At 43.5% G+C, this 57671-nt stretch carries 63 protein-coding genes (1 of these 63 running past the window's edge); 53 read left to right on the forward strand and 10 right to left on the reverse strand.

All coding sequences use genetic code 11. From position 1 onward, the window contains the following. From SLU01_RS12560 to SLU01_RS18260, 3 genes are all read left to right on the forward strand, one after another. Positions 1–149, forward strand: a 149-nt coding sequence (locus SLU01_RS12560; RefSeq protein WP_170232704.1) for a sigma factor-like helix-turn-helix DNA-binding protein, incomplete at its 5' end; no start/stop codon positions are given. After that, positions 142–492: a sigma factor regulator N-terminal domain-containing protein gene (locus tag SLU01_RS18255; RefSeq protein WP_246110981.1), complete on the forward strand. Its 351-nt coding sequence runs from the start codon at positions 142–144 to the stop codon at positions 490–492. The genes SLU01_RS12560 and SLU01_RS18255, both read left to right, overlap by 8 nt. A 141-nt stretch (positions 493–633) precedes the next feature. Next, entirely contained in the window at positions 634–1083 is a 450-nt protein-coding gene (locus tag SLU01_RS18260) for an anti sigma factor C-terminal domain-containing protein (RefSeq protein ID WP_246110982.1), read from the forward strand. A gap of 132 nt (positions 1084–1215) precedes the next feature. Here SLU01_RS18260 and SLU01_RS12570 read toward each other — a convergent pair whose 3' ends face one another. Continuing rightward, entirely contained in the window at positions 1216–2199 is a 984-nt protein-coding gene (locus SLU01_RS12570; protein WP_147058852.1) for a DUF1385 domain-containing protein, read from the reverse strand. Positions 2200–2375: 176 nt separating this feature from the next. On the opposite strand from SLU01_RS12570, the gene SLU01_RS12575 reads away from it, so the two are divergent. The 26 genes from SLU01_RS12575 (at position 2376) to SLU01_RS12695 (ending at position 24222) form a co-directional block, all read left to right on the forward strand. Then, complete coding sequence (locus SLU01_RS12575) at positions 2376–2792, forward strand: hypothetical protein (protein WP_147058854.1); 417 nt, start codon at positions 2376–2378, stop codon at positions 2790–2792. 74 nt (positions 2793–2866) lie between these two features. After that, entirely contained in the window at positions 2867–3313 is a 447-nt protein-coding gene (gene aroQ, locus SLU01_RS12580) for a type II 3-dehydroquinate dehydratase (RefSeq protein WP_147058856.1), read from the forward strand. Then, on the forward strand, positions 3310–4368 hold the full coding sequence (locus SLU01_RS12585) for a M24 family metallopeptidase (RefSeq protein ID WP_147058858.1): 1059 nt from the start codon (positions 3310–3312) through the stop codon (positions 4366–4368). Before aroQ ends, SLU01_RS12585 begins: the two co-directional genes overlap by 4 nt. Before the next feature lie 22 nt (positions 4369–4390). Next, positions 4391–4948, forward strand: coding sequence for an elongation factor P (gene efp / locus SLU01_RS12590; protein WP_147058860.1), 558 nt, complete (start codon positions 4391–4393; stop codon positions 4946–4948). A gap of 452 nt (positions 4949–5400) precedes the next feature. Then, a complete protein-coding gene (locus tag SLU01_RS12595) occupies positions 5401–5610 on the forward strand; it encodes a SpoIIIAC/SpoIIIAD family protein (RefSeq protein WP_060209461.1) in 210 nt (69 codons plus the stop codon). Continuing rightward, complete coding sequence (locus tag SLU01_RS12600; RefSeq protein ID WP_147058862.1) at positions 5589–5987, forward strand: SpoIIIAC/SpoIIIAD family protein; 399 nt, start codon at positions 5589–5591, stop codon at positions 5985–5987. The genes SLU01_RS12595 and SLU01_RS12600 overlap by 22 nt, the downstream gene beginning before the upstream one ends. A 15-nt stretch (positions 5988–6002) precedes the next feature. After that, the gene (locus SLU01_RS12605) at positions 6003–6902 is read left to right on the forward strand and encodes a stage III sporulation protein AE (RefSeq protein ID WP_147058864.1); all 900 of its coding nucleotides are present in this window, start codon (positions 6003–6005) and stop codon (positions 6900–6902) included. 8 nt (positions 6903–6910) lie between these two features. Beyond that, the gene (locus tag SLU01_RS18035; protein ID WP_170232705.1) at positions 6911–7078 is read left to right on the forward strand and encodes a hypothetical protein; all 168 of its coding nucleotides are present in this window, start codon (positions 6911–6913) and stop codon (positions 7076–7078) included. A gap of 66 nt (positions 7079–7144) precedes the next feature. Then, entirely contained in the window at positions 7145–7570 is a 426-nt protein-coding gene (locus SLU01_RS12610; protein WP_147058866.1) for a SpoIIIAG-related protein, read from the forward strand. Continuing rightward, positions 7557–8099 (forward strand): SpoIIIAH-like family protein, encoded by a 543-nt coding sequence (locus SLU01_RS12615; protein WP_147058868.1) that lies wholly within the window; start codon positions 7557–7559, stop codon positions 8097–8099. The genes SLU01_RS12610 and SLU01_RS12615 overlap by 14 nt, the downstream gene beginning before the upstream one ends. Before the next feature lie 150 nt (positions 8100–8249). After that, a complete protein-coding gene (accB, locus tag SLU01_RS12620) occupies positions 8250–8768 on the forward strand; it encodes an acetyl-CoA carboxylase biotin carboxyl carrier protein (protein WP_147058870.1) in 519 nt (172 codons plus the stop codon). A gap of 10 nt (positions 8769–8778) precedes the next feature. Further along, complete coding sequence (gene accC / locus SLU01_RS12625; protein WP_147058973.1) at positions 8779–10128, forward strand: acetyl-CoA carboxylase biotin carboxylase subunit; 1350 nt, start codon at positions 8779–8781, stop codon at positions 10126–10128. Positions 10129–10254: 126 nt separating this feature from the next. Next, on the forward strand, positions 10255–10656 hold the full coding sequence (locus SLU01_RS12630) for an Asp23/Gls24 family envelope stress response protein (protein WP_147058872.1): 402 nt from the start codon (positions 10255–10257) through the stop codon (positions 10654–10656). A 111-nt stretch (positions 10657–10767) separates the two neighbouring features. Next, positions 10768–11154 (forward strand): transcription antitermination factor NusB, encoded by a 387-nt coding sequence (nusB, locus tag SLU01_RS12635; protein WP_147058874.1) that lies wholly within the window; start codon positions 10768–10770, stop codon positions 11152–11154. Positions 11155–11176: 22 nt separating this feature from the next. After that, positions 11177–12040 (forward strand): bifunctional methylenetetrahydrofolate dehydrogenase/methenyltetrahydrofolate cyclohydrolase FolD, encoded by an 864-nt coding sequence (folD, locus tag SLU01_RS12640; RefSeq protein ID WP_147058876.1) that lies wholly within the window; start codon positions 11177–11179, stop codon positions 12038–12040. A gap of 76 nt (positions 12041–12116) precedes the next feature. After that, positions 12117–13472, forward strand: a complete 1356-nt coding sequence (xseA, locus tag SLU01_RS12645) for an exodeoxyribonuclease VII large subunit (protein ID WP_147058878.1) — start codon at positions 12117–12119, stop codon at positions 13470–13472. Then, a complete protein-coding gene (xseB, locus tag SLU01_RS12650; protein WP_147058880.1) occupies positions 13473–13715 on the forward strand; it encodes an exodeoxyribonuclease VII small subunit in 243 nt (80 codons plus the stop codon). It abuts the gene before it with no gap. Beyond that, entirely contained in the window at positions 13708–14592 is an 885-nt protein-coding gene (locus SLU01_RS12655; RefSeq protein ID WP_147058882.1) for a polyprenyl synthetase family protein, read from the forward strand. Before xseB ends, SLU01_RS12655 begins: the two co-directional genes overlap by 8 nt. Before the next feature lie 130 nt (positions 14593–14722). After that, on the forward strand, positions 14723–16630 hold the full coding sequence (gene dxs / locus SLU01_RS12660; RefSeq protein WP_147058975.1) for a 1-deoxy-D-xylulose-5-phosphate synthase: 1908 nt from the start codon (positions 14723–14725) through the stop codon (positions 16628–16630). After that, positions 16627–17448: a TlyA family RNA methyltransferase gene (locus SLU01_RS12665; protein ID WP_147058884.1), complete on the forward strand. Its 822-nt coding sequence runs from the start codon at positions 16627–16629 to the stop codon at positions 17446–17448. Before dxs ends, SLU01_RS12665 begins: the two co-directional genes overlap by 4 nt. Positions 17449–17488: 40 nt before the next feature. Then, positions 17489–17938: a transcriptional regulator AhrC/ArgR gene (ahrC, locus tag SLU01_RS12670; protein WP_147058886.1), complete on the forward strand. Its 450-nt coding sequence runs from the start codon at positions 17489–17491 to the stop codon at positions 17936–17938. A 31-nt stretch (positions 17939–17969) separates the two neighbouring features. After that, on the forward strand, positions 17970–19667 hold the full coding sequence (gene recN / locus SLU01_RS12675) for a DNA repair protein RecN (protein WP_147058888.1): 1698 nt from the start codon (positions 17970–17972) through the stop codon (positions 19665–19667). A gap of 147 nt (positions 19668–19814) precedes the next feature. Beyond that, on the forward strand, positions 19815–20783 hold the full coding sequence (locus SLU01_RS12680; protein WP_147058890.1) for a SpoIVB peptidase S55 domain-containing protein: 969 nt from the start codon (positions 19815–19817) through the stop codon (positions 20781–20783). Between the two features lie 212 nt (positions 20784–20995). After that, the gene (spo0A, locus tag SLU01_RS12685) at positions 20996–21787 is read left to right on the forward strand and encodes a sporulation transcription factor Spo0A (protein ID WP_147058892.1); all 792 of its coding nucleotides are present in this window, start codon (positions 20996–20998) and stop codon (positions 21785–21787) included. Between the two features lie 148 nt (positions 21788–21935). Further along, positions 21936–23504, forward strand: coding sequence for a flagellar assembly protein A (locus SLU01_RS12690; protein ID WP_147058894.1), 1569 nt, complete (start codon positions 21936–21938; stop codon positions 23502–23504). Next, positions 23479–24222, forward strand: a complete 744-nt coding sequence (locus SLU01_RS12695) for a glycerophosphodiester phosphodiesterase (protein WP_147058896.1) — start codon at positions 23479–23481, stop codon at positions 24220–24222. The genes SLU01_RS12690 and SLU01_RS12695 overlap by 26 nt, the downstream gene beginning before the upstream one ends. Before the next feature lie 57 nt (positions 24223–24279). On the opposite strand, the gene SLU01_RS12700 is transcribed toward SLU01_RS12695, so the two are convergent. Further along, the gene (locus SLU01_RS12700) at positions 24280–24513 is read right to left on the reverse strand and encodes a DUF2627 domain-containing protein (RefSeq protein ID WP_147058898.1); all 234 of its coding nucleotides are present in this window, start codon (positions 24511–24513) and stop codon (positions 24280–24282) included. A gap of 126 nt (positions 24514–24639) precedes the next feature. On the opposite strand from SLU01_RS12700, the gene SLU01_RS12705 reads away from it, so the two are divergent. The 12 genes from SLU01_RS12705 to SLU01_RS12760 all read left to right on the forward strand — a co-directional run bounded on the left by SLU01_RS12705 (position 24640) and on the right by SLU01_RS12760 (position 40570). Continuing rightward, entirely contained in the window at positions 24640–26664 is a 2025-nt protein-coding gene (locus SLU01_RS12705) for a sigma 54-interacting transcriptional regulator (RefSeq protein ID WP_147058900.1), read from the forward strand. Between the two features lie 16 nt (positions 26665–26680). Next, a complete protein-coding gene (yqiS, locus tag SLU01_RS12710; RefSeq protein WP_147058902.1) occupies positions 26681–27589 on the forward strand; it encodes a phosphate butyryltransferase in 909 nt (302 codons plus the stop codon). Between the two features lie 29 nt (positions 27590–27618). Then, positions 27619–28716, forward strand: coding sequence for a Leu/Phe/Val dehydrogenase (locus tag SLU01_RS12715; protein WP_147058904.1), 1098 nt, complete (start codon positions 27619–27621; stop codon positions 28714–28716). Between the two features lie 35 nt (positions 28717–28751). Next, complete coding sequence (buk, locus tag SLU01_RS12720) at positions 28752–29834, forward strand: butyrate kinase (protein WP_147058906.1); 1083 nt, start codon at positions 28752–28754, stop codon at positions 29832–29834. Positions 29835–29861: 27 nt separating this feature from the next. After that, positions 29862–31289, forward strand: a complete 1428-nt coding sequence (gene lpdA / locus SLU01_RS12725; protein WP_147058909.1) for a dihydrolipoyl dehydrogenase — start codon at positions 29862–29864, stop codon at positions 31287–31289. Positions 31290–31583: 294 nt separating this feature from the next. Next, positions 31584–32591: a thiamine pyrophosphate-dependent dehydrogenase E1 component subunit alpha gene (locus SLU01_RS12730; RefSeq protein WP_147058911.1), complete on the forward strand. Its 1008-nt coding sequence runs from the start codon at positions 31584–31586 to the stop codon at positions 32589–32591. Then, entirely contained in the window at positions 32591–33574 is a 984-nt protein-coding gene (locus SLU01_RS12735; RefSeq protein ID WP_147058913.1) for an alpha-ketoacid dehydrogenase subunit beta, read from the forward strand. The genes SLU01_RS12730 and SLU01_RS12735 overlap by 1 nt, the downstream gene beginning before the upstream one ends. 20 nt (positions 33575–33594) lie before the next feature. Further along, positions 33595–34917 carry a dihydrolipoamide acetyltransferase family protein gene (locus tag SLU01_RS12740; protein WP_147058915.1) on the forward strand — a complete coding sequence of 441 codons (1323 nt, stop codon included), beginning with the start codon at positions 33595–33597 and terminating at the stop codon, positions 34915–34917. A gap of 204 nt (positions 34918–35121) precedes the next feature. Continuing rightward, complete coding sequence (locus tag SLU01_RS12745) at positions 35122–36795, forward strand: methylmalonyl-CoA mutase family protein (protein WP_170232706.1); 1674 nt, start codon at positions 35122–35124, stop codon at positions 36793–36795. Beyond that, positions 36792–38945 carry a methylmalonyl-CoA mutase gene (gene scpA, locus SLU01_RS12750; protein WP_147058919.1) on the forward strand — a complete coding sequence of 718 codons (2154 nt, stop codon included), beginning with the start codon at positions 36792–36794 and terminating at the stop codon, positions 38943–38945. The genes SLU01_RS12745 and scpA overlap by 4 nt, the downstream gene beginning before the upstream one ends. 41 nt (positions 38946–38986) lie before the next feature. After that, the gene (gene meaB / locus SLU01_RS12755) at positions 38987–40027 is read left to right on the forward strand and encodes a methylmalonyl Co-A mutase-associated GTPase MeaB (protein WP_174842653.1); all 1041 of its coding nucleotides are present in this window, start codon (positions 38987–38989) and stop codon (positions 40025–40027) included. A gap of 102 nt (positions 40028–40129) precedes the next feature. Next, positions 40130–40570 (forward strand): BrxA/BrxB family bacilliredoxin, encoded by a 441-nt coding sequence (locus SLU01_RS12760; RefSeq protein WP_147058976.1) that lies wholly within the window; start codon positions 40130–40132, stop codon positions 40568–40570. A 33-nt stretch (positions 40571–40603) separates the two neighbouring features. Here SLU01_RS12760 and prli42 read toward each other — a convergent pair whose 3' ends face one another. Next, positions 40604–40699, reverse strand: a complete 96-nt coding sequence (prli42, locus tag SLU01_RS18040; RefSeq protein WP_170232707.1) for a stressosome-associated protein Prli42 — start codon at positions 40697–40699, stop codon at positions 40604–40606. 116 nt (positions 40700–40815) lie between these two features. Between prli42 and mce the strand changes: the two genes are divergently transcribed. The 6 genes from mce to rnz all read left to right on the forward strand — a co-directional run bounded on the left by mce (position 40816) and on the right by rnz (position 46607). Next, on the forward strand, positions 40816–41235 hold the full coding sequence (mce, locus tag SLU01_RS12765) for a methylmalonyl-CoA epimerase (protein ID WP_147058923.1): 420 nt from the start codon (positions 40816–40818) through the stop codon (positions 41233–41235). Continuing rightward, entirely contained in the window at positions 41222–42769 is a 1548-nt protein-coding gene (locus SLU01_RS12770; RefSeq protein ID WP_147058925.1) for an acyl-CoA carboxylase subunit beta, read from the forward strand. Before mce ends, SLU01_RS12770 begins: the two co-directional genes overlap by 14 nt. A gap of 27 nt (positions 42770–42796) precedes the next feature. Beyond that, positions 42797–43933: a M20/M25/M40 family metallo-hydrolase gene (locus SLU01_RS12775; RefSeq protein WP_147058927.1), complete on the forward strand. Its 1137-nt coding sequence runs from the start codon at positions 42797–42799 to the stop codon at positions 43931–43933. Further along, positions 43930–44406: a chemotaxis protein CheW gene (locus SLU01_RS12780; RefSeq protein ID WP_147058929.1), complete on the forward strand. Its 477-nt coding sequence runs from the start codon at positions 43930–43932 to the stop codon at positions 44404–44406. The genes SLU01_RS12775 and SLU01_RS12780 overlap by 4 nt, the downstream gene beginning before the upstream one ends. 63 nt (positions 44407–44469) lie before the next feature. Next, complete coding sequence (locus tag SLU01_RS12785; RefSeq protein ID WP_147058931.1) at positions 44470–45660, forward strand: DNA polymerase IV; 1191 nt, start codon at positions 44470–44472, stop codon at positions 45658–45660. A gap of 8 nt (positions 45661–45668) precedes the next feature. Then, on the forward strand, positions 45669–46607 hold the full coding sequence (gene rnz, locus SLU01_RS12790) for a ribonuclease Z (protein ID WP_147058933.1): 939 nt from the start codon (positions 45669–45671) through the stop codon (positions 46605–46607). A 54-nt stretch (positions 46608–46661) separates the two neighbouring features. Here the strand turns inward: rnz and namA are convergent, their stop codons facing one another. The 4 genes from namA to SLU01_RS12810 form a co-directional block, all read right to left on the reverse strand. Then, positions 46662–47678 carry an NADPH dehydrogenase NamA gene (gene namA, locus SLU01_RS12795; RefSeq protein ID WP_147058935.1) on the reverse strand — a complete coding sequence of 339 codons (1017 nt, stop codon included), beginning with the start codon at positions 47676–47678 and terminating at the stop codon, positions 46662–46664. A gap of 69 nt (positions 47679–47747) precedes the next feature. Then, the gene (gene proC, locus SLU01_RS12800) at positions 47748–48578 is read right to left on the reverse strand and encodes a pyrroline-5-carboxylate reductase (RefSeq protein WP_147058978.1); all 831 of its coding nucleotides are present in this window, start codon (positions 48576–48578) and stop codon (positions 47748–47750) included. A gap of 316 nt (positions 48579–48894) precedes the next feature. Beyond that, a complete protein-coding gene (locus tag SLU01_RS12805) occupies positions 48895–50019 on the reverse strand; it encodes a hypothetical protein (protein ID WP_147058937.1) in 1125 nt (374 codons plus the stop codon). Between the two features lie 12 nt (positions 50020–50031). Further along, the gene (locus tag SLU01_RS12810; protein WP_147058939.1) at positions 50032–51180 is read right to left on the reverse strand and encodes an SPFH domain-containing protein; all 1149 of its coding nucleotides are present in this window, start codon (positions 51178–51180) and stop codon (positions 50032–50034) included. A 164-nt stretch (positions 51181–51344) separates the two neighbouring features. Here SLU01_RS12810 and SLU01_RS12815 point away from each other — a divergent pair, with 164 nt between their 5' ends. Together SLU01_RS12815 and SLU01_RS12820 are read left to right on the forward strand one after the other, a co-directional pair. Next, positions 51345–52289 (forward strand): MBL fold metallo-hydrolase, encoded by a 945-nt coding sequence (locus SLU01_RS12815; RefSeq protein ID WP_147058940.1) that lies wholly within the window; start codon positions 51345–51347, stop codon positions 52287–52289. Continuing rightward, positions 52276–53031 (forward strand): SDR family NAD(P)-dependent oxidoreductase, encoded by a 756-nt coding sequence (locus SLU01_RS12820; protein ID WP_147058942.1) that lies wholly within the window; start codon positions 52276–52278, stop codon positions 53029–53031. The genes SLU01_RS12815 and SLU01_RS12820 overlap by 14 nt, the downstream gene beginning before the upstream one ends. Positions 53032–53090: 59 nt before the next feature. Here the strand turns inward: SLU01_RS12820 and SLU01_RS12825 are convergent, their stop codons facing one another. Then, the gene (locus tag SLU01_RS12825) at positions 53091–53369 is read right to left on the reverse strand and encodes an alpha/beta-type small acid-soluble spore protein (protein WP_147058943.1); all 279 of its coding nucleotides are present in this window, start codon (positions 53367–53369) and stop codon (positions 53091–53093) included. Between the two features lie 130 nt (positions 53370–53499). Between SLU01_RS12825 and hprK the strand changes: the two genes are divergently transcribed. From hprK to SLU01_RS12840, 3 genes are all read left to right on the forward strand, one after another. Continuing rightward, positions 53500–54417 (forward strand): HPr(Ser) kinase/phosphatase, encoded by a 918-nt coding sequence (hprK, locus tag SLU01_RS12830; protein ID WP_147058945.1) that lies wholly within the window; start codon positions 53500–53502, stop codon positions 54415–54417. Positions 54418–54438: 21 nt separating this feature from the next. Next, the gene (locus tag SLU01_RS12835; RefSeq protein WP_147058947.1) at positions 54439–55269 is read left to right on the forward strand and encodes a DUF2785 domain-containing protein; all 831 of its coding nucleotides are present in this window, start codon (positions 54439–54441) and stop codon (positions 55267–55269) included. Between the two features lie 307 nt (positions 55270–55576). Beyond that, entirely contained in the window at positions 55577–55879 is a 303-nt protein-coding gene (locus tag SLU01_RS12840) for a hypothetical protein (RefSeq protein ID WP_147058949.1), read from the forward strand. Here the strand turns inward: SLU01_RS12840 and SLU01_RS12845 are convergent. Further along, positions 55843–56205 (reverse strand): DUF2500 domain-containing protein, encoded by a 363-nt coding sequence (locus SLU01_RS12845; protein WP_147058951.1) that lies wholly within the window; start codon positions 56203–56205, stop codon positions 55843–55845. The two genes, SLU01_RS12840 and SLU01_RS12845, sit on opposite strands and share 37 nt — an antisense overlap. Positions 56206–56264: 59 nt before the next feature. Next, positions 56265–56705: an OsmC family protein gene (locus SLU01_RS12850; protein WP_147058953.1), complete on the reverse strand. Its 441-nt coding sequence runs from the start codon at positions 56703–56705 to the stop codon at positions 56265–56267. 297 nt (positions 56706–57002) lie between these two features. Between SLU01_RS12850 and helD the strand changes: the two genes are divergently transcribed. Further along, positions 57003–57671: the 5' portion of an RNA polymerase recycling motor HelD gene (helD, locus tag SLU01_RS12855; protein WP_147058955.1), read on the forward strand. 1662 nt of this gene lie beyond the right edge of the window; the window shows 669 of its 2331 coding nt (coding positions 1–669); its start codon is at positions 57003–57005; its stop codon lies off the right edge, out of view.

A 57671-nucleotide genomic window follows, 5' to 3' on the forward strand; every position in this document is an offset into this window, starting at 1 on the left:
TCAGACAGTTGCTTTTATTAAAATATGAGCTTGAACTTAGTTATAAAGAAATTGCCTTGCTATTAGGAATGAAAATGGAAACTGTCAGAACTTATTTATTTCGTGCAAGAAAAGAATTTCAAGAAACATGGAGGAGTTTACATGGATGAATTAAAAGATGATCTTTTTGACGAGCATAATATAAAGAAGGCGATAAAAAAGGGAAAGAGAAAAACGATCATAACGGTTGTTTTAGTTTCCGTCATTGTATTTGTCGTTCTCAATGCAGTTAATTTCGCGGCTTATTCCTACTATAGCCAAAAAGCATATAAGCAATGGGATGCTTATGTCCGACTGAGTACTCCGAATGGGTATATTAGCGAAACTGTAGATACAAGAGGAATTTTAGGTGGAGAAACTCAATTTAAGGTCTCGAAAAATATGAAAACCAAATCGCTTGTACTTGAACAGAAACAATACAAGTTTGGTCTGCTTCCGTCACTTTCCTATTAAAGAATCTCTGGCAACAGCATTGGGGTAACCGGAGAAGATTGGCAGGTTACGTATAAAGAGAATGGTTGGAGAGACTTACTGTTTTTCCATCCAACTGTATCGTATAAAAAACACAAACATGACGAAGATCTGATAAACCAGATGCAGGGAGATCAAATTTATGAAGTGGCGCTATCCTTTGATAAACCGTATAAACAGAGTGATTTGCCCTTATACGAACTGCCCGCAATGACTTGGTTTTGGATAAATACCTATAGTTATCGCCAAATGAAAACATTTCAGGAAGAAGCAGAAAAAAACGTTTGGTCATCGACTTTTATAAGGGAGAATGAGGCATTAGGCTTTTCAGTAAATTCCCCAATTTATTCAACAATAAAGTTCGATAGTGAGTACGAAGATTTTCTAAACCTTTTACAATCAAGTTATTATGATGAACATCAAAACGCTTTTGAGATTATGAAAGATATCAAAGCAGACGACGTGGAAATACTAGGAATCGTCGTTTATGGGACAAAAGAAGAGGTGATAGAAATTATCCAAAACCCTATCATTCAGTCAGTCTCATTAGGTGGTGTTATAAATAATTATTAAGTTATTAGTTGGCAAAAGAACATTATCGTGAACAGCAAACCCTATTGGCATTGCAGACTAAGTAATCGGTAGTCACACGCGTAAAAAGACCGCTCATCCATCGTCGGATCAGCGGTCTTCTATTTTTTGAAATTAATTAACAGGTACTGTAGTCTCTTCCATTTTCGAATCTGTCGACTTCAATATCTCAACATTTTCAATACCTTGCTCTTCAATTTCAAGCAATTTATTGAAAGACGCTATCGCCACTTCAACCTGCTTATCCTCAGGTTCTTTCGTCGTCAACAGCTGTAGCCACAGTCCTGGATATCCTAGGTATTTCAAAACAGGAATATTCCGCAAGCTGTTCGTAAACTGCAAGACTTCGAAAGATACGCCAATCACAACAGGGATCAATAAAATCCGGTTGACGATCCTTAGCCAGAAAGGATCTGTCGGAACTAAGAAATAGATGAACATGCCGACAATCACTGTAAATAACAAGAAGCTGCTTCCGCAACGATAATGCAAGCGGGACTGCGCTTGGACATTCTCAACGGTAAGCGGCAGATTATTCTCATACGCATTGATCACCTTATGTTCCGCGCCATGATATTTAAACACCCGTTTTATGAGCGGGGTCATCGATATAAGCGAGATATAAATTAACAGCAACGCCAACTTGAAGAAACTTTCAAGAAGGATTTGAGCCGTTTTACCAGGAGCTATGAAGTCCAGCATTTGTGCTAAAAACACAGGAACCAATGTAAATGCGAACTTACCAAATAAGAATGATAGAACACCGACTGCTGCCACGCCGATCACCATGGCTAGCTTTGAAGTCTCCTCGCCGTTTTCTTCCACCTCTTCACCGGGCATAACATCATATCGTTCATTCGCAAAAGTCAGATGCCTGGATCCAATTCCTGCTGATTCAATCAAAGCTACAATCCCCCGAATAAAAGGGATTTTTTTCAGTTTGGTGGACATTGGTTTATGCTCTTTCGGAACGTAAAAGTAGTCCAGGGAATCATCTTTCCGCCTTATGGCTGTCACCGTATGATCCCTGCTACCGAACATTACACCCTCGATGAGTGCCTGACCACCGTACGCAGGTGGTTGTTGTTTTTTAGACATGGTTTTCCAACACCTTCTTTTTTCGAATGAAAATCATATAGCGAATAATACATCAATAGTTAACAGTATAACAAATATCCTATCTTACTATTGTACAAAAAAAAGATGCTCTTCTCCACCATTAAGGTTTAAAAAAAGGGGCGTTTCCCGACACTTTGAAAGAGGAGGGAAAAAACATGTTCAATAAAACAATGATATGGACGACAATCGTGGCTTCTTTGTTTACATTGGCTTCATTAAAAGTTCTGCATTTTTTCAATTTCATAAAATGGTCCCCAGTTGGATGGGGGAAAAAATGGCTTTTTCTCGGTTCTTCACATGAAGGGTGGAAGTGGATCGTACTGCTGATCGTACTATTGCTTGCATTCGGGATATTTTATGCAGCAGCACGGATGGCTGTTAATGTTCCTCCATCGGTTACAGCCATCTCCATAAGCATCATCGCTACATTGGCCATAGAGTGGACAATTTTATCTCCAGGGACTTTATGGGGCGGGCTTAAATCGATTTCCATACCTTTCTTTTCGACGATTGCCATTGTCAGCAGATTCGTGACCGGAACAGCAGTTTTCATGAAGAAAAATTTCGATTGACTGTATAAATAGGTTGCTACAATGGACCGATATGATAAAATGGGAAAGAAAATGGTGAGGGGAATGGTGTAGCGGTGAAATTGCTAGTTCTGAATGGACCGAATCTGAATAGGCTTGGCAAAAGGGAACCTGAAGTCTATGGTGCGGAGACATTGGCAGATGTAGAAAACCATCTTCAAAAAATTGCCTCCGAGCATCTAGTGGATATTTCTTTTTATCAATCAAATACAGAAGGTGCTTTGATCGATAAAATCCATGAGTGCGAAGACAATGGATTCGATGGCATTATTTTCAACCCTGGAGCTTATACACATACAAGCATTGCAATTCGGGACGCGATTGCTTCGATAAATGTTCCTGTTATCGAAATCCATATTTCGAATGTACATAGCCGGGAACCGTTCAGACATACTTCATTAATTGCTCCAGTGTGCATCGGTCAATTAACCGGATTCGGCACTGGCGGTTATGAACTAGCACTCCAAGCTTTCCTTCTCCGGAGAAAAGGGGTTAGGTTATGAAACTGTCAAAACTACGCGAAGCATTGAAGGAAAGCGGTTTAGATGCACTATTGGTGACAAACCCATATAACAGACGTTATATAACAGGATTCACTGGAAGCGCAGGTGTAGCCGTCATTTCTACAAATGACGCTGTATTCATCACGGATTTCCGATACACGGAGCAAGCTGCGAAACAAGTGCAAGGCTTCCGCATCGTCAAGCATGAAAAGACGATCATTGAAGAGGTTGCTGCACAAGTGCAAGCCATGAACATTCGTCAACTAGGCTTTGAAAAAGACGATGTAACATTTGGAATGTATGAATTGTATAATGAAAAAGTGGATGCGGAGATGAAAGCGGTATCCGGGATCATTGAGAAGCTTCGGATGGTGAAATCAGCTGACGAAATCGAAATCCTTAAGCAAGCTGCAAAAATCGCGGATGATGCTTTTGCCCATATTTGCACGTTCATTAAACCTGGTGTAACAGAGCTTGAAGTTTCAAATGAACTTGAAATGTTCATGCGAAAACAAGGCGCCACTTCTTCATCTTTTGATACAATTGTCGCTTCCGGAGAACGGGGGGCTTTGCCGCATGGAGTTGCAACTGATAAAGTCATCCAATCAGGGGAGCTCGTAACGCTTGACTATGGTGCGCTTTACAACGGATACATTTCTGACATCACTCGGACTGTGGCGGTAGGGGAACCATCCGAAAAGATGAAAGAAATATACGAAGTGACTCGTGTTGCACAACAACTGGCTTTGGAACAGATCAAACCGGGTATGACTGGAATAGAGGCTGATGCAATTGCCCGAGACTACATCAAGTCTAAAGGATACGGTGAAGCTTTCGGACATTCGACGGGACACGGAATCGGACTTGAAGTCCATGAAGCACCGGGATTATCATTCCGATCTGAAACAGTCCTTAGTCCAAATATGGCTGTTACTGTTGAGCCCGGCATTTACTTACCGGGAATCGGTGGCGTCCGCATTGAAGATGACATCATCATAACCGAAGAAGGAAATGTCCGTTTGACACACTCACCTAAAGAATTGATCATCCTATAACGAACATAATGGAGGAAACAGCATGATTTCAGTAAACGAATTTAAAACAGGGCTTACAATCGAAGTGGATGGAGACATTTGGCGTGTCATCGATTTCCAACACGTCAAACCAGGAAAAGGTGCCGCTTTCGTTCGCTCAAAACTTCGTAACTTGCGTTCAGGGAATGTGAATGAAAAAACATTCCGTGCCGGTGAAAAAGTTGAAAAGGCGCAAATCGACAATCGTCGTATGCAATACTTATATGCCAATGGCGATGACCATGTATTCATGGACAATGAATCATATGAGCAAATCGAATTGCCTTCAGCACAAATTGAAGAAGAATTGAACTATTTGAGAGAAAATATGGAAGTGCATATTATCTCATACAAAGATGAAATCCTTGGAGTAGAACTCCCTGCAACTGTGACGTTGGAAGTAACTGCTACAGAACCGGGCATCAAAGGAGATACAGCAAGCGGCGGGTCGAAGCCGGCGACAATGGAAACAGGCCTTGTCGTTCAAGTACCATTCTTCGTTAACATTGGTGATAAATTGATCATCAACACAGAAGAAGGCGAATACGTTTCAAGAGCTTAATAATTTACGACGAACACTTCGTTTCCTTTAAAGGGAACGGAGTGTTTTTTCAATTATGCTTTTGTTGATTGGAGCGGAAACGGGAACCATATACGTCAACTTAAGAGATTCTTTCTATAAACAACAGATGGACCACGTCGATTTCCGCTCCATGCGGACGCTTTCCGGGGGGCGGGCGGAGAGCCAATCGAACATCTTTGCACTTCGCCGCCTTCCGCTACAATCCACTAATTACTCCCTTTAAGCCATGCCCGCGGAAAGCGAGCGCCGGAACGGAAAGCAACACCCTGTTGACAACACTATTTCCATTTGATTATTCAAAGCAGAAAAAAACAGGAAAACACTTGACTACAGGTAAGAAAGCGTCCGCCAGAAGCGGAAATCAATTTCTTGTAGTACATCATATTTCTCAATGCCACTTCATAAGGTGTTACATGAAGGGGGAACCCGAATTGGAATTGAATGATTTACTGCGCATAGCCGGTATTGGGTTGGTCATTGGGTTTCTGCATGTATTCTTCGAGCAGACCGGTAAGAAGGAGTTTTCTTTTTTCTTGTTTTTTGTCGCTTATATTTACATTGCCGCCGAAATGCTCCGCTTCCTTAGGATTTTCTTTTCGGAAATTGCTGAGTTCTTTCAATGGCTCTCTTTGGCATTCTAATGGTCACACTTTTCCAACTGATTGTTATTTATCTCCTTCTGCTCATCGTTTCATTCGTCTCATCAAGTTTAAGACCAATCATTTACGCAGCCATTTTCTTCTTCTTCCTATCGTATGTCGGTATGACGATCATTCTGCCTTTCGGAAAAACCTTCATGCAACTATTTGCTCCATTACCAGATCCTTACGCAAAGTTGTTGATCGGAAGCGTCTTCTTGTTTTATTTTTCCGAAGTGATCGTGAAACATGTTTCTGAAGCAGGATACGAATCGATTGCTACAATTGCCCATTTAGCAGTTAAAATTGCAATCCTGTCATTATGGCTGCCCCAGATATCCGCACTCATCGACACCTTATCTAAATTTATTATTAAATGATCGGATGAAGAATCCATGATACCTATGATTGAATCAATAATCGGAACAGTATTATCCAGTTTTATCGTCGTTATTATTTCTACATTTATGGTATTGGTGCTCGATTTCCTCTTTCCTTCGTATAGCAGATGGACGAGGATGTTCTTGTTTTTCATTGTGCTCACCGTCGTCCTTCTGCCGGCCTTTGAGCATCTGCAAATAATACGGTCCATCACGCAGACAATCGCAACGATGTTCATCTCGATTTATCCATTATTGACCGCGAGCATACTTGCATCCGGGGGCTCTTTCAGCATGTTGAATTTCCAACCGGCAATGCTTTTATTTGCGAACGGTGCTGTTATTTTAGCGGATAAAATCCTAATCCCTTTATTGTCTGCAGCGATGCTGTTTGACATAGTTTCAAGATTTCATCCAGCCGTTCCGTTTACGAAAATGGCGGACTTGCTGCGAACAACTCTACTTGGACTTGTCTCTGCATTAGTCGCTGCCTATTCCATCTTCATTACAGCAGGAGGGACAATTTCATGGGCATTGAACGGTGTGACAAGTGAACCGATTAAGGAATTGATTCGCCAAAACGTGCCGCTTATCGGGTCATTCATGACGGACAGCCTAGGGGCCATCGGACGCTATTCATCAGGGGCAAGTGTGTTTATCGGTGCGTGGCTCATTGTCACAATCTGGTCAGTCGCATTGTTGCCTACAATGAAGACGTTATTGACAGGTTTCCTCTACCGCTGGACAGCGGCGATCATTGAACCGTTTGCGAACGAAGAAATTACCGGCTTGCTGGACGATATTGGTAAGACTTTATTTGTCCTTTGCGCAGTGTCCTTTCTTGTAGCGTTCGCATTCATTTATACGGCCTTATTTACAGTCATCCTTGTCAAATTGATCACGGTTGCGAAATGAGGGGTCGTTTGCTGGAATTTATGACTGGTGTTCTATTCATAACCATCCTATCTTCTGTCTTATCTTTACTACTACCTGAGGATATGGAAATGGAATTCCTGCCTATTATTAAAATTGCAATGGGAATTTGGATCATTCATTCCATCACTGCATTTTTTGGTCATAGCCTCTTCTGAACAAGCATACTATGCAACATGGATGACACGAACCCTATCCGCTCGAAGGGATGAAATGGTGATCATATGCAAAAACAAAAACGAAAAACCCATATGCTATTGATCGGTACGCTATTTGCGATCTTCATCGTTTTCATCAATTCGACTATTGGTTCGATGGGAGGGGAGAAAGAGAAAGGGGAGGAGAGCCGGGAGGTTACTGCACTCGAACAAACATTGATGAAAATAGAAGGAATTGGGGAAGTGTCCATCTACCTCCATTACGATCTAAGGGAGGAGTCAAGCCCATTAGCGGATTATTTTTCGACGTCCGGCTCTAAAAGTGGTAAGGAAAATCCGTTACAAGGAATCTTAGTTGTTGCGGAAGGTGCGGACAATCCTAAAATGAAAAACGAACTGACACGGATCATATCCACAGTTCTCCAATTGCCCGAACACCGTATTGTAGTCGAAGAAATGAACAAAAGGGGGATTCATGTTGAAAGCGAATAAGCGAACAGTCTGGTTTTTAACTCTACTAAGTCTCGTAGCGGTAATCTCAATCTTCTATTTAAAAAGGGAAGCACCAATGATGTCTTTGGATGGAATGGCGATTTTCGGAGACAATGATGCAGTTACAGTTTCGAGTCCGGTAGAAGGCGAAGCGGATACAAAACCAGTATATGCGGACTCCATGCAGCTCGAAGAATTGCGGATGCAAGTTCAAAATGAAAGAAGCGACTTAAAAGAACAATTACGTATAAAATTATCATCTGCAGACATGACGGCGGAGGAAAAGAGCGCTGCGTACGATGAAATGGACGAACTCATTAAACGTGATTCAGCTGAAGCGATGATGGAGATTCAAATAAGAAATCTTGGTTATCCAGACGCATTCGTACGTAAGGACAGCGGCAAGGTGACGGTTACTGTAGTATCTCAAGATGGTGGACATTCAACGAAAATGGCTGCAGAAATTACGCAATATGTCATGACAAGCTGGGAAGATGCACGCACCGTCCAAGTCGACTTTATGGAATAAACTAGCTTTTACAAGGCCCTGAACCGGGTCTTTTTCTTATTGATGTCGCTTTTTCGAAGGTAAATCCACTATATCTATTTCAATATGCAACGAAAACGTCTAAAATAAGGAGTTAGGAACATAAATACTACTGAGTCAGGAGAATTGTAAATGTTGAAAATTCAAGAAATCCGTGAAATCATTAAATTAATCGATCAATCCTCTATTGAAAAATTCACATTCGAGTCAGAAGGCACTAAAATTAAATTAGAAAAAAGAGGCAACGCTTCCTCTGCTCCCGTACTAACTGAACAGGTCCAAATAGTTCCCGTTCAGCAGGCTGCACCCGCAACTCAAGAAGTAAAACAAGAAGAACCTAAACAAGAAATTACAGAACAAGCGAGTGCAAAGGTGGAAGCGGATGCACCGACTGCTTTAGATGATTCTTCATTGCATAAAATTACATCACCGATGGTTGGGACATTTTATCAGTCCTCTTCTCCGGATGCACCGGCTTACGTCAAAAAAGGCGATTCCGTACAACCGGATAAAATCGTTTGCATTGTTGAGGCAATGAAACTATTCAACGAAATCGAAGCGGAAGTTTCAGGAGAAATCGTGGAGATCCTCGTGGAAGATGGTCAATTGGTCGAATATGGACAACCTCTCTTCCTCGTCAAACAGAATTGAGGGGGAACGAATTATGAAAAAAGTATTGATAGCGAACCGCGGAGAAATTGCAGTCAGAATTATACGCGCTTGCAAAGAGATGGATATCAAAACGGTTGCCGTCTTTTCGGAAGCCGATCGCGAAGCGCTTCATGTAGAACTAGCGGACGAGGCATATTGCATCGGACCTAGACTTTCGAAAGACAGCTACTTGAACTTTTCCAATATTATCAGCATTGCCAAGCTAACCGGGTGTGATGGAATTCACCCCGGCTACGGTTTCCTTGCTGAAAACGCTAGTTTTGCTGAACTCTGTGAAGAAGTAAACATAGAATTCATCGGCCCTACAGCTGATGCGATCTCAAGAATGGGAACAAAAGACGTTGCAAGGGAAACGATGAAACAAGCAGGCGTCCCAATTGTCCCTGGATCTGATGGAATCGTAGAAGATGAAGTGGAAGGCTTGAAAGTGGCAAAACAAATCGGTTTTCCGGTCATCATTAAAGCGACTGCGGGTGGAGGTGGAAAAGGCATACGCGTAGCTCGAGATGAAGAGGAGCTTACGAAAGGCATTAAAATCACCCAAAAAGAAGCTGCAGCTGCATTCGGCAATCCTGGTGTCTATCTTGAGAAGTACATTGAAGTGTTCAGACACGTTGAAGTACAAGTATTAGCCGATAAGTTTGGGAATACAATCCATCTGGGTGAGCGTGACTGTTCCATCCAACGAAGGATGCAAAAACTAGTAGAGGAAGCACCATCTCCCGCCCTCACACCTGAAATCCGGAAGCAGATGGGAGATGCCGCTGTCAAAGCTGCACAAGCCGTCGATTATCGTGGAGCGGGAACTGTGGAATTCATCTTCGATCATATTAATCAAAAGTTCTACTTCATGGAAATGAATACACGTATTCAAGTAGAGCACCCCGTCACAGAAATGATTACGGGAATCGATTTAATCAAACAACAATTAAAAGTTGCTGCTGGTGAAGAATTGGCCTATCGCCAAGAAGATATTAAGATTAACGGTTGGGCGATCGAATGCAGGATCAATGCGGAAAACCCATCTAGAAACTTTATGCCTTCACCAGGCGAAGTGACGATGTATATGCCTCCGGGAGGATTTGGAGTAAGGGTCGATTCAGCCGTGTACACAGGCTATACAATACCTCCTTTCTATGATTCCATGGTTGCAAAGCTCATCGTTCATGCGGATACACGAGAAGAAGCAGTCGCGAGAATGAAACGTGCGCTGGACGAATTCATCGTCGAAGGCGTTGACACGACAGTTCCTTTCCATCTGAACTTAATGGATCATGAAGTATTCAAATCCGGCGACTTCGATACGAAATTCCTTGAGAAATATTCAGTGATGGAGTAAGTTAAAACTTATATAGAGTGTAATAACTTTTTGCACATTATTTCAGTTGCTTGTAGCGGAAAGCGTCCGCCTGGAACGGAAAGAAGCTGTTTTTGTTCACTTATATATCAAGGGAGGAGAAGTGGAATGGCGGAAAAGACAAATCCTTCATTTGTTGGAATGAGCTCAAAAGGAGACGCAGTATTAGGGCGCGTCCAATTAGCTCCCGAAGTCCTTGAAGTCATCATCGGCATTGCGACAAACGAAGTAGAAGGCGTCGCAACGACAAAAGGGAACTTTGCAACCGGGGTTGCAGAGAAATTCGGCAAAGTATTTCATGGAAAAGGTGTAAAAACGGACTGGCTTGACGATAAACTCATCATCGACGTCTATTGCGTCGTACAATACGGCTATTCAATACCTGCCGTTGCTACTGATATCCAAAAACAAATCCGTCAAACAGTCTTCAATATGACATCACTAGAAACAAAAGAAGTGAATGTCCATATAACCGGTATCGATTTCGAAACGCCGGCTGAAACAGAATAACCCGAAAAGCATCGTCCACAGGATGGTGCTTTTCAAATTGTTCTGCTATATTTTCATCAACTGAATATGCTATGATATAGCCCGAGAGACAGTAGTGGAGGAGAAAAATGTATGAAGCGAAAAGAAGCTAGAGAAAAAGCGGTCCAAACCCTTTTTCAACTGGATAACACAGAAATGACGATAGAGGATGCGATTCCCTATATTACGGACACGGACAGACCTATCGATCCTTTCTATGAATCCCTTGTCAAAGGAACAACCGAACATCGTGATGAAATAGACGCAACACTCGCAGAGAAACTCGAAAATTGGTCGCTGGACAGGTTGCCGAAAATAGAAAGAACAGTTCTTAGACTCGCAGTTTACGAACTGCTTCATCACGAAGATGTCCCCCATAGAGTCGTGCTGAATGAAGCTATCGAGCTATGCAAGCAATTCGGAGATGAAAAATCCGGCCGTTTTGTAAATGGAGTTCTATCTAAATTCGAGGAAAAATAAAAGGGGTAAGGTGGGAAATGAGATGACTGCTAAATTGATTGACGGTGTTGCGATTGGAAAACAACTCAGAGAGGAAATCAAGCAAGGCGTGAGCAAACTGAATGCTTCAGGGTGTAAACCAGGCCTTGCGGTCATTCTTGTCGGAGAAAATCCAGCATCACAGACGTATGTGAAGAATAAGGAAAAGTCAAGTGTGGAAGTAGGCATGAAATCTGAACTGATTAAACTGCCTGCTACTGTAACAGAAACGGAATTATTAGCTTATGTAGACAAGTTGAATAAAGACGAATCCATCCATGGCATTTTAGTACAACTCCCTTTACCGAAACATATCAATGAAGATCTAGTTATCCAAGCGATCGATCCAAACAAGGACGTGGACGGTTTCCATCCGCAAAGCGTCGGTAAAATGATGATTGGACAGCAAACATTCCTACCTTGCACTCCCCATGGAATTATGGAAATGCTTCAACGTACGGGCGTTGAAATTTCTGGAAAGCATGCAGTCATCATTGGAAGAAGCAATATTGTAGGCAAACCGATGGGCCAATTACTGTTGCAAAAAGATGCCACTGTGACATATTGCCATTCAAGAACGAAAGATCTCGTATCCTTTACGAAACAAGCGGACATTCTGATTGTTGCGATTGGACGTGCAAAATTCGTTACAGCTGAACATATTAAAGAAGGGGCAGTTGTCATCGACGTTGGCATGAACAGAGATGAAAACGGCAAATTATGCGGCGACGTGGACTTCGACGAAGCGAAAGAAATTGCTTCTGCGATTACACCGGTTCCAGGCGGCGTCGGCCCGATGACAATTACAATGCTGTTGAAAAATACCCTCCAAAGCGCTCAAATCGCTAAAGCGGAAGGCAAATGCTAAATTAAATTGATGACCAGGCGCTGTTTTTCCAGGGAAAGACAGCGTTTCTATCGTCGGTAACATGGGGGTGGACAAGATGAGTGAAAATCCGTACCTATCAGTGCATTCATTAACTAAATACATAAAACGCAAATTCGAGGCCGATCCTTACTTACGGAATGTATTCGTAAAAGGCGAGCTGTCCAACGTAAAAATTCATCCTAGCGGGCATATTTATTTTACGTTGAAGGATGATAAGAGCAGGATACAATCCGCCATGTTCCGTTCTGCTGCAGGGCTTTTGAAATTCAAACCTGAAGAGGGAATGAAGGTTCTGATCACCGGAGACGTGAACGTATATGAATCGAGCGGACAATATCAGCTATATGTCCAATCAATGCAACCCGACGGAGTCGGTGCCCTTTATCTTGCATTTGAACAATTGAAGAAAGAGCTTGCGAAAGAAGGCCTTTTTGATGCGCGTTGGAAACAACAGCTGCCATTGCTTCCAAGAAAGATCGGAGTCATAACTGCGCAGTCAGGTGCCGCCATCCGGGACATCTGTTCAACGATCCAGCGTCGGTATCCGTTAGCTGAAATTTGTCTGTTTCCCGCCATCGTGCAAGGACCGCAAGCTGTTCCTTCCATCGTCAATGCGCTTAGTTTGGCAGAATCCTACAGCTCAATCGATGTATTGATCATCGGAAGAGGTGGGGGTTCAATTGAGGACTTATGGGCTTTTAATGAGGAGGAAGTGGCAAGAGCGATTTTTTCCTGCCGCATACCGATTATCAGTGCTGTCGGACATGAAACAGACACTACAATAGCTGATTTTGTTGCAGATTTGAGAGCACCGACACCAACAGCGGCTGCCGAACTGGCAGTGCCTTCACGGGAAGAATTGTTCGAAAGGATATTGGAACGAAAACGTTCTATTTACGTTTCATTCTCCAATCAAATCAAACACGAACGAAAACGATTGACAAACTATCAACAATCCTATCCGATGCAATTTCCGGAAAGGTTATATCGTCCATTCACTGAAAAATTGACCGGTATTGAAGAGCGGCTTTTGCGAAGTAGAAATGAGCTGACGGCAAATAGAAAAGCCGAACATGATCGGTTGCAAAGGATGTTGTCGTTTTACTCTCCTCTACAGCGGATAAAAGAGGAAGGGCGAAAAACCGACATGGCGGTGGAAAGAATGACTCGGGCGATGCATAATGATTTGCGGAAACAATTTGATCAATTCAACTCCGCAATCAGAATGCTTAAAGCGCTGAATCCACTCGATGTGATGGAGAGGGGTTTTTCCATTATATATAAAGAAGGCAATGTCGCCAATTCGGTGAAACAGCTTGAAGTTGGTGAAACGGTGCAGGTCAGACTGCAAGATGGAACGATAGAGACGAAAATAAAGGCCATTACGATGAATGACGAGGGGGACAATTAAATGGGCAATGAAACACTCCGATTTGAAGAAGCGATGTCCAAATTGGAAACGATCGTCCAGAAACTGGAGTCGGGCGAAGTTCCGTTAGAAGACGCAATTACGCTCTATAAGCAAGGAATGGAGCTTTCTGCATATTGTCATGGAAAGCTGCAAGATGCAGAAAAACAGTTAATTTCAATTATTGATAACGAAGGGGAGCCAACACCATTTAATCCGGCTACAGGTCAAGATACCAATGGATAAACAGTTGCAGTTGTTCATATCAGATAAAACACCACAAATAGATGACGAAATGAATCGATTGATCGCTTCGGAAAAATCTCCAGCGAATTTAAAGGATTCCATGCTTTACTCGGTCAAAGCTGGAGGAAAGCGGATACGCCCACTTCTAGTTCTTGCCGTTCTTGAAGATTTCGATAAAGTGTCTGGGGATGATTTGAAGGTTGCGTGCGCTTCAGAACTTATCCATACATACTCCCTTATCCATGACGATTTGCCGTGCATGGACGACGATGATTTCAGAAGAGGTAAACCGACCAATCATAAAGTATACGGAGAAGCGACAGCCGTTCTGGCAGGAGATGCATTACAAACACGGGCATTCGGCATTTTGGCTTCCTTGCAACATACAAGTTCTGAGAAAATGGTCAAATTGATTACGTTATTGGCAAATGCTTCAGGAGCCAATGGAATGGTCGGTGGACAGATCCTAGACATGGAAGGGGAAACAGCATTATTATCGCTTCCCGAACTAGAAGAGGTTCATATGCAGAAGACGGGAGCATTATTATCATTTTGTATTGAAGCAGGCGCCATCCTTGCCGATGCAAGTGAATCTCAACTCATGCAACTTCGTGAATATGCTAGAAATATCGGGCTGGCTTTTCAGATAAAAGATGATATCCTTGATGTCACTTCAACAACTGAACAGCTTGGAAAGACCGCAAATAGCGACGCCGCTAGCGATAAATCGACATACCCTTCACTTCTCGGACTTGAAGGCGCGCAGCAACAACTTGAAAAATACCATAAAAACGCAATTGAAAGCTTGTCGTTTTTAGGCAAAGAGAATGCAATGTTAAAACTTTTTGCTGATTACATCGTCCATAGAAATGCATAATGTTTTATTATACTGTAAAAACGGTCAACCGGATCATGGTCCAATAGTTTCTATTGAAGAGCCTTCTTGATATAATGAAAACAATATAGATGCAAACGTGGCAATCAACTTATGAAGGTGTGTGATAGTAGTGGATCTCACTCAAATTACAAATCCATCGTTTATAAAAAAACTTGATAAAGAACAAATGATGGAATTGGCAACTGAAATCCGGAAATTTCTCATTGAAAACCTGTCGACGACAGGAGGACATATTGGTCCGAATTTAGGCGTAGTCGAATTGACAATCGCTTTGCATAAATTGCTGGACAGCCCCCAAGATAAGATCATCTGGGACGTTGGTCATCAAGCATACGTGCATAAAATCTTAACAGGCCGTGCGGGTCAATTTGATACATTGCGCCAATTCAAAGGGCTATGCGGCTTTCCAAAGATGTCCGAAAGCGCGCATGACGTGTGGGAGACGGGCCATAGTTCAACATCGCTTTCTGCGGCTATGGGCATGGCGGCTGCAAGGGACATGCAGGGTGGCTCTAACTATGTTGTTCCGGTCATCGGAGACGGTGCATTGACCGGCGGTATGGCGTTAGAAGCTTTGAACCATATCGGTCATCTTAAAACGAATATGATTGTCGTCTTAAACGACAACGAAATGTCCATTGCCCCTAACGTGGGTGCTCTTCATGCTGTACTCGGAAAATTGAGGACAGCCGGGAAGTATAATAGCGCCAAAGATGAATTGGAGTATATCTTAAAAAGAATTCCAGCGGTAGGCGGAAAGGTTGCAGCTGCAGCCGAACGGGTAAAAGACAGCTTGAAATATCTGCTCGTTTCCGGAGTGTTTTTTGAAGAGCTTGGCTTTACTTATTTAGGTCCGATTGACGGGCATGATTTTAATGATCTTGAACGAAATATTCAATACGCCAAAAAGATGGAAGGACCTGTGCTTCTTCATGTCATTACGAAGAAGGGCAAGGGATACAGGCCTGCTGAGGACGATAAAATCGGAACTTGGCATGGAACGGGTCCTTATAAGATCGAAACTGGGGACTTTGTGAAGTCTACGACAACAGCTCCGTCTTGGAGTGGGTTAGTTGCGGAAACCGTACGGAAAATAGCCAGAGAAGACAAAAGGGTTGCAGCTATAACACCGGCAATGCCTGTAGGTTCTAAACTGGAATCATTTGCGGCCGAATTTCCGGAACGCTTTTTTGATGTCGGTATCGCCGAACAACATGCTGCGACAATGGCTGCTGGTTTAGCAACACAAGGGATGAAGCCGTTTTTGGCCATCTATTCAACATTTTTACAGCGCGCATACGACCAAGTGCTTCATGATATAACTAGACAGAATTTGAATGTATTCATTGGAATCGATCGCGCAGGACTCGTTGGAGCGGATGGAGAGACACATCAAGGTGTATTTGATATTGCATTTTTACGTCATATGCCTAATTTGGTCATCATGATGCCGAAGGATGAAAATGAAGGCCAGCATATGGTGAAAACTGCTATCAGTTATGATGGAGGGCCAATCGCTATGCGGTACCCTAGAGGAAATGGCCTTGGAGTCGTTATGGATGAAAATTTGAAAACAATCCCGATTGGTACATGGGAAGTGCTAAAAGAAGGCGAAGATGGAACAATTTTGACTTTCGGCACTACAATTCCAATGGCTTTGGAAGCGGCAGAAATACTGTCCAAAAGAGGAATTCATATAAAAGTGGTAAACGCGAGATTCATTAAACCGCTCGATACGAACATGTTAGACGAGCTTTTCAGAAATCGCATGCCGATTGTCACGATTGAGGAAGCTGTATTGGCCGGAGGATTTGGCAGCGCGGTTATTGAATATGCGCACGACCAATCTGTTTCCGATATTTCGATTAATCGTATCGGTATTCCCGACAAATTCATTGAGCACGGCAGTGTGGATAAATTGCTTGATGAAATTGATCTTACTGTCGAAAATGTCGTGAAGACGATGGAAGAGGCTGTGGGTCAGCAATCGACTCCTGCCGAAAGGGAAATTGTATGACGAACGGTCAACAGAAAGAACGGGTCGATATCCTGCTTGTACAAAGAGGTCTTGTGGAAACACGGGAACAAGCAAAGCGCTCCATTATGGCAGGCATTGTATTTTCTGCTGAAACGAGATTGGACAAGCCAGGTGAAAAAATTAAGATCGATGCTCCTCTTGTAGTGAAAGGATCTTCATTGAAATACGTTAGCCGTGGCGGCTTGAAACTTGAAAAGGCATTAGAAGTTTTTGAACTGGACGTCGACGGGAAAATCGTCTTGGATATTGGCTCATCGACGGGTGGTTTTACTGATTGTGCATTGCAAAACGGCGCACAGCATTGCTATGCCTTGGATGTAGGAACGAATCAGCTCGCCTGGAAAATCAGAAGCGATGAACGGGTAACGGTCATGGAAAAAACTAATTTCAGACATGCGACACCCGAGCTATTTAAAGATGGTCTTCCACAAGTAGCGACAATAGATGTTTCGTTCATTTCTTTGAAGTTAATCCTTCCTCCGCTTAAGCAAATCCTTATGGAAGGCGGAGATGTTGTAGCCCTCGTCAAGCCTCAATTTGAAGCTGGTAAAGATAATGTCGGAAAAAAAGGTATCGTCAGGGAGCGATCCGTCCATTTAGAAGTTTTGCAAAAAATTGCAGACGCTTCTATGCATGATGGATTTTCCCTAAAGGGGATATCTTTTTCCCCCGTGACTGGAGGAGAAGGGAATATTGAATTCCTCTTCCATTTAAAATCGGAACTCAATCCGACTGCTCCATTTGGTGAAGCAGACTTTCAAAAATTGATTGATGAGGCATATAGAACATTAGGATAGGCTGGTTTGACTGTAATTACTAAGTATTGGAGTGAGTGTATTGAATAAGGGACAACGGCATTTGCGAATCCGGGAGATAATTACAAATGGTGAAGTGGAAACGCAAGATCAACTTGTCGATAAATTGAAGAGTGCTGGTGTTGAAGTGACACAAGCGACTGTCTCCCGCGATATTAAGGAATTACACCTTATTAAAGTTCCGTTGCCTGACGGCCGGTACAAATATAGTTTGCCGGCAGTTCATAAATTCAATACGGAAGATAAGCTTCGGCGGATGTTGACAGATGCGTTTGTCGGAGTGGATAGTGCCAGCCATTTCATCATATTGAAGACGTTGCCGGGAAATGCGCATGCGGTCGGTTCCCTTATTGATAATCTCGGTTGGGATGAAATGCTTGGAACGATATGTGGAGACGATACGTGCATGATCATTTGCAGGGATGAGTCGCTCACATTAGAAGTGAAATCCCGACTATTGGCTTTAATTTAAGCTGAACAGTCGATGAGGAGGTACAACTTGCGTGTTAAGTGAAATTTCCATTCATAATTTTGCCATTATCGAGCATCTCGAAGTATCTTTTGAAGATGGACTAACCGTTTTGACAGGTGAAACAGGTGCTGGTAAATCCATTATTATCGATGCAGTTCAGCTTCTTGCCGGTGGAAGAGGATCACAGGAGTTCATACGCCATGGAGCAAAGAAGGCGGAGCTAGAAGGGATGTTTACAATTGAAGACGAGCAGCATCCCGTCTTCCAAAAGCTTTCCGAATTCGGGATAGAATACGAGGATGGAAGTATCATTCTGCGAAGAGATCTTAATTCGAATGGCAAAACGACGTGTCGGGTAAATGGCAAACTTGTAACGATTGCAAGTTTACGTGAAATTGGCTCGCAATTAATAGATATACATGGTCAGCATGATAATCAGGAACTGATGCATGAACGAGGACATATACACCTGCTCGATCAATTTGCAGGACAACGGCTGGCAACTGCCCATGATAATTATTTAGAGGTATATAATCAATTCATCAAACTAAAGCGGAAACTTGAAACAGCAAATGAAAATGAGCAGCAAATCGCACAGCGGATAGATCTTTATTCTTTCCAGCTGAATGAAATTGATGCAGCAGAGCTTGTCATAGGCGAAGAGGAAGAGCTTGAAGAAGAAAAAATGAAACTTCAACACTTCAATCGACTTTTCGAAAGATTGAACACTGCGTATGAATCGATCAGTGGTGACCAACATGCATTGGACTGGGTCGGCTCTGCGATGAGTGATTTGGAAGATGCAGCATCAATCGATAAAGAACTGGCCGAGCATGCCGAAGCTGTTTCAACGAGCTTTTACACCTTGCAAGACACTGCACATGAAATGAAGAACATTATCGACCGTATGGAGTTCGATCCGATGCGATTATCAGCAGTTGAAGATCGGCTTGCGCTACTCACATCGCTGAAACGAAAATATGGCGCGTCGATAGAGGATATCCTCATTTATCGTGAGAAAATTGCGGATGGTCTTGATCAATTAGTAAATCGAGATGAACGGATTGCCCAAGAACAAGAAAAGTTCAATCAAATCATGAAAGACTTGGAAGTCGAAGCGAATGAGTTATCCATTATTCGACAAGAGGCGGCAACTCGATTGGAAGAAGCGATTATGCAACAATTAAAAGAGCTGCATATGGAAAAGTCCAAATTTAACGTCTCCATTACAAGAAAAGCTGCAAACACTTATGATGGCAACGGTTTTGATGAAGTTTCCTTCCTCATTTCCACGAATGTCGGAGAGCCGTTAAAACCACTCGTGAAAATTGCATCCGGCGGTGAACTGTCCAGGATCATGCTTGCGTTAAAAACGATTTTTTCAAAACATCAAGGCATCACTTCAATCATATTTGACGAAGTGGACACAGGCGTCAGCGGCCGTGTGGCACAATCGATTGCGGATAAGATTGCAATGGTTGCTACCCATTCCCAAGTTCTTTGCATTTCACATCTTCCGCAAGTCGCGGCAATGGCCGATCATCATTTGCTCATTAAAAAAGGAGTGAAAGATGATCGAACAATGACGGCTGTTTCAGAAATCTTTGATTTGGAAAGAACGAAAGAATTATCCAGAATGCTTTCCGGCGCAGAAATAACGTCCCTGACATTGCAACATGCGGAAGAACTTCTAACAATGGCGGACGAACGCAAATCATCTTTCCGTTAATCGAAAGAATAAAATTTGCAAAAACAACAGAAAAAAATCAAGGTTATTGCGCATACTTCATGTATGCGTTTTTTACATGATTTAACCTTTCATAAGTTCCGTCGTAACGGACATACCAATAGTATCTTAAAGCCGAGGAGGTGAACCATGGGATGGAGTAGACGACTGAAGTTGTCCGTTTCGTTTGCCACGCTTTTGTTTTTCCTGCCGTTCCATGCGGAAGCATATGCAAAGTCGCAAGACCGGGTTATTCCGATGGGACACTCGATTGGGATTCAAATGGATTTGTCAGGAGTTTTCGTCACGAATGATGTGCTGATTCTTGGAAACCAATGGCTAAAAGCTGGTGATTCCATTGACCAAATCCAAGGAACAGATGTCATTAGCTTGAAGGACTTCCAAAAAATCATGTCCAAAACTAAAAAGAACCAAATCCCCATGAATATCAATCGAAACGGCACAGCGATTGAAATGCTTGTGGACGGAGATGCGATGAAACGTCTCCTTCCATTCCTGAAAGATCGAACAGAAGGAACTGGCACTTTAACGTATGTCGATCCACAAAGAGGGACGTATGGCGCCCTCGGCCATCAAATTGTTGACAGCTCCTTAAAATCACCACCATCTTTTCGTAACGGTGCGATTTACCTTTCAGAAATCGAGCAAATAAAGAAAAGTTCACCCGGAACACCGGGTTATAAGATTTCCTCCATCATCGACGATGAGGACTATCTTGGCACAATTCAGAGGAATGGTGTTTATGGCATTTTTGGAACTTGGAACGATGCCTATAAGAAAGTGTTAGCCGAACCGCTTGAAATTATGCAGCCCGCAGATTTACAAACAGGGGCAGCGGAAATTTTTACAACTGTAAAAGGGACGGAAGTCGAAACATTCTCCATCCGAATTACGCAGATTGATGAAGAACAATTCCATTTCGTATTAACTGATCAAAAATTACTTGAAACGACAGGTGGCATATTGCAGGGGATGAGCGGGAGTCCTGTCATTCAGGATGGTAAGTTTGTTGGCGCGGTAACCCATATGTTTGTCGATGAACCCAAAAAAGGCGCAGGTTTGTTTTTAATGACAATGCGTGACGGTGAAAAAAGATAAATGAAAAAGGCCGATCCAGATGTAATGGATCGGCTTTTTTCATGAAATTCGTCGAATTGTAGCGAAACCATAATTCATTAGATCCATTTTTCATTAAAATGAAGGAATGTTTAATCATTTGTCGAATTTTCCCTTTACAGCAGTTTGTTTACATGTGAATATTGTATTCATGAAGGTTGTGTCATGGATAATAATGAGTAGGGGGAAATGGGATGGGGAAATTGAAAATTGCAATTGCGGATGATAATAAAGAACTTGTGAAAACGATGAACTCTTATTTTCAGCAGCATCCGGAACTGGAAGTGATTTGGACGGCGCATAACGGTAAAGTATGTCTATCCTTGTTAGAGGAGAACAAGCCTGATTTGCTCCTGCTCGACATCATTATGCCGCATTTGGATGGAATTGCGGTTTTGGATACGATTAAAGGAAATCCGGATATTGCGGATATGCATATCATCATGTTAACTGCATTTGGACAAGAAGATGTCATGGCGCAGGCGGGAAGTCTTGGTGCATCCTATTTCATGTTAAAGCCGTTTGAGTTTGAAAGGTTAGTGACGCAAATCTTTCAAATTGCCGGAACCCAAAAACAAGTAAAGCCAACCATGCAAAGCACTGTTGGGGTGGAAGACGAAGCACTGACGCAAAGGGCGCTTGACAATACAATTACATCGATTATTAAAGAAATCGGTGTGCCGGCACATATTAAAGGATATGCTTTCCTAAGAGAAGCAATCCAAATGGTGTACACAGATAATGATCTGCTTGGCTCGGTGACAAAAGTGCTTTATCCGGATATCGCTGAAAAATATAAGACGACTCCTTCCAGAGTTGAAAGAGCGATTCGACATGCAATTGAAGTAGCCTGGAATCGTGGTAACTATGATACAATTTCTAAAATATTTGGCTATACTGTTCATCATTTAAAAAGTAAACCTACCAATTCAGAGTTCATTGCAATGATTGCAGATAAAATCCGCCTTGAAAATGTGGCAAGCTAACAGCTCTTATTAACTATTATTTCAGCGACGCCGGCGATAGCTTGGTGTCTTTTTTTATATTTTACCGAAAAGTGAATAATTACCTACACAAACGCCCGATTTATCTTTATAATGAAAAGAATGGATATGATAAAACGGGGTGGCGGGAATGCTAGTTCAAAATGATTTTTTTGATTTATATATTGTAGGTGAAAATGTAGTATTGGACTTGAAGAAAAATGGATATCCCTTGAAGTCCTTTGATATGATCACAAAGCAACATCCAAGAATAAAAATAACTTCATTTACCGCTCTCAGAAAGGCACTGACCGAGGTGGGTGACGGTCATTTAATAGGTTATTATGTGCCTGTTGTTGAAATTCAGATTTCAGCTAATAAAATGAAGGTTGAAGTCACTTTGAATGTCACTTTCTCGGAAATTGAGGCAAGAAGTCATGAATTGCTGAAAGAAGTAGAAAAGTCATTGGATGACTACGGAATTATATACGGAAAAGTCAAGCTGTCTGAAGAAGACCTAGGGCCAGGAACAACCATCCTAGCAGCGGAAGGACGAGAACCGAAAAAAGGGCCTGACGCACAGATCACGTATATAAAAAAGCCGGAAAAACGACCTGTCATCCGGGAGGACGGCTCTGCAGATTATTATGAGATGAATTTTGTCACCCATGTAGAAACGGGGGATTGGCTAGGTGAAAAAATTCCTCCAGGCGAAGGGACGCCGGGGATGGATGTTTATGGGGATAAACTTGCTGCCATGCATGGAGATGACTTTAAACTTCGTTATGATCGGAAATCAGTCGCTGAGGTAGAAGAACAGGGAAAGATCGTTCTTCGGGCGCTTCATGGCGGTGCGCTTGAATTCAGCGTCGATGATGTTGTCGGCGTCGGAAAACATCTAGTCATTAATGGGGATGTAGGACCGGAAACAGGCTCCATCACATTTGATGGGGCAGTATCTGTCTTTGGAACCGTTTTGGCGGGCTACTCAGTGAAAGCGACTGGTGATATATCGATTGAGGCAAATGAAGGCGTCACGAACGCAAAAGAGATCTGTTCTTCTGAAGGAGATTTGTATATAAAGGGCGGAGTTTTCGGAGGAGACGCCTCTCTTATTGAAGCGAGCGGCGATATTTTCATTAAACATGCAAATAATTGCAAGTTATATGCACGGAATATCAATGTAGGCGTATATATATTAGGTTCCGAAGTTGTTGCGGAAAATGTTTTTGTCGATAAAAACAGAGGGAAAATTATTGGTGGCCGAATTGAAGCGCTGTACCGGATTGAATGTGGAGTTGCCGGAAATGCACATGAAAGATCTACACATCTGCTTGCTAAAGGAATCGACAAAGATATGATCTATCAAGAGATTCAACAGATGGCAGTGGAATTGAAAGAACTGCAAAAAACAACAGTTCTGCTTGAAAGCCAGTTATCGCAATTCAATAATCAAAAGAGGGAACAATTTCAAGGGGAGCAGGCAGCTGCTTTTGACAAATTGAAATCACTTCTTGACTCAAGCCGTGAAAGAATTTTCGAACTTGATCGTGGAATACAAACAGGGCTCTACAAAATAAAGACGGCAATACCTCCGCAAATTGAAGTGGCACAACAAGCTTACCCAGGCGTAATCATTCAAATTGGTTCAAAATCAAGTATGTTGAATAAGACGACGAAAGGTGTTTTTGAGGTTGTCGACAATACTCCAAACTTCTGACCCGTTAGTTTTTGCACATAGAGGCGCTTCCGGTAGTTGCTTTGAAAATACAATGAGTGCCTTTAAGGAAGCATTAAGGCAAGGGGCGGACGGTATTGAACTGGATGTACAATTGACTAAAGATGGAGTTCCGATTATTTTGCACGATCCGGATTTATACAGAGTGGCTGGAATTGGAAAACCGATTTCTTCATTTTACTTCAGTGAATTGAAAAACGTTAAAGTCGGCAGGAAATTTTTACGTTCTTTTGCAGGACATCAAATCCCGACCTTAAGGGAAGTTGTTTCGTTTTGTGAAATGAATGGCTTGGCGTTGAATATAGAGTTGAAGGAAACCGTTTCGGAAAGGCCAGAATATTTAAGGGATATCCTTGATATCGCTTTATTATTAGATAATATCCATCTTTCTTCATTTGATCCTGAAATCCTTGAGCTGGCAAAAAAACTTGAACCATCAATCGAAACAGCTTTGCTCGTGAAAAAGAAGACAACTGATTGGGAAAACTTACTGGACTATTCATATGCGGACGGTTTTCATTTTCACAAAAGGCTTTTTAAAGAGCCTTTTATTAGCCAACTATCCGCGAGTGGGAAATTATTGAGGATGTATGGGGTAACCGGAAAGGAAATATTCGTCCAAGAACCCCCTCCATTCATCCACGGGTGGATAACAGACTTTCCCGGCAGATTCAAAAACGAGAAAAAGGACATCGGCTAAGTTAGCTGATGTCCTTTTTGATTCTCTGAAAAACCATCGTGACAGTAATCGTATATTTCAACTTTTGAACCGCTCTTGAACACGGCCCTTCCTACGATCTCTTCGCAAGAGGAAACCGGCAAAAAACGCAAGCCCTGCTCCGAACATAATAAGGCCTACTACGAACTGCAGCCAAATGAAAGGGAAGGGGTTGAATAGAACTCCGAAAAGTGAGTCCCGCATAAGCTTAATGCCCCCGGCAGTGATCAAAATAGGTATTAATAGAACGACAAATGCCGCCATACGAGCCATATTATCAATCTCCTTAACATTTTTTATTTTACCTGCTCAACAAATATTGTCAAGAACCGTGCAATCGTGTATGATGAGATTAGAATTGCAAAAGATTGCATGGTGCTAAAAGGAGATTGAATATCCTTGCAAAATGTTCTCATTGTTGGAGCAGGTTCCGGAGGCACAATTATACTGAACCTACTTCTTAACCTGAATTTTATGAATGTGAAGGCTATCGTTGACAAAGATGAACAGGCTCCAGGTTTGCACTTCGCCAGAAAGATGGGCATCAAACACGGATCCGATTGGAAACCGTTTTTAACGGAAGATATTCAGATTGTCTTTGATGTGACTGGAGATAAGTCGGTAGTAAAGGAATTGATGGAGAGCATTCCTGCACATACATTACTCATTCCTGGAACCGTAGCTAATCTTCTAGTTGGTTTATTAAATGAAAATGATCGGTTCATTCGCAGGATACAAACTGAGATGGACAGGCAACGCCTCATTTTCAATTCAATCGATGAAGGCATGATTGGAATCGATCGCGATGGAATCATTGATTTCATAAATGAAAGCGCTTGCAAGATGTTGGAAGTTTCTGATTTTAACGCAATCGGAAAATCGATTTTTGACATCATACCTGAAAGTAAATTAGTGAGAGTGCTTCAGTCCGGCAAAGCTGAAGTGAACGATGAATTGATCCTTCCGAATGGTTTGGAAATAATCAGTTCGCGCTATCCGCTTATATCCGCCGATGGCGATACATTTGGAGCATTTGCAGTATTCAAGGATATATCTGAAGTTGTCAAATTAGCTGAGGAAATCATTGATTTGAAATCAGTGAAGACGATGTTGGAAGCGATTATCCATTCGAGCGACGACGCCATTTCTGTAGTAGATGAAAATGGTAACGGTGTACTTGTGAACCCTGCATATACTAGGATTACTGGCTTGTCCGAAGATGAGGTAATTGGAAAACCAGCCACGGTTGATATTAATGAAGGCGAAAGTATCCATATGAAAGTGCTGAAGACGAAAAAGCCTATACGCGGTGTGAATATGCGGATAGGTGAAGATAATCGGGATGTTATTGTAAATGTCGCGCCTATTATTGTCAATCGGCAGATGAAAGGCAGTATCGGAGTCATCCATGATATTACCGAAATGCGAAGTCTTATGAGAGAGCTTGATCTGGCAAGACAGACGATCCGAAAATTGGAATCGACGTACACATTCGCTGATATTCATGGAAGTTCCCCGGACATAGATCTCGCGATTGACCAAGCAAGAATAGCCGCGAAATCGGACATTCCTGTTTTATTAAGAGGGGAAGCGGGCTCAGGAAAAGAATTATTTGCAAACGCCATCCATAGTGAAAGCTCCAGGAAATCTTATAATTTCATCCGTGTGAATTGTGGAGCCATTGATCCTTCTGCTATGGAAAAGGAATTGTTTGGTGAAAGCGGAAGGTATGATAGTAATAAACCAATTAAGCCCGGCTTGTTCGAGGAAGCTGTCAGCGGCAGTATTTTCCTCGACGAAGTGACCGATCTCCCGCTGACAGTACAGGTTCGGCTTTTGTCCTATTTGAAGCAGAGGATGTTGCAAATGAACACTTCCGAACCTGTCAGAATCATTGCAGCCACTTCCAAAAATCTGGAAAAGGCGATTCATGAAGGAACATTCCACACGGAACTATACTATGCCCTAACTCGCATTACAATCCAAATTCCTCCGTTGCGGACGAGAAAATCAGACATTCCCGAAGTAGTTAATCACTTATTAACGAAAGTGAATCAGGAATTTGGAATGAATGTGGAAACGATATCGGACGAGGCGATGAATAAGCTTCAACAATACGATTGGCCGGGTAATGTGCGCGAACTTGAAAATGTTCTCAGTCGAGCGATGATTTATATTGAGCCTGCTTCCACTATTATTAAAGCCGAAGATATTAAGAAGTCGCTTTTTACGAATGAAATGAAAACGAGCGAAGAAATTCTTCCCGAAAAAAGTACGTTGGCATCCGTCATGGATGATTACGAGCGATCCGTTCTTGAAAAAGCCTTAGATGAGCATAATGGCAACAAGTCATTGACTGCAAATCGTCTCGGTATTTCATTGCGCTCCTTATATTACAAACTGGAGAAATACAAACTCATCTGATGAAGGAGAGCTGACAATGTCAACACTCGATGCGCTAGTAGAAAAAACGGCATCTTCTGGCAACCGTGTTGTATCAGTCGCGTGTGCGGCTGATCCGGAAGTGCTTGAGGCTGTAGAAATGGCGATAATGAAAGGGATTGCCTCTTTTCTACTTTATGATGATGAAGAGCGATTACGGAAGCTCATAATAGAGCGTTTCCCAGAATTGGAGAAACATCCGTATATCACAATTTTGCATACCGACAATTCACAGGAAGCCGCAGAGAAAGCGGTGCGCGCAGTTTCAAGCGGTGAGGCGCAGGTGCTTATGAAAGGGAATTTGCCGACGGCAGTCGTACTGAAAGCGGTATTGAATGCTGAATACGGCTTGCGCACAGGCAAAGTCCTTTCTCATGTTGCTGCATTTGAAGTGAACGGTTATGATCGATTGCTGTTTGTCACGGATGCGGGGATGAATATTGCGCCGAACCTTGAGGAAAAGGCACAAATTATCCGGAATTCCGTCGTGGTTGCAAGAGCTTGCGGCGTCACTGAACCGATCGTTGCCCCACTTGCCGCAATCGAAACAATTAATCCCGCAATGGCGCCAACGACGGATGCCGCTTCTCTCGTCGTCATGAATCAAAGGGGACAGATCAAAGACTGTATCGTCGACGGGCCGCTTGCGCTCGATAACGCAATATCAATCGAATCTGCAAGACATAAAGGGATTACGAGTGGAACAGCCGGGAAAGCGGATATCCTAGTCGTCCCTTCCATCGAAGCAGGAAACATCTTGTATAAATCGCTTATGTACTTTGCTAATGCGAAAGTCGGAGGGATTATACAAGGGGCCAGAGCGCCGATCGTTCTAACATCAAGATCGGACAGCGCTGAAACCAAGCTTTATTCATTGGCATTAGCCATTCAAACATCAAAAAACTAAAACGGACTATCCCAAGGAGGAACAACATCATGGAATTATTCAAATATATGGAAACTCACGATTATGAGCAACTCGTCATCTGTCAGGACAAAACTTCAGGCTTAAAAGCGATCATCGCTATTCATGACACAACGCTTGGACCAGCTTTAGGCGGAACTCGCATGTGGACGTACGCAAGTGAAGAAGAAGCAATCGAGGATGCACTTCGACTTGCAAAAGGAATGACATATAAAAACGCTGCTGCAGGTTTGAATCTTGGCGGCGGTAAGACAGTTATCATCGGTAATCCAAGAACTGATAAAAATGATGAAATGTTCCGCGCATTCGGTCGTTTCATAGAAGGATTGAACGGTAGATATATCACTGCGGAAGATGTGGGCACAACAGAAGCAGATATGGACTTGATTCATTTGGAAACTGATTATGTAACGGGTGTATCTGCGGAGTTCGGTTCTTCAGGCAATCCATCTCCAGTTACTGCATTCGGCGTTTACAAAGGAATGAAAGCAGCAGCAAAAGAAGCGTTCGGAAGCGATTCCCTTGAAGGCAAGACTGTTGCTGTACAAGGTGTAGGGAACGTTGCTTATACGCTGTGCGAGTACTTGCATGAAGAAGGCGCGAAATTGATCGTAGCGGATATTAATAAAGAAGCGGTACAACGAGCAGTTGATGCTTTTGGTGCAGTTGCAGTTTCTACCGAAGAAATCTATTCGCAAGAAGCGGATATTTTCGCTCCATGTGCACTTGGTGCCATCATCAACGACGAAACAATTCCACAATTGAAAGTGAAAGTTATTGCGGGCTCAGCGAATAACCAATTGAAAAATCCGGAACACGGCGACATCATTCATGAAATGGGCATCGTTTATGCACCTGACTACGTCATCAACTCAGGTGGGGTTATTAACGTGGCGGATGAACTTGACGGTTATAATCGCGAACGTGCATTGAAGCGGGTAGCCGGTATTTACGATACAATCGAAAAAATCTTTGCAATTTCAAAACGCGATAATATCCCTACCTACGTAGCGGCTGATCGACTTGCGGAAGAAAGAATTGCCCGTGTTGCAAAATCACGCAGCCAGTTTTTGCAAAATGAAAAAAGTGTCCTTTCGAACAGAAAATAACCAACGGCGCATCTTAGACGATAGGGGAGATAGTTGTGCAAAATAAGATCTTCAGGATCCTTGTTATTAATCCTGGTTCCACTTCAACGAAAATCGGTGTGTACGACAATGATCAGCTTATATTGGAAGACACATTGAGGCATACGGCAGAGGATCTTGCGCAATATCCTTCAGTTATCGACCAATACGTTTTCAGGAAAGATGCCATCCTATCATCGATGAATCGCGGAGGAGTCGACTTGGACAGCATACATGCCGTTTGTGGAAGAGGCGGTCTACTCAGACCGATAGCCGGAGGTACGTATGATGTGAATGAACCAATGATCGAAGACTTGAAAAAAGGCTTTTCCGGACAGCATGCATCGAACTTAGGTGGCATCATTGCTGACGAAATTGCAAAGGCGGCAGGGATTCCGGCATATATTGTCGACCCTGTCGTTGTTGATGAGATGCAGCCAATTGCCCGTATTTCGGGATTTTCCCTCGTCAGCCGAAAATCGATTTTTCATGCATTGAACCAAAAAGCAGTTGCAAGACGTTATGCGAAACAAGTCGGGAAAAATTATGATGAGTTGCGGCTAATTGTCACCCATATGGGAGGCGGAATAACAGTCGGTGCCCATCATTTAGGAAAAGTAATCGACGTCAACAACGGCTTGCACGGTGATGGACCGTTCAGTCCGGAACGTGCTGGAACCGTTCCTACCGGGGAGCTAGTCGATCTCTGCTATTCCGGAACCTATTTCCGTACTGAGATTATGGCGAGATTGGTAGGTAAAGGCGGCTTGGTCGGTTATCTTGGGACAAATGATGCTGTCACTGTTGAGAAGCGGATCGAAGGCGGCGATCAAGAAGCGGCGCTCGTCTATGAAGCGATGGCTTATCAAGTAGCAAAAGAGATTGGAAGCGCAGCTGCAGTCCTTGAAGGAAAAGTGGACGCAATTATTTTGACTGGGGGGCTTGCCTACGGGAAACAATATGTCGAGATGATAAAATCCCGTATCCAATGGATTGCTGACGTAGTCGTCTACCCGGGAGAAGATGAATTGCAAGCGCTGGCTGAAGGAGCTTTACGGGTGTTGAATGGCGAGGAGCAAGCAAAAACCTATCCGGCATAATGGATAGTGATGAGGAGGCCATAAAGAATGGCGGTCGAATACGATGTAGTTATTTTAGGCGGAGGAACTGGTGGCTATGTCGCAGCTATCCGCGCTGCACAATTAGGTCTTAAAACAGCTCTTGTCGAGAAAGAGTTGCTTGGTGGAACTTGTCTCCATAAAGGATGCATTCCAAGTAAAGCGTTACTGAAAAGCGCTGAAGTCTATAAGATGGCAAAAAATGACGCTGCATATTTCGGTGTCGAAACGACTGGAGCCACATTGAACTTCGGACGTGTCCAAGCAAGGAAAGAAGAAATCGTCCAACAGCTTCATAAAGGCGTCACTGCCTTGATGAAGAAAGGGAAAATCGACGTCTATGAAGGCTTTGGCAGAATGCTTGGGCCGTCGATTTTCTCTCCTATGCCAGGTACAATTTCAGTTGAAATGAATAACGGTGAAGAGAATGAAATGCTCATCTTGAAAAACCTTATTCTAGCTACCGGGTCAAGACCCCGCACGTTGCCTGGACTTGAACTGGACGAAGAACAAATCCTCTCTTCTGACGGAGCACTGAAGATGACCGAATTACCAAAGTCCATGATCATTGTCGGCGGCGGAGTCATTGGAATCGAATGGGCTTCCATGTTAAATGATTTTGGCGTCGAAGTGACAGTTATTGAATACGCTGACAGAATCATTCCGACAGAAGACGCTGACATTTCGAAGGAGATGAAAAAAATCCTTGCGAAAAAAGGAATCACATTTATGACAGGCGCGAAAGTACTGCCTGAAACGCTTTCCAAAACAGCAGATTCGGTCACCATTTCTGCGGAGGTAGCTGGTGAGATGAAGGAATTCACTGCCGAAAAAATGCTCGTATCCGTAGGACGGCAAGCGAACACTGAAGGAATTGGCATTGAAAATACTGAAATTCAGGTAGATAAAGGCTACATCCAGACAAAACCGACGTTCCAGACGAAAGAAAGCCATATTTATGCAATTGGCGATGCCATCGGCGGACTTCAATTAGCACATGTAGCGTCACATGAAGGGATAGCTGCAGTAGAACATATTGCGGGTCTCTCCCCTGAACCAATCAATTATACAAACATTTCGCGTTGCATTTATTCAAGCCCTGAAGCTGCAAGCGTAGGGTTGACTGAAGCACAAGCGAAAGAGCAAGGCTACAATATGAAAGTCGGTAAGTTCCCATTTGCAGCCATCGGCAAAGCACTTGTCAACGGCAGTGCAGAAGGGTTCGTAAAAATCATCGCCGATAAAGAAAGCAACGACCTATTGGGCATTCATATGATCGGCGCCCACGCAACGGATCTGATTTCCGAAGCGGGACTCGCAATGGTCCTTGACGCAACTCCATGGGAAGTAGCATCAACCATCCACCCACACCCATCCCTCTCCGAAGTAATGGGCGAAGCCGCACTAGCAGTGGATGGCAAGGCTATTCATATGTGATTTTTGATTGACCCTGTGTAATATCACGTTGTTGTTATTAGGTAGTTCCGTTGATTGGAGCGAAAGGCGGCGACTCCACTGTCTAGCTCCAGGCGCTAGATGCTCGGGTCATAAGTCAAAGCTGCTCTGTGGCAAAGACCGCCACGCCGCATCTTTGCCTTATGCCTGTCGCATCTGAGCAAGCGCCTTCCGCTTTTCGTCTGGAAAGCGTCCGCCTGGAGCGGAAATCAACCGTTTTATTTAGCAGGTCACTTGATTTAATTATGACAATCGACACGAAGGGGGATTCATACAATGGCAAAATCGCGTCATGAAGAACTAGGACTGACAAACGAAGACGTTTTGGCAATATATGAAACAATGGTCATGGCAAGGCGTTTAGACGAGCGTATGTGGCTTTTAAACCGCGCTGGAAAAATTCCATTCGTCATCTCCTGCCAAGGACAAGAAGCAGCACAAGCAGGAGCTGCCTATGCACTCGACAAAGATAAAGACTGGATTGCCCCATACTATCGTGACATGGGCGTCGTCCTCCACTTTGGAATGACACCAAAAGAACTAATGCTTTCGGCATTCGCCAAAGCAGAAGATCCAAACTCAGGCGGCCGTCAAATGCCTGGCCACTTCGGCCAACGTAAAAACCGCATCCTAACAGGCTCATCTCCAGTGACAACGCAACTTCCACACGCAGTCGGCGTTGCACTCGCAGCTAAAATGAAAAAAGAAGACTTCATCACATTCGTCACATTAGGTGAAGGTTCATCCAACCAAGGGGATTTCCACGAAGGAATGAACTTCGCGGGCGTCCATAAATTACCGACAGTGATCATGGTCGAAAACAATAAATATGCAATTTCCGTACCAATTGAAAAACAGTTGGCATGTGAGAACGTTTCTGACCGAGCGATCGGCTACGGAATGCCGGGTGTAACGATTGATGGTACGGATCCACTTGAAGTGTACCGCGTCGTCAAGGAAGCAGCAGATCGTGCACGAAGCGGCGAAGGCCCAAGCCTTGTCGAGGCTGTTTGCTACCGATTGACTGCTCACTCATCAGACGACGACCACCGTCTGTACCGAGATGCTGAAGAACTTGAAGCTGAAAAGAAACTCGATCCAATCCCTAAATTTGCTGCTTATTTAAAAGAAGCGGGCGTTATGGATGATGCGTATGAAAAAGAAATGGACGAACGCATCAAGGCAATTGTCAATGAAGCGACGGATTATGCAGAAAAAGCTCCTTACGCAGAGCCGGAATATGCACTTCACCACGTCTATAAAGAGGAAGGGGGAGACAGATAATGGCTGTACTTTCATATATTGACGCAATTACACAAGCGATGAAAGAAGAAATGGAACGGGACGACAACGTATTCGTTCTTGGAGAAGACGTCGGTCGAAAAGGCGGTGTATTCAAAGCGACTACTGGCCTTTATGACCAATTCGGTGAATATCGTGCGCTCGACACGCCGCTTGCTGAATCCGCGATTGCCGGAGTAGGTATCGGTGCTGCGATGTACGGAATGCGACCAATAGCTGAAATGCAATTCGCTGACTTTATTATGCCGGCAGTCAACCAGATTGTTTCGGAAGCTGCGAAAATCCGTTACCGCTCTAACAATGACTGGTCTTGCCCGATTGTCATCCGCGCACCATTCGGCGGTGGAATCCATGGTGCTCTTTACCATTCCCAATCCGTCGAGTCGATGTTCGCAAGCACGCCTGGTTTGAAAATCGTCATCCCGTCAACACCATATGACGCAAAAGGACTATTGAAAGCTGCAATAAGAGATGATGATCCGGTCTTGTTCTTTGAACATAAGCGTGCTTATCGTTTGATTAAAGGTGAAGTTCCTGAAGAGGAATACGTATTGCCAATAGGAAAAGCCGATGTGAAACGTGAAGGCGATGATATTACAATCATCACTTACGGATTATGTGTACATTTTGCATTGCAAGCTGCTGAAAGGCTTGCGGAAGATGGAATTTCCGCTCATATCCTTGATTTGCGTACTGTTTATCCTCTTGATAAAGAAGCGATCATTGAAGCAGCTTCAAAAACTGGTAAAGTATTGCTCGTCACCGAAGATAATTTGGAAGGAAGCATTATGAGTGAGGTATCTGCGATCATCGCGGAGAATTGCCTATTCGATCTAGATGCGCCTATCAAACGTCTTGCGGGACCTGATATTCCTGCAATGCCATATGCACCAACAATGGAGAAATTTTTCATGGTCAACCCGGACAAAGTTGAAAAAGCGGCGCGTGAATTGGCGGAATTTTAATTAGAAAGGAGGATTTCAAATTGGCAATTGAAAAAATCGAAATGCCTAAACTTGGTGAAAGTGTTACTGAAGGAACGATTGAAAAGTGGCTCGTGAAACCAGGGGATACGGTAAATAAATACGATCCTTTAGCAGAAGTGAATACGGATAAAGTGACGGCGGAAATCCCTTCATCTTTCTCTGGAACAATTAAAGAAATCATCGTGCAAGAGGGCGAAACTGTGGAAGTCGGAGTCGTCGTCTGTACAATTGAAACTGAAGGTGGCGCGGAAGGAAGCGAAGGACAGGATAGTCAGCCTGCGGCGGTTCCTGCCAAGGAAGAACCAGCGAATGAAATGCCTGCCGCTGGCTCCCAAAAGCCAGCTTCACCAATCAAACAAGGAGCAGGCGCTGCTCGCTATTCTCCGGCAGTTATGAGACTTGCCCAGGAAAATAATATTGATCTTTCCCTCGTTCAGGGGTCTGGAAAAGAAGGGCGCATTACGCGTAAAGATATCCAATCCATTATTGATAGTGGAGAAATGCCAACTGCTCCAGTTGAAGTTGAACAGCCTGCAGCAACCGAAACGAAAGCTGCTCCAGCCGCTGAACAACGTCCTGTGAGCAAGCCGGCAGTAACTGAATCAATCCCTGCCGCCGCTGGAGATATCGAAATTCCAATCACTGGTGTACGCCGGGCAATCGCTACGAACATGCTCCGCTCTAAACATGAGGCACCGCATGCGTGGACGATGATTGAGGTGGATGTAACAAATCTCGTTCAATACCGTGATTCATTGAAAAACGATTTCAAACAAAAAGAGGGCTTCAATCTTACCTACTTCGCTTTCTTCGTGAAAGCTGTATCACAAGCATTGAAAGAATTCCCGATGATGAACTCTATGTGGGCGGGAGATAAAATCATCCAAAAGAAAGACATCAATATATCTATTGCTGTCGCTACGGATGATGCTTTGTACGTCCCTGTCATCAAACATGCAGATGAGAAATCGATCAAAGGAATCGGCCGTGATATCAATGATCTGGCTTCTAAAGTCCGTTCTGGTAAATTGAAATCGGATGAAATGCAAGGCGGCACCTTTACTGTGAACAACACAGGTTCATTTGGTTCTGTCCAATCGATGGGCATTATCAATTACCCGCAAGCAGCAATCCTTCAAGTCGAATCGATTGTAAAACGTCCTGTCGTAATGAGCGGCGGCATGATTGGTGTTAGAGATATGGTGAATCTATGCTTATCACTTGACCACCGAGTATTGGACGGCCTTGTAGCCGGACGTTTCCTTGCACGCGTTAAAGAAATACTTGAAAATATCACTGCAGATAATACATCTGTCTATTGATGAAAATGCGGCTGTCTCTCTACGTGGGAGGCAGCTTTTTATAAGAAGAATTAGTTGAATATAGCATATTCCCGTAACGAGATCACATATCATTATAACTTTCAAAGAAATCGCATGTCAGGTACACTATAAGTAGTCTTGGATATTGAATGAGACGAATTTTACATAACAGACTCCTCATAAATAACGAAAGGAGCAATCCAATTGACAATTGAGAATATGAAAAAAACAACATTTGAGAAAGCGGATTTTCAACAATGGAAAAAACTTGCTGAACAATCGCTAAAAGGAAAGCCTTTTGAAAGTTTACGGACACCTACATTGGAAGGAATCGATCTTCAACCCCTTTATTTTGATAGGTCAAGTTCGGACAATACGGCAGTCATCCAGACAATGGAGGAAAATCCGGATTGGACTATTGCACAACAAACGATTGCCGAAACTGCAATTTCATTTCTGGAACAACTTACAGACTCCCTTGCAAAAGGGAATGAATCAATTGTATACGATGGCGTATATCCATTTGAATGGGAAGAGGATCAGCTGTTAGAATTTGCCGCGTTGCTGACAAAATATCCCGTATTTCTTATGAATATTAAAAGCGATGATCCGATTTTGAGAGCTTTTGATTTTGTTCATCATGAAGTGAGGGAATCAGTAAATGGCATTGTCCAGTCAACGGACTGGACTCTGCCAGTAGGCTACAAAAACCTTAGGACGAACGGTGTCGATCTTTGGAAAGTACATCATGATGGGGCCGACGCTGTAACGGAGTTGGCAATTGCGCTTTGTGAAGCTTCCAAACTTGCATCCTCCTACGGGTCATTCCAGGAATTTGCCGAAGACTTTTTTATCCGATTCGCCATCGATACGCATTTCTTCATGGAAATTGCCAAATTGCGTGCATTCCGTATTTTATGGACAGCTTTTTCTAAAGCATATGACGTCGACAATGCACCCCGAATTCCTATAATGGCTGTAACATCCATACGTTCGTATTCAAAATTGGATCCTTATGTGAATTTACTTCGGGCGGGAAATGAGGCATTCGCAGCAATTTTAGGCGGCGCTTCTGTCATTACTGTCCATCCTTTTGATTACTTAACTGGTCCCAATGCAAGTTCCATTCGATACAGCAGAAATATCCAACTCGTTTTAAAAGAAGAGACACATGTTGAAAAAGTGCTTGACCCTGCAGGTGGTTCTTATTTCATCGAAAAACTAACGGATGAACTTGTCGAAAAGGCATGGGAATTATTTTTGGACATCGAAAATAAGGGCGGAGTAGACGTCTTTCTACAAAATGGGTTATTGAATGAGCTTTTAGCGAAACGACAAGAAGAAATAGCTACTGGCAAAAAATCATTGATCGGCACAAATGTGTATGCTGAACTGACAGCTACAAGCTTTGCCGATTGGAATCATTCCGGACAAAATGATCGCCTATCGAAGCCGTTCGAGGAATTACGAAAATTATTTAGTGAACAACAACCAATCACGACGTTGCTCACATTCGGCGATATAAAAGATTTTAAACCACGTGCCGATTTTGTTACAGGATTTTTAGCGGCTGGAGGCATAAAGGGCAAATGGAGTCCTGCGTTCCAAACAGCCCAACAGGCCATTGACTATTTGAAAAAAGAGAAGCCGGATTATGCAATTATTTGTGCAACTGATGAGCAATTATCAGCAATTATGGATTCGCTTCTTGAACAGTTGCCTGAAATGATTTTAGTAGATGTTGCGGGAAGAATCGATAGAGAGACCGAGTTGAAATGGCAACAAAAAGGGCTGAATGGAACGATTTTCAACGGTCAAAACAAAATAGAAAAACTCCGCAGCGTCTTTGATTCATGGCAAGGGAGGATTCGTAAATGAAGAAACCAGACTTTCATAAAGTTGACATAGATAGACTGAAAATAACCGGAGACTCTGCTCGCAATGAAAACTCATTTCTTACAAATGAAGGAATCGAAATCAAAACAAGCTACACAAAAGAGGACACGGCAGGGATCTCTCATTTAGATGATTTTCCTGGAGTTGCTCCAAATACACGCGGTCCTTATCCGACAATGTACGTAGCACGCCCTTGGACGGTTCGTCAATATGCCGGTTTTTCCACGGCAGAAGAGAGTAATGCATTTTATCGACGGAACTTGGCGATGGGTCAAAAAGGCTTGTCTGTCGCGTTTGATTTGGCGACACACCGCGGATACGACTCAGACCATCCACGTGTAACAGGCGATGTCGGTAAAGCTGGCGTCGCAATTGACTCAGTCGAAGACATGAAAATCCTGTTCGACGGCATCCCGCTCGATAAAATGTCGGTTTCCATGACAATGAACGGTGCTGTTCTTCCGATAATGGCATTTTATATTATAGCGGCGGAAGAACAAGGTGTGTCTCCTGATAAGCTTTCCGGAACGATACAAAATGATATTTTAAAAGAATATATGGTGCGGAATACGTATATTTTCCCTCCTGAAATGTCGATGCGGATCATTGCGGATATTTTCGAATATACATCGAAGAATATGCCGAAATTCAACTCCATTTCGATTTCCGGTTATCATATGCAAGAAGCCGGGGCAACAGCTGATATTGAGCTTGCCTACACCTTGGCGGACGGCTTGGAATATGTCCGTACCGGGCTCAAAGCTGGAATTGACATTGATTCATTCGCACCGCGCCTATCGTTCTTCTGGGCAATCGGCATGAATTACTTTATGGAAATCGCCAAGATGCGCGCTGCCCGTAAAATATGGGCTCAAATGATGCAGTCATTCAATCCATCCAACCCGAAATCACTTGCGTTAAGGACGCATTCGCAAACTTCCGGTTGGAGCTTGACAGAGCAAGATCCTTTCAATAATGTAACGCGAACGCTGATTGAAGCGAATGCAGCAGCGATGGGGCATACACAATCATTGCATACCAACGCACTCGATGAGGCAATTGCATTACCGACGGACTTTTCTGCGCGGATTGCACGGAATACACAATTGTTTCTACAGGAAGAAACGTTTATGACGAAGACGATCGATCCGTGGGGCGGTTCCTATTATGTTGAAAAGCTGACAGCGGAATTGACGGAAAAAGCGTGGGCGTTAATCGAAGAAATTGAAGAGTTGGGCGGAATGGCGAAGGCGATAGAAACAGGCTTGCCAAAAATGAAAATTGAAGAAGCTGCTGCCAAACGTCAAGCGAAAATCGATTCTCGTGCCGAAACAATCGTCGGAGTCAATAAATACCGACTTGAAAAAGAAGAGCCGATTGATATTTTGGATATTGACAATACGCTCGTCCGCCAAAAACAGATTGATCGCATTCATACGATGAAAAAGACACGTGATGAAAGTGCGGTGAAACATGCACTAGAGGCACTAACGGATGCTGCGCGAAGTGGCGATGGCAATCTATTGGCATTGTCAGTAAATGCAGCACGGGTTAGGGCGACAATCGGGGAAATATCGGACGCGATTGAGAAAGTGTCCGGCAGACATAAGGCGGTGATCCGTTCAGTGAGTGGCGTGTACAGTTCAAACTTCTCGAATGCGGAAGAAATCGAAGAAGTGAAAAAGATGACAGAAGAATTCATGGAGAATGAAGGACGCCGCCCTCGAATCCTTATTGCGAAAATGGGGCAGGATGGACATGACCGAGGGGCGAAAGTAATTGCCTCCTCATTTGCAGACTTAGGATTCGACGTGGATATTGGTCCTTTATTCCAAACCCCGGAAGAGACGGCGTTGCAGGCTGCTGAAAATGACGTGCATGTAATCGGGGTAAGTTCACTTGCCGCTGGACATAAAACTCTTGTGCCGGCATTACGGAACGAACTGGCGAAGATCGGAAGAGAAGACATTCTGATTGTCGTAGGAGGGGTCATTCCTGCACAAGACTATGACTTCTTGAGAAACAACGGAGCGACCGCTATTTTCGGTCCGGGAACAGTTATCCCCGTTGCCGCCCAGAAAGTGATTGAAAGTATTTATCTTGCGCTCGGTTATGAGGAAGTGACAGAGTGAATAAAAAGAAGCGTTTACAGGAAGACAGCGCATTGCATGTAATGAATGGCATTGAGTCCTCGCATGATGGCATGGTTGCCTCGAATCGTAAACGGTTTGTGAAAAAAGGGAAAGAGATACCGATTGACGTTTTATATGAGGAGATCTGCCACGGTTCGAGACTTCATCTATCCAAAGCGATTACACTCTTGGAAAGTATCAATGAAACAGATAAAAGCGCGGGTCAGAATTTGCTGAAAAAACTGCTTCCAAAGACAGGACGCAGCATCCGCGTCGGCATTACGGGCGTGCCGGGTGCGGGGAAAAGCACATTCATCGAATCGTTTGGACTCATGCTGGCCGAATCGGGGCATAAAGTGGCTGTGCTCGCGATTGATCCGAGTTCAACAGTAACAGGCGGCAGCATCTTAGGAGATAAAACAAGGATGGAGGCACTTGCCAGACATAAAAATGCTTTTATACGGCCATCGCCGTCATCAGGAACACTTGGCGGCGTCCATCGAAAAACACGTGAAACAATGCTGTTATGCGAAGCGGCTGGTTATGACATCATCCTCATTGAAACAGTTGGCGTCGGTCAAAGTGAAACCGTAGTCCGGGGGATGGTCGACTTCTTCATGCTGCTCGTCTTAACTGGAGCGGGTGACGAGTTGCAAGGGATGAAAAAAGGAATTATGGAACTGGCAGACGCGATCATCGTCCATAAGGCGGATGGCGATAATTTGAAGCTGGCGAAAAAGACAGTGAGGGAATACCGCCAATTGCTTCATTTTCTCCTACCCGCCACACCAGGTTGGACAACGACCGCCATGCCGGTCTCCTCCTTGCAAAATACGGGTCTTGATACAGTCTGGGAAACAATTACTGGCTTCCGTGATAAGTTGGAGACGAGTGGTGTCTGGCATATGCGCAGGCAAACTCAGACAAAGGATTGGTTCCATTCGATGATTCGCGACAGGTTGATAGATAACTTCTTTGCAGAAACAGGGAAAAAGCAACTCGTCGCGGACCTGGAACGACAACTATTAACAGGCGAAATCACCGTCGCAAATGCAGTGGATCGAATTTTTGCTAATGATTAAAATCCGGTCCATAAAAGATCATTCATTTATAATATAACTTTTTTGCAAGTGGAAGTCCCAACTGCTATGATGAAAACATACAAGGAAAGGGGTCGAGTGAAATTGACTATGGATTTTAATTTTTATATGGATGATATTACAAAAACAGCACGCTCCGAAATGGAAACGAGCGGCTATGAACAACTAACAACACCTGAAGAAGTGGAAGATGCGTTCAAACGCCCTGGAACGACACTTGTCATGGTGAACTCTGTATGTGGTTGTGCAGGAGGCATCGCTCGCCCAGCAGCAGCCCATGCTGTCCATTACGATAAACGCCCGGATCACCTCGTCACTGTGTTTGCTGGCCAAGACAAAGAAGCAACAGCAGTAGCACGGATGCATTTCGGGGAAGATCATCTTCCTTCATCGCCTTCCTTCGCTTTATTGAAAGACGGCAAACTCGTTGCAGAAGTAGGACGCTATGAAATCGAAGGACATGACCCAATGTCAGTCGTAACGAATTTACAAGGATACTTCGAAGAATATTGTGAAGAAGTTTAATATAAAAAAACAGTCCAATTATGGACTGTTTTTTTAAAATAGAACGCTTAAACCAAGTAGTATGCTAGATGCAACCATAGCGGCTACCATCAAATAAACGACGAACTTCTGTACTTTTTTATTGCTCATCGGACAAATCTCCTCACCATTATATATATATTCATTTTAACAGAAATCCTGAATTTCTCAAGGTGTAGCGGAATTAAATAGAAAACGTTACAATGGAAATAAGAGGGGGATGAAACATGAAAAAAGTAGATCATATCGGGATTGCCGTCAAAGATTTGAATCACGCACTTCCATATTACATAGATACGTTAGGATTAACATTGCTTGGGGTAGAAGACGTTGAAAATCAGAAAGTGAAAGTTGCTTTCATAGATGCCGGAAACGTCAAGCTGGAATTGCTGGAGCCGATCAGTGGAGAAGGAGCAATTGCAAAATTCATCGAAAAGCGCGGGGAAGGCATCCATCATATCGCATTTGGGGTAACGGATATCCAGGCAAGAATGGATGAATTGAAGGAAAAAGGTGTCCGACTGCTGCAAGACGAACCGAATAAGGGCGCAGGTGGTGCCGAAGTTGCTTTTATGCATCCGAAATCTTCTTTCGGTGTGTTGTATGAACTATGTGACAAAGGGGATAAGCCGAATGGACATTTATGATAAAATCAATGAATTATACGATAAGAAAAGGGAAATTGAGCTAGGTGGCGGCGATGAGCGAATTGCAAAGCAGCATGAAAAAGGTAAACTGACAGCACGTGAACGCATCAATCTGCTATTGGACGAAGGTACATTCGTTGAATTGAATCCTTTCGTCATTCACCGTACAAGAGATTTCGGGATGGATAAACAGAAAGGGCCTGGAGACGGTGTAGTGACTGGTTACGGGAAAATCGATGGCCGTCCTGTTTACCTTTTCTCCCAGGACTTCACCGTTTTCGGAGGCGCGCTTGGCGAAATGCATGCGATGAAAATTGCGAACGTCATGGATCTTGCAGCGAAAAACGGAGCGCCTTTTATCGGTTTGAACGATTCAGGCGGTGCCCGTATTCAGGAAGGTGTCGTCTCGTTAGATGGCTATGGGGAAATTTTCTATAGGAATGCGATCTATTCCGGTGTCATCCCGCAGATTTCCGTCATTTTAGGGCCGTGTGCAGGCGGCGCGGTTTATTCGCCAGCAATCACCGACTTTGTTTTTATGACGGATGAAACGAGCCAGATGTTCATTACAGGACCAAAAGTCATTGAAACGGTCACAGGTGAGAAAATCTCTTCTGAAGATTTAGGTGGATCGAAAGTACATAACTCAATTAGTGGGAATGCTCATTTCAGAGGAAAAGATGAAAAGACGGTTTTAGGGCAAGTTCGTCACCTACTTTCGTACCTCCCGCAAAACAATAACGAAAAAACGCCGATACTAGACGTGGATTCAGACGAGGATTATCGGAATGATTTGGCGGATGTCGTTCCCTTTGAAACGATTCGTCCTTACGATGTACGGAAAGTCATTGAGCAAGTCGTCGATGAAGGTTCGTTCTTTGAAGTGCAGTCGGAATTCGCGAAAAATGCAGTAGTCGGATTTGCAAGGATGAAAGGCGAGTCGGTAGGCTTGATTTGTAACCAGCCTAAAGTGATGGCTGGTGGATTGGATATTAATTCTTCCGATAAAATAGCGCGTTTCATTCGTACATGTGACTCGTTCAATATACCTTTGATCACTTTTGAAGATGTCACCGGATTCTTCCCAGGTGTCAAACAAGAGCATGGCGGTATTATCCGGCATGGTGCAAAAATCCTTTATGCCTATTCCGAAGCGACAGTGCCTAAAATTACGGTTATTCTTCGTAAAGCATTCGGTGGTGCATACGTTGCTTTGAATTCTAAAGCAATCGGGGCTGATGTTGTCTATGCTTGGCCGAATGCCGAAATCGCGGTAATGGGTGCGGAAGGTGCGGCAAATATCATTTTCGCCCGTGAAATCGCAAACAGCGATCATCCGGAGTCCACACGTGCAGAAAAGATTGAAGAATACCGTACAAAGTTTGCAAATCCATATGTGGCGGCTTCACACGGGATGGTCGATGATGTCATCGATCCGCGTGACACGCGCATTAAACTGCTACAGGCTCTTGAAATGATGCGAAATAAACAAGAAGTCCGACCAACTAAAAAACATGGCAATATTCCGTTATAAGAAACGATTTTAAAGGAGAAATGCATTGTGAATGAACAACGATTACTAGATGAGTTTTTTGAACTTGTACAAATTGATTCAGAAACGAAGCATGAAGAAGTGATCTGTGCCGTATTGAAAGAGAAAATGGAGGCACTTGGCTTTTCGGTTATTGAAGATGGTGCGAAAGAAGTGACAGGACACGGAGCTGGAAACCTCATTGCGACATTAAAGGGCAATGTAGAAAATGTGGATCCAATTTATTTCACTTGTCATATGGATACAGTCGTTCCAGGCAAAGGCATTAAGCCTGAGCTGCGGGAGGATGGCTATATCTATTCTGACGGCACAACAATTTTAGGGGCAGATGACAAAGCAGGGCTTGCAGCCTTGTTTGAAATGGCAAGAGTGCTGAAGGAAAGCGGACAGCCGCATGGTGACATCCAATTCGTCATCACTGTCGGAGAAGAAAGCGGACTTGTCGGTGCAAAAGCAATGGATCCTTCGCTGTTAAAAGCGAAGTATGGCTATGCTGTCGATAGTGATGGGAAAGTAGGGGGAATCGTTACAGCAGCTCCTTATCAGGCCAAACTCATGACGACGATTTACGGCAAGACGGCGCATGCCGGCGTAGCTCCTGAAAAAGGGGTGTCCGCTATCAATATAGCTGCTAAATCAGTTGCGGCGATGACGCTTGGTCGCATCGATTCCGAAACAACTGCCAATATCGGACGGTTTGAAGGTGGACAAGCGACAAATATCGTATGTGATGAAGTCCATATTCTAGCGGAAGCAAGATCCATCAATCCGGAAAAGCTTAATGAGCAAACAGCACATATGGTGGAAACATTCGCAAAGACTGCTGAAGCAATGGGTGGCAAAGCTGAAACTGAAGTGAAAATTGCGTATCCTGGTTTCAGTTTTGGTGAAGAAGCCGAAGTCGTACAAACGGCGATGGAAGCTATCAGAAACGTCGGCAGGAAACCTGAACTGATGACGAGCGGCGGCGGAAGTGACGGCAATGTATTCAATGGTGCAGGTGTTCCGACAGTGACCTTATCTGTCGGGTATGAGGAAATCCATACGAAGAACGAGCGGATGCCTGTCGTAGAATTGAATAAACTGACTGAGTTGTTAATCGAAATCGTAAGTGTAACTGCAAAGAAGGGGGAATCTGGTAAATGAGCGACATTAAAACCGTCATCGTACAATGTGGGCAGGAGGAGTATGCCTTACCGGTCGAATCGGTCGTTTCCATCGAAAAGTTGGAACGTGTAAATCCGATTCCTCATCTTCCGGATTATATGCTGGGCTTGATGCGTATTCGAGGTGAGCTTGTCCCGATCCTCGACTTTCAACAGATTTTATATGGCAATTCAGCGAAAGAGGATGACAATGCAAGGGTTGTCGTTGTTCAAACAGAAAACCTTTATATTGGATTACTTGTGCTTGATGCAAAGGAAATTTTGGATATCCCTGAAAGCAGATTGACGTCATCCGGTTTAATGGCTTATTCAAGAACACCTTATTTCACAACTGTCGCAAACCTTGATGACCGAATGATCACCGTTGTCGATGCAGAAATTCTATCGACTACACTTACCGGAATGGATGCAATCAATGAGTATGTCGAAGCGCAAAAAATTCAGGAAAAGTGAAAAATTGACCGGGTGGCAACCATCCATCCGGTTATTTCTATGAAACGCTTGGAGGAGAGGCGAATGACAAATGCAAGCGGGTCGCAGGCCAAAGTCATCCTTCATCTTGATATGAATAGTTTTTTTGCTTCAGTCGAACAAGCTCATGATCCGACATTAAAAGGCATACCGATGGCAGTAGCAGGGAATCCGAAAGAACGACGGGGTATTCTTGTCACTTGTTCCTATGAAGCTAGAGCGTTAGGCATCTATACGACGATGTCTGTCGGTGAAGCGAAACGGATTTGTCCACAACTTGTTATCGTACCGCCTGACCATGAGAAGTATCGGATTGCTTCTGACGCTGTATTTACCATTTTGCGGACGTATACGGGACTTGTCGAACCGGTTTCTATAGATGAAGCTTACATCGATATTACGGATATTGGCGGATTAACGAATGCCGTACAAATTGCGACCCAAATGCAGCAAAGGATTTTGCATGAATTAGATTTGTCTTGCTCGATCGGCATTGCTCCGAATAAGTTTCTCGCAAAGACTGCTTCAGACATGAAAAAACCGATGGGCATTACGATATTGCGGAAAAGGGAAGTACCTGATATCCTTTGGCCGTTGCCTGTTATCGAGATGCATGGCATCGGAAAAAGTACAGAAAAACGGTTGAATGGCATCGACGTTTTTACAATTGGAGATCTTGCTAAAGCTGATGAAATACTTATTAAAGCAACTTTAGGGAAAAATGGGGTGCGACTTCAAAAACGTGCGAACGGGATTGATCATCGCCCAGTCGATCCGGATGCAGCTGAAGAGCGGAAGAGTGTCGGAAGTTCGACGACATTACCGATTGACGAAACGGAACTGAATGCTTGCCTTGAGATTTTTAAGAAGTTATCAATGAAAGTTGCGCAGCGATTAGATAAAAGGCAACTTGCCGGAACAATCGTCATGATTCAAATCAGGACATCCGACTGGCATAATCAGACGAGAAGTCGTACCGTATTAAATCCGATTTACAAAGCGAATGATATTTATAAAGAAGCAGCCGATCTTTTCAGGCGTCATTGGGAAGGGGATCCTGTCCGACTGTTGGGAATAACGATTTCTAATGTCATTCCGATGAACGAACTTTATGAACAGTTGTCGATTGATAACTTTGAAAGGTATGCGAATGAAGCGAAAATGGAAGAGCTTGTGAAGGAGTTAGAGGGAAAATTCGGTCCCAACTCCGTGAAACGAGGCATTAAAGAAAGGTAGGTGTCAAAGTGGAGTTGGTATTTTTAGGGACGGGAGCGGGCATGCCGTCAAAATTACGCAATACATCCTCGCTCATCTTGAACTTATCCGCCGAACAGGAAGGCTATTGGATGTTCGATTGTGGCGAAGCGACACAGCATCAATTGTTAAGAACGTCTATCAAACCGAGGAAAATCAATAAAATTTTCATTACACATCTTCATGGTGACCATATTTTTGGCTTACCTGGATTCTTGGGCTCTCGCTCTTTTTTAGGCGGGGACGAAGAGCTGACCATCTATGGACCGGTTGGAATCAAGGAATGGATTTCCACGACACTCCGTATTACAAAGACACATTTAACATACCCGTTGACGATACATGAGATCGATGAGAACGTACTTTTTGAGAATGAGCGATTCAAAGTATTGACGAGAGAACTGGAACATGTTATCCAATGCTTCGGCTTCAGAATTGAGCAAAAGCCGTTGCCTGGAAAGTTGCTCATCGAGAAAGCTTATGAAAGTGGAGTTCCTAAAGGGCCCTTATTGAAGAAGTTGAAGGATGGAGAAGACGTGGAGCTGGAAAACGGTAAAACCGTTTTTAGCACAGATGTGACGGGTGATCCTCAACAAGGATTTACAATTTCTATACTGGGAGATACACGGTATTGCCTTGCTTCGGTTGATTTGGCAAATGAGGCTGATATTTTAATCCATGAAGCAACATTCGACATGGAGACCGGTGATCTTGCGAAAGATTATGGTCACTCAACGATTGGTGATGCAGCGCAGACAGCGAAAGAAGCGAATGTGAAAGCATTAATCGCCAATCATATAAGTGCCCGTTTTATGCCAAGCGATATTGCGGAGTTGAAAGAACAAGGACGCGCCATTTTCCTCAATTTGCATATCGCTGAAGACTTCACCCATTTCGAATGGAAAAACGAACAATTACAAAAGAAATAAGCTGTCGTTAAGTCAAAAATGACTGCGACAGCTTTTTAGCATTCTCTTTTTTGTTTACACCCAACCGCGCTCATACTGTTTTGGCGACTCGATTTCCACGCCTAATTCTTTCGCTGCGGTATATGCCCAATAAGGATTCCTTAATAATTCACGTGCCAGAAACACCATATCGGCTCGTTCATTTTTCAAAATTTCCTCGGCTTGAAGGCCTGATGTTATCAATCCAACTGCTCCGGTTGCAATACCCGCACCTTTTTTGATGTTCTCCGCAAAAGGCACTTGATATCCTGGATATGCGTCTATTTTAGCGGGAACAACCGCTCCGGAACTCACATCGATCAAATCGACATCTTGTGTCTTCATCCACTTCACCATTTCAAGATAAAGTGCCGAAGTCATACCGCCTTCTGTATAATCCTCTGCAGAAATCCGGACAAATAAAGGGCCATCCCAGACAGAACGGACGGAATCTATAATCTCTCGTAAAATGCGGTACCTATTTTCCGACGAGCCTCCATATGCATCGCCGCGTTTATTTGTCAGGGGTGACAGAAATTCATTGATCAAATAGCCATGTGCTCCATGCAATTCAATCACGTCGAAACCGGCCTGCTTTGCCCGGACGGCTGCATCTTTAAATGCACTGACCGTTTCCTTAATATCTTCGACAGTCATCTCAACAGGTGTCTTGTATTGTTCATTGAAACGGATTGGACTTGGCGCAAAAATATCGCCGTCAACAGTCGCTTTCCTCCCTGCATGTGCAAGCTGGATTCCTGTCTTCGCACCATGCTGTTTCATAAGACGCACGATTTCAGATAGCCCTTCCAACTGATCATCATTCCAAATCCCGAGATCTTGATCCGAAATCCGACCCTCTGGTTGTACAGCTGTTGCCTCGACGATGATCAATCCGACTTGCCCGACGGCTCTTGTTGCATAATGGGTCTTATGCCAGTCTTCCACTTTACCATCTAAATTGTGAGATGAGTACATGCACATTGGTGCCATCACGATTCGATTTTTGAATTCCACACCGCGTATTGAATAAGGTGAAAATAACATTGCCATTTCATGACCTCCTACAGTTACATTAATCAAAGTATAGCGCAATACATTCCAGAATGTTCGTTGTTTGCTTCATTCTTTCATAGTAGCGGAGGAGGAAGTGGAGCCGAGTTCCCGAGAACGCGTTTCAGCGCTCTGGATACATTCGGCAATTATTTTTTTAAATGAGTTCTTTTCCAATGCCTTAATACCGGCCTCGGTCGTGCCGTTCGGACTCGTCACGTTCGTTCTCAATACAGAAGGCTCTTCACCCGTTTGTCTTAACATGGCAGAAGCGCCTTCAAACGTTTGGATGATCAGCTCGCGTGCAATTTCCTTTGACAAGCCTTCCGTGATTGCGGCTTCCTCCAAAGCCTCTACCATATAATAAATATATGCCGGACCGCTGCCCGACAAGGCTGTCACCGCATGCAGTTCATCCTCTTGAACTTCCTTTACGATCCCGATTCCGGATAACAGTGTTAGAATACGTCGTTTCATTTGTTCATCGACAGCATGATTCATAGATACACCGGTTGCTGATTTTCCGATAGTGGCGGATGTGTTCGGCATTGAACGAGCGATCGGGCGGCTACCAAGTCCACATTCGATCGTTGCGATTGATACACCGGCAATTACGGAAAGCACAGCGGCGTTTTCATTTAAAAATCCAGCAATATCCGCCATCGCTTGATGGATATCTTTCGGCTTCGTCCCCAAAACAATCAACTCTGCATCTCGTAAAGCTTTCCTTTCGGGACAAACAATCGAAACACCATACTTCTGCTGCAAATAGGAGAGCCGATCATCGTCCGACTTGTTCATTACAAACACGTCACGGGGATGCATGACACCGCCGTCCACGATTCCAGCGATAATTGCCTCTGCCATTGACCCGGCACCTACAAATACGATAGTCCCCATTCTCACCATTCCTTTCAAATGAATAAAAAAATGCGCTTCCGTCCCGATATCATCAGGACGAAAACGCATGTTTCCGCGGTACCACCTAAATTTGCCGGGAATTATCCGGCACAACTTATAAACTTTCATAACGTGAAAGGCACGGCTATGTTTCCATAGCAGCTCGGAAGGAGGTTCGGGGCGGGAGAGGGATGCGGCTTCCAGTCATTGGCCGCACTTCCTGGCTACCATCACCACCACTACTCGTCTTCTTCAACGCTCAAAATGTTTAAATCGTTTAAAAGATTATTGCATTTACTCTGATAGAAGTCAACAATCATATGAAATCCTGGAAGAAAAAGACGATCCCTACAACTAGGATTGTGAGTAATACAGTAAATGTCACTTTCCAAACGCTGATTGGCGCACGGCCGCTCACTTTACCGGTTTGGCCATTCACGAGGAAGCGGTAAACTTTATTGTTAAAGTTGAAAGAAGATATCCAAAGCGGTAATAAAATATGTTTGAAAGTAATGCCATCATAAGCCGTATCAACCTTAACAATCCTTACCTCATCACCAGTCTCCTTGCGAAGAATCCCGTTTTGAATACGGGAATCGATAATATCCCTTGCCGCAAGCCATCCTTCCTTTAAAGGAATGGAGTAACGTTCAGCGAGAAAACCCGATAAATATTCCGTCCGATAATCGAGCAAGCCAGATAGTTGAAACGGTTCTACTTTATCAATTAAGCCGGAAGCGACATTTTTTGAGGCTTTTACGAGGACATCATCGTAAAACTTATGATAAGTTCCGCGTTCAGTGCGCCATCTGATCTTTCGGACTTGCTCCGTGACTACTTCTGTTTTACCATCACGTTGGACTGTCCGAGTTTCTGTTACATAGTAATACGTACCGATCTTCACAATATAAGCCGATTTAGTATCCGAGTCGAATGTCCAGTATGGGATATAAGCACCGCTGATTTTCTGCAACTCATATCCATTTTTCAATTTGGAGGGGGCGAAGTGCCGCTTTGAAATCCATTTTTTGAACTTATCAACCGCTTCTTCTTTCGATATATGAAAAGGTAGGACCAAAGCGGGCTTAATGCCGGCATCGTTCTCCGTGACTGTAATATGTGATGATCCGCAAAATGAACAGAAGTCGGCAACTTTGTCTTTATCCAATAAGGTTTCCGCACCGCAATTATCACATTTGAAAACTCTTTTTTCATCGCTCCAACTATGGTCAGCCTTGTCAAGTGCGCCTAAATAATCATGCTCGGTCGTATTTTCACGGGTCGCCTCGATTTCAACTTCCGACCCGCAAAAAGGGCATTTCAACCCTCGCGAAACAGGATCATATACGGTGTTCCCCCCACAAGAGGAGCACTGGTTCACTTCGGTATCTTCAATTTTGTTTTCATCCATGAAGTCCTCGTTATTATCCAATTTAGTCATCCGGTTTCACCTCTAACCTTCAAGTCCCTCTCCACAATCACCACAAAACTTTGCTGCTGGTCCGTTGATTGCTCCGCAGGTCTCACATTTCTTCTCAGTAACTTGTTTTGCCCCGCAATCGCCGCAAAACTTCGAGCCTTCCTTAATCTCCGCCTTACAATTGACGCAAGGGACCGTCTTCTGTTGGACAGTTTTACCGCATTCCGGACAGAATTTTGCTGTTGCTCGAATTTGTGACTGACAATGTGGGCAAGCGATTTTTGCTGATTCTACAGGAGCAGGAGAAGCTGGTTGTTGCTGATTGGCATTGAATGCGCCAGCCATCGCATTACCGATTGCTGCTCCAGCGCCGATGCCGGCACCTGTTGCAGCCATACCGCCGCCTTCATTGCGCGCCGCTTCACGGATCGCTTCAGCAGCCTGGTATTGAGTATAGGTGTTCATGTCTCCAAGGACACCCATTGTTGTGCGCTTGTCCATCGCTTGTTCAACTTCTTTAGGCAATGACAGATTCTCAATATAGAGGGAAGTGATTTCAAAACCGAATTGGGCAAAACGTTCCTGCATCTTAGCTTTGCCTTCTGTACTGAGCTCGTCATAATGCATTGCAAGATCAAGTGCCGGAATTTGGGATTCCGCAAAAAGATCAGTCAATCCCGATAGGATCATTTTTTTCAAATGGCTTTCAATGTTGCTCGTATCATAAGAAGCGTTCGTCCCGAATAATTCTTTCAAAAAGACGACTGGATCAGCTACTTTATAGGAATAGATTCCATATCCACGCAAACGGATCATGCCAAATTCAGGGTCGCGCATCATAATCGGATTCGACGTTCCCCATTTTTGATCAATGAATTGCTTCGTGTTCACAAAATAGACTTCCGCCTTGAAAGGGGAGTTGAATCCTGTCTTCCAAGATTTTAGTTTTGTTAGCACTGGCATGTTTTGTGTATAAAGCACATGATTGCCAGGCATGAATACGTCGGCAATCTCTCCTTCGTTCACGAAGATCGCTACTTGTGATTCCCTGACGATCAAACTGGCACCCATTTTGATTTCATTATTTTGTACCGGAAAACGGTAGACCATCGTATTAGAGCTTTGATCGGTCCACTCGATGACTTCGATGAATTGACTCTTGAAAAAATTAAAAATCCCCATATTCATCCCCCTAGTAAAAAGTTATGGTCATTATAACATACTACGTTCAAGCAGTTTAAAAGTTTCACATAGTTTCCCAAGGATGACGCAGCTTGGTAAAAGATGTACAATAGACTGAATAACCATTCATTAATTATCTGGAGAAATTAGAAGGAGTTACGCATATGATCCATAAAATTGTTATTCCTACACCGTTTGCAGTCGGTGATGTCAATGCATTTGTCGTGAAGGGGGATGCGCTTTCGATTGTCGATGCCGGTCCGAAAACGCCGGAAGCACTCGAAGCTTTGAAGCAAGGGTTGAAAGAGATTGGCTATACGTTCAACGATATAGAACAAGTGATTTTAACGCATCATCATCCAGATCACGCGGGTTGGATGGACGCTTTTGACAGAGCTGAATTGATCGGTCACCCTTATAATGATCTTTGGTTGAAAAGAGATGCGGCTTTCATGGAGTACCATGACCGTTTCTATTTGGATTGTTTGAAAGAAGAAGGGGTACCGGAAGTCAATTTCAAATGGGTGGAAAAGATGAAACGGCCAATAAAATTGATGGGCGAACGGACACTGGACAGAACGATTGGGGAAGGTGACGAGTGGAGCGGACATCCAGGTTGGATTGTGATGGAAACTTTAGGGCATGCACAAAGTCACATTGCTTTGTTCAACGAAAAGACGGGTGAAATGATCGGCGGCGACCTCGTTCTTGAAAAGGTATCATCCAATCCATTGATTGAACCACCTGCGAACCCAAGTGATGCCCGTCCGAAATCCATGCTTCAATACAATAATTCCTTGACGAGGCTTTTGGATTTGCCGATTGACATTGTATACGGCGGACATGGGAATGAAGTGCAGGATGTGCATTCACTCATTGAAACCCGTTTACAAAAACAACATGAACGCGCCATGAAAGTGCATGGCATGTTGAATGAAGGAAGCAAGACAATCTATCAATTAACCCAGCAATTATTCCCTGCTGTGTATGAAAGGGAATTGGGGCTCACCTTATCCGAAACAATCGGACAAACCGATTATTTGCTGTCGAAAGGGTTGATTCGCGAAAATGTAGGTGAAGGCGGCGTCTTGAATTATGAACAGACGTAAAGTCTTACTAACAGGGGCGACGAGTGGTGTCGGTTTTGCTGTAGCTATGCGGTTATTGGCTGATCCGGATAATTTCAGTGTCTATGCGACAGGCAGGGCGCCGGATAAATTATGGGAACTGCAAAGCGAAGGTGCAGAAGCCATTCCGGCAGATGTAACGAATATGGATAATATGAAAAAGGTCTTGGAAAGAATAGGTGAGCCGGACATTGTCATTTTCTCGGCAGGCGTCGGTCTTTTTGAAGCAGCGCACTTACTGCCGGAAGAATCCATCCGCATGATGATGGAAACAAATGTAATCGCGCCGATTGCGCTCACCAAATGTATCTTGCCGCAAATGATGGAGCGTCAAAAAGGTCATCTGATTTATATCGGTTCTCAAGCAGGGAAAGTAGCAACGCCCAAATCTTCTGTCTACGCGGCGACAAAGCATGCGTTGATCGGCTATACTAACGCATTGCGGATGGAAGTTGCAGAATACGGAATAGATGTCAGTGTCATCCATCCGGGACCGATTGATACGCCTTTCATCGATGCGGCAGATCAAACAGGGAAATACCGGTCCTCTTTAGGAAAACATTTACTTCAAGTTGATAAGGTTGCCGAGACGATCGTGAAAACAATCAAAAAACCTGTCCGCGAAATCAATCTGCCAGGCATTATGGGTGTGACTAGCAAACTTTACGCTGTAGCGCCAAGTTTAGTTGAAAGACTTGGCCGAAAATACTTCATGAAAAAATAGCTGTCGATGTGGACAGCTATTTGTTCGGTAGTTAACAGTTTCTTCATAAGCAGCACTTATTATTGTTGATTCTTTGCCATTTGCTCCTGTGCCAACCGGACCATCTCTTTTACCATATTACCACCAATTGGCCCTCCGATTTTTCCTGCTTGCTCCGACGTCAGTTTTCCATTATAGCCATCTGATAAGGGAATTCCTAATTCCTTTGCGACCTCATATTTAACAGCATCCGGACGTTCATTATCGACTTTGTAACCTTTCGCTTTCATTACATCCGCTTTTAACTGATCCAGCTGTTTACGGGCTTGGGGTACTAAAATTTTATTTTTGCTAGGCATCGTATTCGCTCCTTTCAATATAGTCTTCTCCGATTTGTCGAAAACATGTGAAAGAAAAATACTACATAAACTAAAATATTCCTTTTCATGTTATACTATTGACAAATTACATGAGCAGGGAAGTGCGGCAATGAAAACGGTAACGATTGAAAATGTCGTGAAACGATTCAAACTGGAAGTTCTCATCGGGCATAATCAGCTTGATAGAATTTTAAAAAAGACGAAAGTTCGAAGACCAGGACTGGAATTCATGGATAAATTCGATTTTATCGCAACAGAACATGTTCAGATCCTTGGGAAAAACGAAATCAATTATTTGCATACATTATCGGACGAGGAGTGCAAGTTGCGAATTGCCAATATCGTTCAATACGATCCGCCTTGCATTATTATCACTTCCAATCAGGAAGAACCGCTTGGTTTACGTCAATATTGCACAGAAGAGCATATCCCCGTGTTAAGAACACCCGATTCGACAAGTGAAATGAGTGCAAAATTAGACGCTTATGTTACGAAGGCGATGGCACCTGAAATTGCTGTCCATGGGGTTTGTGTCAATGTTGCAGGGATTGGTATTTTATTGCGCGGAAAATCAGGGGTCGGAAAAAGCGAAACGGCTCATACATTGATCGGCAGGGGACATCGCCTCATTGCAGATGATATCGTTGTGCTGAAAAAGCTGAGTCCACAAACACTTCTTGGAACGCATAATGAAAAAAATAAGGAATTTCTTGCGTTGCGAAGTATTGGCCTGCTGAACGTTGTCAGGCTTTACGGCCGGGCGGCTTTTCAAGAAGAGAGCCGAATCGCCCTCGATATCGAATTAACGGAGTGGCAGGAAAATGCGTTGAACAATGAACTCGAGCTAGATACGAAATATAAAACGTACATGGACGTCCAAATTCCACATATCCAAATCCAATTGCAACCAGGGAGAGATGTGGCCGGCCTAATTGAAGCAGCAGCAAATAACTGGTATCTACAACAGCAGGGGTATAGCGCAGTGGAGGAATTCATGAAGCGGCTTGAACCTGAATTTGAAGAGTGATTTAGAAATGCGAGGTACGTAATGAAACTACAGATAAAAGAAGTATTAGAGATGGAAGACAAGCAATGCTTTTCATATATGCAAAAGCATGGTGAAGAACTGTTTGCATACATGCTCAAAAGCGTGGGCTCGACCGACGGTGAATTGCGGGATGAATTGATTTATCGATTAATTGTTAAATTAATTTCAGGCGATTTTCTGAAACGCGAACTTTTGATAAAAGCTGTGGAAGAGATCGTGAGTGATCGTTATTTATTCGCATCAATCGGTGAAATTGAGTCGGATACGGTTTTCATACGCTCTTTTTCCTCATTATGGCTGACAGCACTCCTATGGAAAGACAAAGAACAACCTTTTTTAGAAGACGATTTGCGTAAGTATGCTTTTGAGAAAAGCGCAATGTATCTAGCAAAAGAAATGGATACCCGCGGATTTGTAGACGGGAAAGGATGGGCGCATAGTATCGCCCATGGAGCAGATCTTGCGACAATGGCGGTGAACCATCCCTCGTTGGAACTTAAACTGATTCCAGTAATTCTTGAAGGAGTTTCAACATGTTTTTGGAAAGGCGGCGTTTATACGGACGATGAGGATGAACGTCTAGTTTCTGTCGTTTTGTCTCTCGTAAAGCAAGATTATCCGGAAGAGGTTCTCGTAGAATGGTTGGAACAGATATTTGACCGTCTAGACCGAGCGGCTTCCAGAATGGATGGCTCAGCTACCTTTTATCATGCCCGCACGAACATTATGCAATTTATGAAAACCCTTTATTTTGCTTTGATGAAAGCGAATCAAGCCCCTCGATTGCGAAGCGATGTTTCGTATTCCATCCAAAAATGGCAGCGTGTTTAATAGTTTTTTTTCTTTCGGAAACGTCTTGAGAACTATTTAATTGCCCGTGAACGCCTATTTTGCCTGCGACCGGGACATTAAGAACTATTTAATTGCCCGTGGGCGTCTGATTTTGCCTCGCCCGGGACATTAAGAGCCGTTTAATTGCCCGCGGGAGCCTGATTTTGCCTCGCCCGGGACATTAAGAGCTGTTTAATCGCCGGATATACCTATTTTGCGGATCCGTGGAGTAACAAAAGAATAAGCTGTCCGGAAAATCAATACAAACTGATTTTCCGGACAGCTTTTATTTATATAGAGCGAACTAATGAATTGTGACTGGCATTTTCTGTTGCTTGTAGTGGAAGGCGGCGACTCCAGCGAACGCCGTTACGAAGAACGGCGTTTGCGAGCACAAGCGCAGCGTTGCGAGCAGGGAGTAGCTGGCGGATGCCTTAATTTCTGCAAAAAGCGCGCAGAAATACGGCAAATCGAACTCTTCGTTGTTCGATTGGCTGAAGCCATGCCCGCGGAAAGCGTCCGCCTGGAACGGAAAGCAACTGTTCGTTTCTTTAGTTTGTTTTATTTAGATGTTTATTTCCTTTCAAAACCTAAATATCGCGTCCCTTGAAACGTTAGAATGCCAAAATCTCCTTCTACTAACATTCCGTATTCAGAGTCTTTAACACCCAATTCCACACGGTCGCCGCTTTCTACTTGAAATGTCACATAATACCACGTCGAGGCGGATGAGTCACCGCTGCCTCCCGATGTTTGTGATCGTTTCGTCACGACTTGCGAAGGAACTGATAGCCTAGGTGAATTGTTATTCTTTGTCCATTGACTAAGTCCTTTAACAATAACAAACACGAATGTACCGATTACTAGTATGGGAATGACGACCATAAAAATAGGAAGAAATGAAAACATGAAACCGTCAAATGAATTAAAACCCATAGGGACACCTCCAATACTATATTCTACGCTTGAAAGGATAGATGGTTTCATTCTGTTGGCTATTGAATGATCGGTTCAACAGATACCTCGACATTGCCTTTTAAGGCTCGGCTAATCATGCATGAAGTCTCCGCTTTCATAATTAACCGCTGTACAATGATACGCTTCTTCTCAGTAGTATCTTCCGGCAAAATGATTTCCGGCTTATGTATAATCTTCTTGTATGTAATCACGCCGTTTGTAACATCGACAATCCCGACGGATTCCATCGTCAAGTTTTCCTTTTCAATACCGTTTCGTTCCAGCATAGCCGCGAGGGTGATGATATAGCAGGTTGCAGCTGCTCCAAGCAGCATTTCGTCAGGATTTGTTCCGATGCCCGGCCCATCCATCTCTATGGGAATAGAAACTTGAGTATTCAAGTTCAATGTTTCAATTGTACCTACATCATTTCGTAGTCCCGGCCACTCCGCTTTTAAATGAAATTCATGTTCTGCCATTATCTTATCTCCTTTCTACTAAGATTCATTATATACCAGTTCGCGACTTTTTCTAACAGCTGCTAATACTAGAATGATGATTGGAATTAAAATGAATAGAAAAAGGCAGTTGAAATGAATTCATTCCAACTGCCTTTTTTATCATGACCGACCATTGAATTAACTGAGGTTTTATGGTAAGTTTATATAGATAGACTCTTTATAATTAAAAGTATATATTTTCCCTACTTTAATTATATAATGCAATCTATTCGTTTGTCAACCCTTTAACTCATTTTTTTAAGGAGTGTGTTTCATATGAAATCATCTTTTCAGCAGGAGCAGCAACGAGTGGACGATGTATTGGAAATCATTTCGAAACGGATACACAAATTGGAGGAGGATACGTCCCGACAACGAAATGAAGTAGTAAATATCCGGAAGCATTTCTGGGATGAAATCAAGGTCAATGTAGATTCTTTTGATGATTATCTTGAAACGATCATTGGCTTAAGACAAGAGGCACAAGCATTAGCTGTCAGCCAAACGACACATCGGCATGCAGCCAAAAGATTGTCAACACTGCGCCGGATGAAAGAAATCCCGTATTTTGGTCGAATTGATTTCATTGAAGAAGGCGTTTCAACTGAAGAACAAATCTATATTGGAATTGCAACGCTATCTGATGACAGTGGTGAAGATTTCCTAATTTACGACTGGCGAGCACCGATTTCAAGTGTCTATTACGATTATCAACCGGGAGACGCTTCATATGTAACCCCAGGTGGACTTATCCAAGGAGAGTTACTGAAAAAATGGCAATACCTAATTCGGGGCGGGACCCTTCAATCAATGTTCGATACGAGTCTTACAATCGGGGATGAAATATTACAGATCGCATTGGGAAAAGGGACCGACAAGCATATGCATAGTATCGTAGCGACGATTCAGCAAGAGCAAAACCGAATCATACGTCACGACACTGGA

Source organism: Sporosarcina luteola (genome assembly GCF_007991495.1).
GTDB lineage: Bacteria > Bacillota > Bacilli > Bacillales_A > Planococcaceae > Sporosarcina > Sporosarcina luteola.

Excerpts from the sequence above, each read along its gene's own strand:
- SLU01_RS12735 (WP_147058913.1), top strand. The coding sequence starts at position 32,591 with ATGGCTGTACTTTCATATATTGACGCAATTACACAAGCGATGAAAGAA.
- mce (WP_147058923.1), top strand. The coding sequence starts at position 40,816 with ATGAAAAAAGTAGATCATATCGGGATTGCCGTCAAAGATTTGAATCAC.
- SLU01_RS12845 (WP_147058951.1), bottom strand. The coding sequence starts at position 56,205 with ATGGGTTTTAATTCATTTGACGGTTTCATGTTTTCATTTCTTCCTATT.
- efp (WP_147058860.1), top strand. The coding sequence starts at position 4,391 with ATGATTTCAGTAAACGAATTTAAAACAGGGCTTACAATCGAAGTGGAT.
- SLU01_RS12805 (WP_147058937.1), bottom strand. The coding sequence starts at position 50,019 with ATGACTAAATTGGATAATAACGAGGACTTCATGGATGAAAACAAAATT.
- lpdA (WP_147058909.1), top strand. The coding sequence starts at position 29,862 with ATGGCGGTCGAATACGATGTAGTTATTTTAGGCGGAGGAACTGGTGGC.
- SLU01_RS12820 (WP_147058942.1), top strand. The coding sequence starts at position 52,276 with ATGAACAGACGTAAAGTCTTACTAACAGGGGCGACGAGTGGTGTCGGT.
- SLU01_RS12680 (WP_147058890.1), top strand. The coding sequence starts at position 19,815 with ATGGGATGGAGTAGACGACTGAAGTTGTCCGTTTCGTTTGCCACGCTT.
- SLU01_RS12605 (WP_147058864.1), top strand. The coding sequence starts at position 6,003 with ATGATACCTATGATTGAATCAATAATCGGAACAGTATTATCCAGTTTT.
- SLU01_RS12850 (WP_147058953.1), bottom strand. The coding sequence starts at position 56,705 with ATGGCAGAACATGAATTTCATTTAAAAGCGGAGTGGCCGGGACTACGA.
- meaB (WP_174842653.1), top strand. The coding sequence starts at position 38,987 with ATGAATGGCATTGAGTCCTCGCATGATGGCATGGTTGCCTCGAATCGT.
- xseB (WP_147058880.1), top strand. The coding sequence starts at position 13,473 with ATGGGCAATGAAACACTCCGATTTGAAGAAGCGATGTCCAAATTGGAA.
- SLU01_RS12835 (WP_147058947.1), top strand. The coding sequence starts at position 54,439 with ATGAAACTACAGATAAAAGAAGTATTAGAGATGGAAGACAAGCAATGC.
- SLU01_RS12600 (WP_147058862.1), top strand. The coding sequence starts at position 5,589 with ATGGCTCTCTTTGGCATTCTAATGGTCACACTTTTCCAACTGATTGTT.
- hprK (WP_147058945.1), top strand. The coding sequence starts at position 53,500 with ATGAAAACGGTAACGATTGAAAATGTCGTGAAACGATTCAAACTGGAA.
- spo0A (WP_147058892.1), top strand. The coding sequence starts at position 20,996 with ATGGGGAAATTGAAAATTGCAATTGCGGATGATAATAAAGAACTTGTG.
- folD (WP_147058876.1), top strand. The coding sequence starts at position 11,177 with ATGACTGCTAAATTGATTGACGGTGTTGCGATTGGAAAACAACTCAGA.
- SLU01_RS18255 (WP_246110981.1), top strand. The coding sequence starts at position 142 with ATGGATGAATTAAAAGATGATCTTTTTGACGAGCATAATATAAAGAAG.
- nusB (WP_147058874.1), top strand. The coding sequence starts at position 10,768 with ATGAAGCGAAAAGAAGCTAGAGAAAAAGCGGTCCAAACCCTTTTTCAA.
- SLU01_RS12770 (WP_147058925.1), top strand. The coding sequence starts at position 41,222 with ATGGACATTTATGATAAAATCAATGAATTATACGATAAGAAAAGGGAA.
- SLU01_RS12730 (WP_147058911.1), top strand. The coding sequence starts at position 31,584 with ATGGCAAAATCGCGTCATGAAGAACTAGGACTGACAAACGAAGACGTT.
- SLU01_RS12700 (WP_147058898.1), bottom strand. The coding sequence starts at position 24,513 with ATGGCTCGTATGGCGGCATTTGTCGTTCTATTAATACCTATTTTGATC.
- SLU01_RS12840 (WP_147058949.1), top strand. The coding sequence starts at position 55,577 with ATGAATTGTGACTGGCATTTTCTGTTGCTTGTAGTGGAAGGCGGCGAC.
- SLU01_RS12610 (WP_147058866.1), top strand. The coding sequence starts at position 7,145 with ATGCAAAAACAAAAACGAAAAACCCATATGCTATTGATCGGTACGCTA.
- SLU01_RS12665 (WP_147058884.1), top strand. The coding sequence starts at position 16,627 with ATGACGAACGGTCAACAGAAAGAACGGGTCGATATCCTGCTTGTACAA.
- accB (WP_147058870.1), top strand. The coding sequence starts at position 8,250 with ATGTTGAAAATTCAAGAAATCCGTGAAATCATTAAATTAATCGATCAA.
- SLU01_RS12715 (WP_147058904.1), top strand. The coding sequence starts at position 27,619 with ATGGAATTATTCAAATATATGGAAACTCACGATTATGAGCAACTCGTC.
- SLU01_RS12810 (WP_147058939.1), bottom strand. The coding sequence starts at position 51,180 with ATGGGGATTTTTAATTTTTTCAAGAGTCAATTCATCGAAGTCATCGAG.
- SLU01_RS12655 (WP_147058882.1), top strand. The coding sequence starts at position 13,708 with ATGGATAAACAGTTGCAGTTGTTCATATCAGATAAAACACCACAAATA.
- SLU01_RS12690 (WP_147058894.1), top strand. The coding sequence starts at position 21,936 with ATGCTAGTTCAAAATGATTTTTTTGATTTATATATTGTAGGTGAAAAT.
- SLU01_RS12585 (WP_147058858.1), top strand. The coding sequence starts at position 3,310 with ATGAAACTGTCAAAACTACGCGAAGCATTGAAGGAAAGCGGTTTAGAT.
- SLU01_RS12780 (WP_147058929.1), top strand. The coding sequence starts at position 43,930 with ATGAGCGACATTAAAACCGTCATCGTACAATGTGGGCAGGAGGAGTAT.
- SLU01_RS18260 (WP_246110982.1), top strand. The coding sequence starts at position 634 with ATGCAGGGAGATCAAATTTATGAAGTGGCGCTATCCTTTGATAAACCG.
- proC (WP_147058978.1), bottom strand. The coding sequence starts at position 48,578 with ATGGGGACTATCGTATTTGTAGGTGCCGGGTCAATGGCAGAGGCAATT.
- prli42 (WP_170232707.1), bottom strand. The coding sequence starts at position 40,699 with ATGAGCAATAAAAAAGTACAGAAGTTCGTCGTTTATTTGATGGTAGCC.
- yqiS (WP_147058902.1), top strand. The coding sequence starts at position 26,681 with ATGTCAACACTCGATGCGCTAGTAGAAAAAACGGCATCTTCTGGCAAC.
- SLU01_RS12825 (WP_147058943.1), bottom strand. The coding sequence starts at position 53,369 with ATGCCTAGCAAAAATAAAATTTTAGTACCCCAAGCCCGTAAACAGCTG.
- xseA (WP_147058878.1), top strand. The coding sequence starts at position 12,117 with ATGAGTGAAAATCCGTACCTATCAGTGCATTCATTAACTAAATACATA.
- scpA (WP_147058919.1), top strand. The coding sequence starts at position 36,792 with ATGAAGAAACCAGACTTTCATAAAGTTGACATAGATAGACTGAAAATA.
- namA (WP_147058935.1), bottom strand. The coding sequence starts at position 47,678 with ATGGCAATGTTATTTTCACCTTATTCAATACGCGGTGTGGAATTCAAA.
- SLU01_RS12630 (WP_147058872.1), top strand. The coding sequence starts at position 10,255 with ATGGCGGAAAAGACAAATCCTTCATTTGTTGGAATGAGCTCAAAAGGA.
- SLU01_RS12815 (WP_147058940.1), top strand. The coding sequence starts at position 51,345 with ATGATCCATAAAATTGTTATTCCTACACCGTTTGCAGTCGGTGATGTC.
- SLU01_RS12570 (WP_147058852.1), bottom strand. The coding sequence starts at position 2,199 with ATGTCTAAAAAACAACAACCACCTGCGTACGGTGGTCAGGCACTCATC.
- SLU01_RS12785 (WP_147058931.1), top strand. The coding sequence starts at position 44,470 with ATGACAAATGCAAGCGGGTCGCAGGCCAAAGTCATCCTTCATCTTGAT.
- SLU01_RS12575 (WP_147058854.1), top strand. The coding sequence starts at position 2,376 with ATGTTCAATAAAACAATGATATGGACGACAATCGTGGCTTCTTTGTTT.